Source organism: Bellilinea sp. (genome assembly GCF_034432615.1).
In the GTDB taxonomy this organism is placed as follows: Bacteria; Chloroflexota; Anaerolineae; order Anaerolineales; family Anaerolineaceae; genus Bellilinea.
In genome coordinates this window covers 1-56665 of sequence record NZ_DAOUBL010000339.1, presented here as the reverse complement: position 1 = coordinate 56665, position 56665 = coordinate 1, and the positions used below count along the sequence as shown (strand labels likewise).

Genomic DNA, 56665 nt, shown 5'->3' with positions numbered 1-56665 from the left:
CCGTTGCATACCGGGCATAATTCGTAGATATTGCCATCCCGGCAGCGACCACTCCCATTGCCATTACAAAAAGCACAAGTTTCGGGTGCGTAATGAATGAAAGGTTGAATTTTGGTCATAGGGGATCAGGGACTTATTTTTGAGGATTGTTAGACTTCTCTTGGGTTGATTCTACCACGCCTTCCACAAATGCTTCAACAACTTCGGGGGCAAATTGTTTTCCGGCAGATTCTTTAATGTTTTCGAGCGCTTCTTCGGTGTTTACTGCAGTTCGGTAAGGAAGTTCTGCGGTCATCACAGTGAAGGCTTCAGCGACAGCGATGATGGAACTGGCCAGAGGGATATCCTCTTTTTTCAGCTGATCGGGGTAACCAGTGCCGTCCCAATGCTCCTGATGGTGGTAGATCCATGGCACAATTCGGTTGAAGACATTCATTTGTTTGACAATTTGAGCCCCGTAATATGGGTGCATCTGAATCATCTTCCATTCTTGCGAAGTCAGGGGTTTGACTTTGGTCAGAATGGTTTCGGGGATGGAGATTTTTCCAATGTCATGGAGCAAGGCAGCAATTTCAAGAAATTCAAGATCGCCACTTGACCAGGCCAGTTTTTTACCGGTTTCTACCGCAAGGCGGGCAACTTTTTCAGAATGGCCAATCATGTAGCGGTCGCGCTGATCAATGGCAGCAACCAATACACGTGCAAGTCCAATCAACGGAGATAAACCACCCACCCCCGGAATAATGGAGGGGGCCAAACCCTGTGTAAAACCGGAGCGGCGGCGTTCGCCTATGGCGACCTCAAGTTCAACTGTATTTTCGTAGAAATTCAGGAAATTTTCTACCCGTTCCAGTAGAACTTTAAGATTGTGGTATTGACCGGTTGACCAGAGAGCAGGAATTTGCTCAAACATTATGGTAGAAGACCGCGAAATTTCCGCCTGCGGGATGATTCTCTTTCCATAGGAGGAAAGCAAGTCATGCAAAGCGATCAGGCGGGAAAAGCGCTCCCCCACTCTCTGAATTTGCTTGGATAGGCTGGGGTACTCACGAATGGTCTCTTCCAATGAGCGGATTCGTGCAAGGACGGTTTCCACGCTGGCATTTTTCAAATCCTTCATGGTGAGAATTTCGGTGATGTGCTCATTCCACACCTTTTGGGCATCCTCAAGGGTGAGAACCTCATTTCCATAAACAATGGGTTCATCGTCCTTGCACTGATGCTCCACATAACTCAATGCCTTTTTGAGGGATTCGTAAGCGGCTTCAATGCGCTCTTGATTTTCTTTCTGGCGTAGCTCTTCCTGTCTGCGCTGCTCGCGAATAATCTGCATGCGATTGTAAAAATCCATGCCTTTGGGGGCTTTTTGTAAAAGGGCAATCAAGTGATCTTGCTGCTCCGCAACTTTGAGCCATTCTTGATGCAATTCCCTTAAAGTTTGCAAGTTGCGGAAGAGAAGAGAGCGCTTTCTAGTGCGTTCTTCCAGGAGGGGCATCTGGCTGATGATTTTGTTATAAACCTCCTGGATTTCTTCCTCAATGCGAGGAGCCTTGTAGGTCAGGTTGGCAAAAGTCAACCGATAAACCATAAAGTGATTTTCGATCTCCTTCATCCGTATTTTTGTGCGAGCAGGGAATGCTCGAATCTCCCGGCGAAGGAATTTCCACTCTTCAATCGTATCGGTTACTACCTGAATCCGTCGGCTAAGCCAGTTTTGTTTGGCGGGTGGAAGTTCCGGAGTTGATTCTTCAGCAGGAACGACCTCTTCCGTTGGGGTCTTCTGTTCCACAACTGTGGCTGCCACTATTTCCGGCTTTTCGGTTTCGGTAAAAGATGAGTCAATTGGCTCGATCTCAACATCAGGATGATCGGTTTCTAAAGAAGATGAATCGCTCACGGCTGCCCTCTGTAATTGCTCACGCTCTGATTTGGGATAATCAGATGATTCTTGACTGTGGAGGGTGTTCATATTGAGTCCCCCTTTTTCATTATACACAAATTTCCTCTAAATCAATCCCTTGATTTTTGCTCCTGAAACACATTAATCATTATAATTACTTTAATTGCAAAAATTGTTTATAATTCTCTTAAATCTTGAATCTTTTACGTTGTTTTCTGCTATCATTGTTTGTATAATGATAAGGAACCTGACGGGGGTGCACAATGAACCAATTTTTAGATGACAGTAAAAATAACGGAACCGGCCATCGGGAGGTGGGTATGCACAGTGATCTGAGTGCAATATCGGTCATACTGGTTGAAAATATCCCACAAATGATCAAACACTTGCAAAAAACAATTGGCTTGATTGATGATATTGAATTGGTCAATTCATGCATGTCTGCGCAGGAAGCCATTGAAGTAATTCGCGATTTGAAGCCGGAAGTGGCGCTTATAGAGTACAACCTGCCGGACATGAACGGCATCAACCTGACGGAAATTATTCGTAAAGAATTCCCCCATACCCAGGTGGTGCTGATTTCACAGGATAATTATACCGATATTGTCTTGCAGGCCATCCGCACGGGTGCCTGTGACTTTATCACCCATGAGGTATCCATCAAAGAATTGTCAGATGTATTACACCGTGCAGCTGCGCTGGCTCGTTCTGAACGACAGAAGAGCAGCGCCCCAGCACTTGGGCCAGGCGGAACAGCACCAGCCCCGATGGGTGGCAAAGGCGCAAATGGTCAGGTGATAACGGTGTACAGTCCCAAAGGAGGGGTGGGAACGACAACGATTGCAGCCAATCTTGCCCTGGCATTGATGGATATTGACCATGAAGCCCGAGTTGTGCTGGTGGACGGAAGTATGCAATTTGGTGATGTCCATTTGTTCTTCAATGAACTGGGGCAATTGTCGGTGCTGGACCTGGTACCCCGCCTTTACGATCTGGATTTGCAACTGGTTGAAAGTGTCATGCTCCTGAATCGGGCCACCGGGCTGTATATATTACCGGCTCCGCCCCGTCCTGAATTTGCTGAAAAAATCAGCGGTGAGAATTTCACCCGAATACTTGAATTCTTGCGCCGTTACTATGATTACATTGTAGTGAATACCGACTCATTCATTTCGGACCCGGTATTAGCCGCGCTGGATGCGGCGGAAGTGGTGGTGCTGGTAACTTCTCAGCAGATTAATGCCATCCGAAATACCCGTTTGTTCCTGGATTTATGGGATGCCTTTGGAATGTCGCGTGATAGAGTTGCCATGGTTGTCAATCGCTTCAATTCTGACAACCCGATTACCGTAGAAAAAATAAGCGAGCGGCTAAAACATGCCGTAACCGTAACTTTGCCGGATGATCCGGAATTAACTCAAAAATCGGATGCGCTGGGGCAACCTGTTTTACGGGTCAATAAGAGCGCAGAACTGTCGCAGGCGATTATGACACTGGGTGAGAACGTCCGCAAGAGGGGAATTGCCATTGAGCGATCCGATGAAGTGCGGATGCGACTGTTTTCGATTGCCTGAAAAGCAAACCGAACCGGCTTTGAACAGGGCGCACCATGAGGGTGCGCTCTGTTACTTTGGGGGTAATTAGGGTATACTAACCTCGATTATGGAAAAAGACCGCATTCGCAATTTTTGCATTATTGCTCATATTGATCACGGAAAATCCACTCTGGCGGATCGGATGCTGCAATTGACCGGCACGATCTCTGACCGTGAAATGATGGAACAAGTGCTGGATTCGATGGATCTTGAGCGTGAGAAGGGGGTGACCATCAAAGCCTCGGCGGTGAGGATGATCTATCAGGCTCAAAATGGAGATTCTTACGAACTCAACCTCATTGATACACCCGGGCATGTGGATTTCAGTTATGAGGTCAGCCGTGCTTTGATGGCTTGTGAAGGCGCTTTGCTGGTTGTGGATGCGACCCAGGGCATCGAAGCCCAGACACTGGCTAATTTGTACCTTGCACTGGATGCTGACCTGGTGATTGTGCCGGTAATCAACAAAATTGATTTGCCATCTGCGCGGGTTGATGAGGTTGCAGAAGATATCCATAACCTGCTTGGCATTGAACCCGAAAAAATTTTGAGAATATCCGCAAAAGAAGGTATCAATGTAGATCAGGTGCTCGAAACGGTGGTAAAGGAAGTTCCACCACCAAAAGGAGAGGTGGATGCGCCGTTGCAGGCCCTCATCTTCGATTCGCACTATGACTCTTACAAAGGGGTGGTGGCCTACGTGCGGGTGATGCACGGGAAGATCAACTCAACGGATATGTTGCGAATGATGTCCACGAATGTGGATATTCGGCCGGTTGAGATTGGGGTATTTGCTCCGGATATGAGACCGGTCAAGGACTTGCAGGCCGGAGATGTCGGCTATATTGCCACCGGATTGAAGACGGTATCGGAGTGCCGGGTAGGGGATACCATTACCAGTACAGTGCGCCCGGCAGACAAACCATTACCCGGATTCCGACATCCCAAACCCATGGTCTTTGCCGGTATTTACCCGGTGGAAGGGGAAGATTACGAAGATTTAAAAGAGGCATTGGAAAAACTACAATTAAATGATGCCTCGCTGGTTTTCGAACCCGAAAAATCTCAGGCTCTGAATTTTGGTTTTCGGTGTGGTTTTTTGGGCCTATTTCACATGGAAATCATCCAGGAGCGGCTGGAACGCGAATATGATTTGGACATCGTGGTTACAGCGCCCTCGGTTGAGTATGAAATCGTACTGAATAGCGGGGAAGTGATTCGCATCGACTCCCCAGCGCAATTACCGGATGAATCTCAAATTGCTGAAATCCGTGAACCATGGATGGTATTACAAATTATCACCCCGGTGGATTACTACGGCACAGTGATGGAGCTGGTAAAGAAAAGGCGCGGGATCTTTAAGGAGCAGGAATATCCTGCTCCAACGCGAGTGCAATTGAGTTTCGAGATTCCCTTATCCGAATTGATTGTAGATTTCTTTGACGAGCTCAAGTCGCGGACACGCGGTTATGCTTCGATGGATTATCACTTTGCCGATTACCGACCCGGCAACCTGACCAAACTGGAAGTGCTGGTGGGTGGTGAACCGGTTGATGCTTTGGCTACCATTGTACATCGTGACAATGCCTACCACAAAGGGCAGGCGCTGGTCAGCAAGTTGAAAGAACTGATCCCCCGCCAACTGTTTGATGTTGCCATTCAAGCCTCTGCAAATGGACGGATTATCTCCCGTGCAAATGTCAAAGCCTTGCGGAAGGATGTATTGGCAAAATGTTACGGCGGTGATATTACCCGGAAGAAGAAATTGCTTGAAAAACAAAAACGCGGTAAAAGACGAATGAAAATGGTGGGGAATGTGGAAATTCCTCAAGAAGCGTTCATGGCAATTCTTCGCTTGGAGGAAGATTGAGTAACCAATCCAGCAAAAGATCCGGTAACATCGGTCGCTGGTTGCCCGGTGTTATCATCAGTTTGATTGCATTGTTTGTGGTTTTCAGGCTGGCTCAGTGGGAGGAATTAGGGCCGGCAATTGCCAGAATACCTTTGGGGTTTATTCTGGCAGCAGTATTGCTAACCATTCTGTTTTTGGTTGTTCGGGCAGTGGCATGGCGGGTGATTTTGGGAAATCATGCCTCGGTCAGCCAGACTTTTTGGGCGATCAATCAGGGTTATTTGTTGAATAATTTGTTCCCCTTCCGGGCGGGTGAGTTTGGCAGGGCTTTGCTGCTGGGGCAGGCTGCCAAATTATCTCCGGCGCGGGTGCTTTCCAGCATCATCATCGAACGAGCCTTTGATCTTGCCATTGCGGCTGGTTTGTTGTTGGCAACCCTGCCGCTGGCATTGGGCATGGCATGGGCGCGTTCGGTTGCTCTCCTAACGCTGGTGCTGGTCATCGCCGGGCTTATTTTGTTATTTGTCATGTCCCGTAATCAGCGATGGGTCATTAGCCTTGTAGAGAAGATCGGTTCAAAGTGGGGTTTCGTTCGCAGGGTGGTGGTTCCGCAATTGAGCGCTCTAATGCAGGGATTGTCAACCCTTTCTGATCCACGCCAGTTTATTCTCAGCCTGATATGGATTGGGGCTTCGTGGGGGGTTGCGGTTTCCACTTATTATGTTTTTCTTTTGCCAATCAATCCTCAGGCTCCATTTTGGTGGGGAATGTTCACCGATGCGGTTCTTGCAATGGGAATTGCCATACCCTCTGCGCCGGCAGCGCTGGGCACCTTTGAGGCTTCGATTGTTGGGGCCTTGACCATTTTGGGAGTGGATCAAACTGCGGCGCTGGCATACGCTATCACGCTGCATTTTATACAATTTGTTGTTACCGGTATTTTGGGCATTACTGCACTGGTCAGACAAGGAAAATCGGTGGGTACATTCTTGAGGGATATTCAAGCCAAAGTCATCAATCCAACATCATCCTGAAGATAAGGAGGAACTTCTATGCCGAGAAACTATTTAATTACCGGCGGGGCGGGCTTTATTGGCTCAAATTATGTTGCCAGACTTCTTCAACGCGGCGAAGGAGTGATCATTTATGATAATCTATCCCGGGCCGGCGCTGTACGTAATTTGGACTGGCTGAAAAGTACATACGGCGAAAACTCATTTCGGCTCATTCAGGCAGATGTCCGCGATGCGCATTCCATTCAAGAGGCAGCCAGCGAGGCGGATGTGATTGTGCATCTGGCCGGGCAGGTTGCGGTGACAACATCGGTGGTTGATCCGCGCAATGATTTTGAGATTAATGCTATGGGAACTTTCAATGTTTTAGAAGCCGCGCGGCTATCCGGGCGTGATCCAATTGTGATTTACGCTTCTACAAACAAGGTGTATGGCGGCATGGAGGAGGTCAAAGTTACAGAGCTGGCAAGCCGCTATGCTTATGTGGATTTTCCGTATGGTATTCCGGAAACTTTTGGCCTGGATTTTCATTCTCCTTACGGTTGCTCAAAAGGCTGTGGTGACCAGTACACCCGCGATTACTCGCGGATTTACGGTTTGCGGACGGTGGTCATGCGCCAGTCCTGTATTTATGGAACCCGGCAGTTTGGGATTGAAGATCAGGGATGGGTGGCATGGTTTGTCATTGCGGCTGTCAAGCGGCTGCCCATCACAATTTATGGGGATGGCAAGCAGGTGCGGGATGTTCTTTTTGTAGAAGACCTTTGTGATGTGTATGATTTGGCCGTCGAGCGGATTGATCTTGCGGCTGGTCAGGTGTTTAACATTGGAGGGGGCGCTGAATTTACCATTTCTGTCTGGCAGGAATTTGGCCCCTTGCTCGAAAAGCTGCTCGGGGAAAGTATCCCGGTTAAAAGAGGGGATTGGCGGCCGGGTGATCAACGGGTATATGTTTCTGATACCCGCAAAGCCCAAGAGATACTGGGTTGGAAACCCAAAGTGGGGGTCGAAGAGGGTATTCAGCGCTTGTTTGAGTGGGTAAAAACCAACCGGGATTTGTTCTGAGGCTTATGCGCATTCTGATCATCCTGACCTATTACCGTCCCCATACCTCCGGGTTGACGATTTATGCAGAGCGGCTGGCGCGTGCTTTTGCCCGCCGCGGTCATGCGGTAACAGTGATGACTTCTCAATATGACAAATCCCTGCCACTGGATGAAACCGTGGAAGGAGTGCGGGTCGTGCGGGTTCCGGTTTTGTTCCGGGTCAGCAAAGGGGTGATTATGCCGTCCTTTGGTTTGACCGCCAACCGGCTCGTAGGTGAACATGATGTCATTCAATTACACCTGCCACAATTTGATGCCGCCGGGGTTGCCTTGCGCGGTCGCTTGTTGAAGAAACCCACCGTAATTACCTACCACTGTGACTTGCGAATGCCGCCGGGTTTATTAAGTTGGGCAGCCAATCAGGCTGTCCTTTTCATGAATGAGCTGGCAGCCAGATTTACCCATCGAATTGTAACCTATACCCAAGATTATGCCGAGCATTCACCGTACTTAAGACGTTATTTGCACAAGTTGAAGGTGATCCCCCCTCCGGTCGAACTGCCTGAAGTGCCTCCACAGGCAATTCAACAGTTTCGGCTGCGCACCAATCCTCAAGATCGCAGACCGGTGATTGGGATGGCAGCGCGTTTGGCGACAGAAAAAGGTGTTGAGGTGCTGGTAGAAGCGTTACCCAAAGTGTTGCAGGTTTATCCGCAGACGCAGGTGCAGTTTGCCGGCACTTATCAAAACATTGTGGGAGAAGAAGCTTACTACGCGAGGATAATGCCGCGGATTACCCGTTTTCAGGAAAGTGGGGCATGGCAGTTTCTGGGTAATCTTTCTCCTGAACAGATGGCATGCTTTTATCCCAATCTGGATGTTTTGGTTTTGCCATCTTTGAATTCCACGGAAGCGTTTGGTCTGGTTCAGATAGAAGCCATGATCAGTGGAACACCTTCCATTGCTTCAAATTTACCGGGTGTGCGTCAACCGGTTAAGATTCATGAAATGGGCAAAGTGGTTGAGATTGGAGATTCAGAAGGGCTGGCAGAAGCACTGCTGGAAATTTTGGGCAACCGAACCGCTTATATCCGCGATCCTCAGCCCATCCGCCAGCGTTATTTACCGGATAGGGTTGCCGAAGAATACGAAAAATTGTTTGCTGAAATCCAAAGAGAAATTTGCAAATCCTGAAAGGTGAGGTTGGAAGGCTTTGGGCTATTCTTCATCCATTGAAAAAGATTTTTTGTGGTTGAATATCCGCGAGCTGCCTTATTTTCGGGGAGTGTTGCGCGCGGTTGAAGCCCGCTTTTACCAGACCATTGAGCTGGCTGAGCCGGTATTGGATTTGGGTTGTGGTGATGGTCATTTCGCCTCGATTGCATTTGAGAATCCGTTAACAGTAGGTTTAGACCCATGGTGGCAGCCGGTTAAAGAAGCCGCAAACCGGCACGCATACCGCCTGACCCTGCGGGGAAGTGGCGTGCAGATGCCTTTTGATGATGAAACTTTTGCGAGTGTTGTCAGTAATTCTGTATTAGAGCATATTCCCGACTTGCAGCCTGTTCTGGAAGAAACTGCTCGGGTTCTCAAACCGGGTGGAGTGTTTGTGTTCTGTGTTCCCAATCATCGCTTTCTGGAGACCCTTTCAATCGCCCGTTTTTTTGACCGGCTAGGTCTGCACGGTCTGGCAAAGCAATACCGTGCTTTCTTCAACCGCATATCGCGCCATTATCATTGTGATGACTTTTTTACATGGAAGAATCGTCTTGAAACAGCAGGTTTTGAGGTAATCCGCCAGTGGGATTACTTTTCACCGCGGGCTCTAAGCGTTCTGGAATGGGGTCATTATTTTGGTTTACCTTCTCTGGTCAGCCGCTGGTTGTTCAAACGCTGGATTCTGGTTTCACAACCCTGGAATCTGGCGATTACTCAAAGGGTATGCCAATCCGTCTATCAGGAGCCGCCTGAGCAGGAAACCGGCGTGTATTCTTTTTATATTGCCCAAAAGAGACTCTAGTCAATCATCCCTTGTGTCAGAAGCGCTTGTCAGTAATTGGAGCATGATGTAAGATATACCATCGTAAGAATCTGTTGATTCCTTTTCTCAACCATGCACGAACCAAAAGAACCTACTGTTCTGGATTATGTCAAAGCCTTACTGATGCCGTGGAAAGGAAAGCCACCGGCTCTTTTGGCTCATCAACCACCCAGTGATCAGCCGCTTCCTGAAACAAAAGAAAATGTCAGCCTGTCGGTAGAGACCGATGTTTTTGAATCAACGGCTGAAGAAAAGATTGAACCGCTGATTTTCCCTTCCCCAGCCGAAAAACAGGTTCGATTACCGCTGGGATGGCGGACACTGTTGGCCTTTATTCTGGCTGTGATTGGGCAGTCTTATCTGGAACCACCCCGCCAGCAGGTAACGGTTGCATTGATTTTCTATGGGTTGGCTGGAGCCGCGCTGGTTTTGGCAGTGGTTTCACGCGAATGGCTGTTGCCTCAATTTTCCGAAGCGACCAACTCTCCCATGCCGGTAACGGTCAATCGTAACCCGTTGCTGCTTTCCATCCCTCTGTTGCTTCTGGCCTTTATTTTCTTCAGCGGTAACCGCTTTACCTCCCTGAACCTGACACTCTGGCTGACAGGCACTGCTGCACTGGTGGCAGCATTTTATATTCCTTCGAACACATGGGCAAGCCTGAAAAGGAAAATTTCCTTATTTTTGCGCTCACCTCACGTTATTCTGCGAATTACACCGTGGAGTGTGTTGATCCTTTTTGCCATTGTGCTGGTGGTGTTTTTCCGTTTTTACCGTTTGAGTGAAGTTCCTGGCGAAATGTTCAGCGACCACGCCGAAAAATTAATGGATGTGGCTGATGTTTTGCAAGGACAGACAGCCATTTTCTTCCCGCGCAATACCGGCCGGGAGGCGGTCCAAATGTACCTGACGGCGATGATTGCCATCCTTGCCGGAACGAAACTATCCTTTATGAGTCTGAAAATTGGAACAGCGCTGGCCGGTCTGTTCACCTTGCCGTTTATTTACCTTTTGGGGAAAGAAATTGGAGGTAAACGAGTTGCGCTCTTTGCGTTTGTGCTGGCTGGGGTTGCTTACTGGGCAAATGTTATCTCCAGGATTGGGTTAAGATTCCCGCTTTATCCATTATTTGCTGCACCAACGCTTTACTTTCTGATAAGAGGTTTACATTATCGCCGGCGTAATGATTTTATTTGGGCAGGGATTTTTCTGGGTCTGGGATTGCACGGTTACAGCCCTTCGCGGCTGGTGCCTTTGGTGGTGGTTGCGGCGGTTTTGATTTATCTTCTCCATCGTCAGTCGGTAGGCAATCGCAAGCAGGCATTCATCGGACTGGTTCTACTGGCTGTAACTTCACTGGTTATCTTCCTCCCTCTGCTGCGTTACGCGCTGAGCGAACCTGAAATGTTTGCTTATCGTGCTTTAACCCGCCTTGGAGAGACTGAGACAACTTATCCGGCACCGGTATGGATCATCTTCCTCAATAACTTGTGGAAGTCCATGGTGATGTTCTTTTATAAAAATGGGAATATCTGGGTGCATTCGATCCCTAACCGGCCAGCCCTGGATGTCATAAGTGCTGCGTTGTTTTTCCTCGGCAGCGGTCTGGTTGTCATTCGTTATATACGTCAGCGTCACTGGATTGATTTGTTCCTGCTGGTGTCAATTCCTCTGCTGATGATGCCCTCCATCCTTTCGCTGGCGTTTCCTGAGGAAAATCCCTCGCTCAATCGCAGTGGCGGGGCGATTATTCCAGTATTCATACTCGCCGCTGTGGGGCTGGATGCGATTGTGCGGGCTGTCGAGCGCCGTTATGCTAGCGGTACTCAGCGATTAATTCCCATTGCTTTAACCCTTGTACTCTTGTTTTTCATCAGTTCTGCCAATTATGATCTGGTTTTCCGTCAATTCGACCGGCAGTTCATGGCAGGGGCATGGAATACCTCGCAAATTGGAGCGGTGATTCGGGGTTTCAGTGAATCACAAGGTAACCCGGATACAGCGTATGTAGTGCCTTATCCCCACTGGGTAGATACCCGCCTGGTCGGAATTAATGCCGGCTATCCAATGAAGGATTATGCGTTGTGGCCAGATCAATTTGAAACTACATTGAATGAACCTCGCGCAAAATTGTTTGTCATTAATCCTCGTGATGAAGATGCCGTTCACAAACTGCAGGAGTTATACCCTACGGGTTGGTTGTATTTGTACGATGTTGAATTGGAAGGTAAGGATTTCTTGCTTTATTTCGTGCCACCCGTCAATCCAGAAGGTGAAACCGGACAGCCATGACTGAAGGGATATCCGCAAAGAAGGGTACGAAAAGTCGGGCTTTGCCGGCAACGGCGCGGTTGAGCTGGATTTTGGACGCTGCGCTGTTGGGTATATTACTGGCAGGGTTGTTTTTGCGTTTCAACGGTCTGGATTGGGGACAGGGACAGTATCTCCATCCCGATGAGCGCTTTCTGGTCTGGGTTACTGCTGATCTCAAACCTGTAAATCATTTCGGGGAGTATTTTGACACGGCACATTCCAGCCTGAACCCGCATAATGTTGGTCATCGGTTCTTTGTTTACGGCACATTTCCAGTTTTACTGACCCGTTACCTGGCGGAATGGATCTTTTCCGGCAGCGGCTGGGATGAGATCATTGTGGTGGGTAGAAGCCTGAGCGCTTTATTTGATCTCTTGACGGTTTTTCTGGTTTTTTTGATCGGAGAGCGTGTGTGGGGTAAAACCACGGGTGTGCTGGGAGCAGCCTTTTCGGCACTGGCTGTGCTCCAAATTCAGCAAGCACATTTTTATACCACCGATTCATTTGCAACTTTTTTTTGCACACTGGCGGTCTTCTTTGCCGTGCGGATTGCGACCTTAAACGAAAGACCGATTCATCCGCGGCTCCCCCACAATTTTTGGGTAAAAATTGATGCAAGGGTTCTTTGGAATTGTATGGCTTTCGGCGAGGCTGCCGGGCTGGCTGCTGCATCCAAGATTCATGTGGGCGTAGTAGCGCTGGTGCTGCCGATTGTGTTGTTTTGGAAGTACTTTCAAGCAAAGCGTTTGGATAAAGATTTTACCCTGTGGTTGGTATTATTTGGTTTACTGGCCGGTGGGTTGAGTGCGTTTTTGGTTTTTCGTGTGTTCCAACCCTATGCTTTTCAGGGACCGCAGTTCTGGAACATTCTCCCCAATCCGCTGTGGGTGGAAAATCTAAAAAGTCTATTAGCCCAAACGGGCGGGGATGTGGATTTTCCACCGGCTTTGCAATGGGCACGTCGTCCGGTAACCTTTTCGTTCCAGAATATGGTACTTTGGGGCATGGGGCTGCCAATGGGCGTGTTGGCATGGGGTGGGATGCTGTGGATGGGATGGCAATTGGTTAAGAACCGCTTTTCTCACCCCTTTACAGCAGTTTGGGGATGGACAATCCTCTTCTTTATCTGGCAGTCTTTACAGGGCAATCCGACGATGCGCTATCAACTGCCAGTTTACCCCATTTTTGCCCTCGCCGCCGGTTGGGCGATCACTGCTTTGTGGCAAAAAACAAATTCCATAAACCTGAGAAGCTCCCTTAGGGCCAAAATCAGCCGCTGGGCTGTCATTGGCGTGAGTATATTGGTATTGGGTTTAACGGCCGGTTGGGCTCTTGCATTTGATGGGATTTATACCCGCCCGGTGACGCGGGTGGAAGCGTCCCGCTGGATTTATCAAAATGTGCCGGGAGCGGTGAATTTGTGGATTAAGACGGCGGATGAAGAGTATCATCAGCCGCTGGCAGTTAATTCTCTGGTGATTTTACAGCGGAACGAAACCTTGCGTACCAGTTTCCGCGCCATTCAGAGCGGCACAATCAGCGAAGTTTACCTTGACGAAGTTCGCGATTTGTCACTGAACAGCAATCCGAAAACGCTGATCATCACCATTCAAGAAGCCGGAAACCTGCAGGCAGCCAGAGGGCTGGGAACACTCACCCAAACCTTTGAAGAGAATCAACCCCGACCGCATCGGCTTGTGCTGGATTTTCCCCTGGTGGTTGAGACCGGCCGGCTTTATACCCTCTCGGTGAGTATTGACGGCGCAGAAAGCGCGCTTTCTCTGCGAGGTGGGGCAACAGTCCTCATTCAAAACGAGGCAAACACTTTACGCCAATTGCTGCCGGACTGGAGTGAAGCCGTCCGTCCAAACCGTCCATTGGAAATTTCTTTCCAGCCTTTGCGATCCGGAATTTTAAGCGACATTGTATTTTACCGGTTGGTGGATCGGGCTGCAGAGCAAGGGATGAAAACTTTAGAGGTTGAGGTGATTGATCGCAGTACTGCTACTCAATCTATCAGCAGTGCAACGCTTACGGATGATTTTGTTGCAAAAGGGATGGATGCACGCGGTGAAATGGTGCGCCTCAGCCTGAATCCACCCGTAACCGTAAAGGCAGGCAACACCTACTCGATTCAGATGGAGTTGTTGGCGGGAGATGCTGAAATTGTTTTTTCCCCTGCGAGTGGTGTAAATGAAACCGTCTGGGATGATGGCCTTCCTCTGCGGCTGGATGGTTATGATCCTTATGCGGGGATTTACCCGCGCGACCTGACCCTGGATTTGTATGCAGACGATACGGTTGACAAACGCGAGCAAATGATTGACCTGCTCAACCGCGCAGATTACATTTACATATCTTCTAACCGACAGTGGGGAACGACAACACGTCTGCCGGAGCGTTATCCTCTAACAACAGCCTATTATCGTTATTTGCTGGGGTGTCCCCCCGAAAAAGATATTTTATGGTGTTACCGGGTGGCACAGCCGGGTATGTTCAGCGGACAATTGGGCTTCGATCTGGCTGCAGTTTTTCAGTCCAACCCCAGACTGGGTGCTATTGAAGTGAACACCCAGTTTGCAGAAGAAGCGTTTACGGTTTACGATCACCCCAAGGTGTTGATCTTCAAAAAGAGCGATGGATATGACCCGGCTAAAACAGCCCGGCTTTTGAAGAGTGTAGATTTATCGGGAGTCATCCATGTTCTGCCGGGCAAAGCCCCTTCCTACCCCGCCAATCTGATGTTACCCGATGACCTGCTCGCCCGTCAGCGGAACGGCGGCACCTGGGCTGAATTGTTTAACAGTGAAGGACTGTTGAATCGCTTTCCTTTTCTGGGCTGGGTGATTTGGTATCTGGTCATCAGTGGGTTGGGTTGGCTGGTCTATCCGATTCTGCGTGTAGCCATGAGCGGGCTGCCGGATCGAGGCTATCCGCTGATCAAAATTGCGGGGATGCTATTTTTGTCGTTTGGAGTTTGGCTGGCTGCATCCCTGGGGGCGACTTTTGAGCGTACCACCATCACAATCGTGTTTGTTATCCTTTTGTTCGCTGGTGGATTAGCGGCTTTCTGGCAGAAGGATAATCTTCTTCAAGAGATTCGAGAGCGGAAGGGATACTTTTTACGGGTGGAGGTGATTGGGCTGGCGTTTTTTATCCTTTTCAGCCTGATCAGGATAGGCAATCCAGATTTGTGGCATCCCGCCTTTGGCGGCGAAAAACCGATGGATTTTGCCTACTTCAATGCTGTGCTGAAAAGCACCATCTTCCCCCCCTATAATCCATGGTACAGCGGTGGATATATAAATTATTATTACTATGGTTTTGTTCTGGTCGGGGTACCCACCAAGTGGCTGGGCATCGTTCCATCAATTGCCTACAACCTGATCCTGCCAACAATGTTTGCAGTTTTTGCGTTGGGCGCATTCAGCGCAGGGTGGAATATCACTTCCCACTTTCTCAAAGAGAGAGGCCATACAACTGAAGCGGCTGGGGCGAATCGGGTTGTTTTTGGAAAGCCAATGGGGGTGGGGCTTGCTGCTGCGGTTGCCGCGCTGGTTTTGGGTAATCTGGGTACGGCACGGATGATCTGGCATGGTTTGATGCGGCTTGCCATGAGCGGGTCTTCCCTGGAAGAAGCAAATATTTTCTTGAAACTATCCTGGACGGTACAGGGACTTTCGAGGTTTCTGGCTGGGGCGCGCTTACCATACAGCACCGGCGACTGGTACTGGATACCCAGCCGCGCATTGCCTGGTGAAGCAATTACCGAATTTCCCTTTTTCACTTTTTTATATGCCGACCCCCATGCTCACCTGTTTGCTCTGCCTTTGACCATGCTGGCGCTCGGCTGGTGCCTTTCGGTCGTTTTTGGCAAGTGGCAATGGAGTTTCAGGGATAATCGTCAGATTTTGCCATTTCTTATATCTTTACTGGTGGGTGGATTAACGATTGGCGTATTAAGACCAACCAATACATGGGATATGCCGACTTATCTTGGGTTGGGAATTTCCGCTTTGCTTTATTCAGGCTTACGTTACGCAAATGTCGGGGATTCTTACCTTCCCAATATGCCCGTTTGGTTAAAACGGATGGCACTGGCAGTTGGATCGGCTTTGCTTTTGACGGGGCTTTCGTTTATATTGTTTGCCCCGTACATGCAATGGTATGCGCAGGGTTATGGCAGCGTACAATTCTGGGAAGGCAGCCGCTCCCCCGTTGCTTCGTATTTGACACACTGGGGTCTGTTTTATTTTGTAATTGCCTCATGGCTGGTTTCCGAAACGATTGACTGGATGGCCAATACGCCTCTATCCGCATTAAATAAATTGCGTCCGTGGCGATTCTGGATATTCAGCGGGTTGGCTGCATACTTGCTGGCGGTTGTGCTGCTGAATGTTTCTCTCCGGGTTGAAATTGCTTTCTACGCGCTTACCCTTGCTGTTTGGTGCCTGGTTTTATTGTTGCGAGCCGATCTACCGGATGCAAAGCGGGTGGTTCTCTTTATGATCGGTACTGGGGCAACCCTGACCCTGATGGTGGAAGTGATTGTGTTGGTTGGTGATATAGGGCGGATGAATACGGTCTTCAAGTTTTATTTACAAGCCTGGAATTTACTGGCAATTGGTTCTGCTGCCGCGATTGGCTGGTTGTTGCCGGTTATGGAAGAAAAATGGAAGTCGGGGTGGAAACAGGTCTGGCAGGTTGGGTTAAGTGCATTACTGGTTGCTGCATTGTTATATCCTTTGATGGCCGGTTCGGCAAAAATCCGCGACCGCATGAGCACCCTGGCGCCGCACGGCCTGGATGGAATGGCGTACATGCGCACTTCCGAATATTCGGATCAGGGGCGTTTGATGGACTTAAGTCAGGATTACCGGGCGATTCGCTGGATGCAGGAAAATGTTAAGGGTTCACCGGTGATTTTGGAAGCCAACACGCCGCTTTATCGCTGGGGCTCGCGATTTTCGATTTACACGGGTTTGCCCACGGTCATTGGTTGGGACTGGCATCAGCGTCAGCAGCGGGCGGCAGTACCAAATGATTTCAGTGTTCAAAACCGCATTTTTGATGTGGCGGAAATTTATAATACGCTTGTTAAGGAACGAACCAGAGAACTTTTAGATCGCTACGCTATAAAATATATCATTGTGGGTCAGCTGGAACAGGCTTATTATGAAGCAGCGGGCCTGGCTAAATTTCCCCAATGGAATGGTGATCTTTGGAATGAAGTTTACCGGGATATGGATACTGTAATTTACGAGGTCATCCCTTGAACACTCAGAATCGTGCAAGTTTCATTTATCACATCGCCAATCATAAAGATTGGAATGAAGCCATTGAAATCGGTTCTTACCGCGTTTCTTCTCTGGCAAGTGAAGGTTTTGTCCACTGTTCAACTGCTGAGCAATTAATGGAGGTCGCCGATCGTTTGTTTTCGGGTCGGAAAGATGAGGTGGTGTTGGAAATCCATCCAGATTCATTGCCCGTTGAGGTAAAGTATGAACTTGCTCCAAATGGAAAGGCCTACCCCCACGTTTTCGGTGAAATACCCCTTCAAGCAGTTCGGCGGGTTCTGGCATTAAATTGGGAAAACCGAACTTTGGAAGACTTAACGGCTTAAGCAGGTCAGGATAAAGCGATGAGTCAAATTCTGATGGTCTTTTCTTGGTATTTGATTGTGACGGTGGGAGGATACATTACGCTGCCACTGGCTTATCGCTTTCTTAAATTTTTGCCGGACCGTGGTTTCACCTTAAGTCGTCCGCTGGGATTGTTGATTTGGGGGTATTCCTTCTGGTTGCTGACCTCCTTTGGTGTGCTGCAAAATAACGCTGGTGGGGTGTTGTTTGCCCTGTTACTTTTAGCATGTCTGAGCGCATGGGTCTTTCGAGGAAAATGGGAGGAATTCAAAATCTGGTTTGCCAGTCAGAAGCGGTTGATTATAACGGCTGAAATCTTATTTTTGATTGCGTACCTTTTGTGGGCGTTTGTGCGGGCCGCTAACCCGGAGATCATCTATACCGAAAAACCGATGGAACTGGCTTTTATTAACGCCGTCTTGCGTTCGCCAACCTTTCCACCCTTTGACCCGTGGTTGGCCGGCTATGCAATCTCCTATTATTATTTTGGATATGTGATTGTAGCCATGATTGTTCACCTGAGCGGCGTGCCCAGCTCAATTGGTTTCAACCTGGGGATTGCAATGTGGTTCGGATTGACAGCGCTGGCTGCTTATGGGGTTCTTTATAACCTGCTCAGCGGGGTTTTCAAAACGGATGACCGGCCCAACTCAAGCAGAAAAGCAGTCGGTTGGGCATTGTTAGCGCCTCTTTTTATCCTGATGGTTAGCAATCTTTCCGGTTTGCTGGATGTGCTTCATGCACGGGGCATCTTCTGGCAGCGGAATCCGCAAGGGGTGCTTGAATCTTCTTTCTGGCAGTGGCTGGGTATTCAAGAGTTTGATCAACCACCCCCAGAACCGCTTTCATGGACGCCGAAACGCACTTACTGGTTATGGTGGCGTGGTTCGCGTGTCTTACAGGATTTCAATCTGGTCAATCAACGGGAAGAAGTGATTGACGAATTCCCGTTCTTCTCATACCTTTTGGCAGACATGCACCCGCATGTTTTGGGTATGCCGTTTGTGCTGCTGGCGGCCGGGCTGGCCTTGAATTATTACCTGACTCTAAAAAGAAAACCGGCCGCCGAACCTTCACTGCAAGGTTGGCTGAAAGATCCGCGTACATGGTTAAGCGCGCTGATTTTTGGCGGTCTCTCTTTTTTGAATACGTGGGATTTTCCAATCTATCTGGCTTTGTTTGCCGGGGTGTATACTCTCAACCGTTATTTTCAGGATGGATGGAGCTGGCGGCGGGTTGGAGATTTTCTGTTCATTGCCTTGACATTGGGAATTCTGGGTATCCTGCTGTATCTCCCCTTCTATCTGGGTTTTTCTTCACAGGCAGGCGGTTTTCTTCCCAGCCTAATTTTCCATACGCGGGGTGTCCATTTCTGGGTGATGTTTGCGCCATTGATGATACCCATTCTGGCATGGCTTTTCAGTCAATGGAGTGTTTTCCGACAATCAGGACTGCGCCTGGGGAGTTTAATCGGTGCAGGCATAGTTGCAATCGGTTGGCTCTTCATGTTGATTGCCAGCAAGCTTATTGAACTGGCTGGACTGCTTGGGCAGGCTTGGATGACTTCTGCAGACGGCAACCTGGCGAGTCTGGGGCAAACCCTGAACTCATTGAGCGGATTGTTTTTTATCAAACAGGGCGGAAGTGGTGCGGAATTATTCGAGGTTGCTTTTTTGAGGCGGATGACCAGCCCGGGTACCTGGCTGACTTTGATGGTCATCCTTATCCTGGTATTTGCCATGATTATTGCTTTGCGCCGAATTTATGGGAATTCTCGGAATGTGGAGCATAACCTCACACCAACCATCCTCGAAGAACAACAGAATCACGGGTTTGTTCTGTTGTTAGTTTTGCTGGGTGCTGGTTTGACACTGGTACCGGAGTTTTTCTATTTACAGGATGATTTCGGTACTCGCATGAACACCATTTTTAAGTTTTATTTTCAGACTTGGATTTTATGGGGAATTGCAGCTGCCTATGCCAGTGCCATCCTCTTGAATCGCCTGAGAGGAATACGGGGTGGGTTGTTTAAAGCTGCCTGGTTGCTAATGCTGGTTTGCTCATTAATCTATCCCTCTGTGATGTTACCTGCCAAAACGGGTTTGCACAAAGGGCAACCTGTTGAGTTGACACTGGATGGTAAAGCCTATTTGCAGCGCAATGAACCCGATGAATGGCAGGCTTTTCAATTTTTATGGGGTATGCCTTTAGGCCCTGTTGTTGAGGCTGTAGGCCCGCAATACAATCCTCAGTATGCCCGGGTTGCGACTCATTCCGGTCAACCAGCGTTGTTGGGATGGGAAGGGCACGAAATTCAATGGCGGGGCAGTGCCAGAGAGATGGGTTCCCGGCGAGTGGACATTGAAACGCTTTATCAGACCGGTGATTGGACAAGAGCGCGGGAAATTATCCAGCAATACGGCATTCGCTATATTTATATTGGACCGGTGGAAAGAAGTACATACCGTGTTTCCGAAAATAAATTTTCATCCAATTTGGGTTTGCTTTTTGCGAATTCCACTGTGCAGATTTATGAAGTGCCCCATTCGCTGGTGGCAAAAACACGCTGAGTGGCTGTAATCATGAAAAAGAATGTGTTTTCGCTGAATCGTGAACAAGTCTTATATGCTTTGATTTTTCTCTCCGCGCTCACTTTACGGTTTGTGCAGTTAGGGAAAATATCCCTAAACGATGGAGAAGCCCGGCTGGCCTTGCAGGCTCTTTCCCTGGCTCGCGGGGAAAACGCTTTATATTCCAACCCCGATGGTGGGTATCTGTTGGTAACCACCGCCTTGTTTTACCTCTTGTCGGCAAGTGATTTTGTGGCGCGGTTGTTACCGGCCTTTTCGGGGGCTTTGATCTGCCTGCTTCCTTACGCTTTTCGAAAAAATCTGGGAAAAAAGACGGCGTTGATTCTGGCAATTGGTCTGGCGTTGGATGGCGGATGGCTGGCGGCAGGACGAGCCGCTGGAAGTTACACGTGGGCGATTTTGTTCTTTTTGTTGACCATTGGAGCAATCAATGCTCGTCGCTGGAAGGCAGCAGGCGTGTTCGGCGCGCTTGCATTGCTGGGTGGTGTGGAAATTTGGAAGGGATTGCTGCCTTTTTTAATCGCGTTCTGGCTTTATCAAAGATGGCTTGTTCGGAAGTTAGAAGGCTGGGATTTGATTAAATCTCACCTGACAGAAATGATGATTTGGGCAGGGGGGACTGCGCTGGTAGTGGGCAGCGTGTTTTTAATCCTGCCAATTGGATTGAGCGCAATGGGGGGTGGATTAATCGCTTATTTGCGCGGCTGGAGTACCCCCGCAAACACACCGATTGGATTACTTTTTGCTGCCATGGCAGTGTATCAGTTGCCGGGGTTGTTATTGGGCGTGGTTGCAGCGATACGGCAAATCAAACAACCGGTAGGATTGGAACGATTTTTGACCCTCTGGTTGATTCTTTCCCTGTTTCACACGTTGATTTACCCTGGGCGGGAAGTGCTGGATGTGGTTTGGCTCTCCATTCCGCTTTTTGGGCTTGCAGCCCGCTTGTTGGCATCCTTTCTCCGGTTTGATTTTGATCAGCGGGTGGGTGCGCTGGTTTATGCGTTTGTGGTGTTTACCTTCTTGGCTTTTATCCTACAAAACCTTCTGGCTCTATTCAGCCCAATGCGGGTTGCGGTAAATACCCAGCCTCAAGTTATTGCCATTCTTGCTGCTGCATTTTTTGTCATTGCTTCAATTATCCTGATTGGATGGGGATGGTCTATGCGGGTTGCCGGTTACGGGGCGGTATGGGGACTGCTGGGAATTTTGACCATTTTCTGGCTTTCAGGCGGTTTTCACGCCGCAGGATTGGGTGAAGACCCGGAAACGAACCCATTTTGGCGCGGCAACTTTATTCCCGAAGCCGATTTGTTAAAAGATACCATTGGTGACTTATCGGAATTGAATGTTCGCTCAAGAACCGGCATTGATGTGGTGGGGATTGGCCTGGATCAACCGGCGATGCGCTGGCTAGCGAGAGAGTATCCCAATTTTGTGTTTGAAAATACCTTTCAGCCCCAGTTGCAAAATTCGATTGTCCTGACCGGCGCAACCCAAGAAATTTTTTTCAATGACAACTATCGTGGCCAGGATTTTCAGTGGGAGGTTCAACCCATTTGGGATTTGATGACTTCTCAGGAATGGCTGCAATGGGCAATTTTTAAAAAGGCGCCACTGGGAGATAGAGTCATTGTTTTGTGGGCAAGGGAAAGTCTGTTTCCCGGCGGCGAAATTACTTCTGAGGTGCAACCTTGACCATTCCCAACAGCATTGCCATAGATGGACCGGCATCCTCCGGTAAATCAACCATTGGGGTAAGGCTTGCCGAACGCCTGGGGTATTTGTTCTTTGATACGGGTATCATGTATCGGGCTGTGACTCTGGCAGTCATTCGTAAAGGGATTGACATTAATGACGAAGACGAGGTAACTCGACTTGCTCAGATTGTTCATATTGACGTACGCAGCCCAAGTATTGCGGATGGAAGGAAGGAAGATGTTCTCCTGGATGGTGAGGATGTCACCTGGGCTATCCGCGACCCCGAAGTAGAAAAATGGGTTTCAAAAATTTCGGCGTATGCCGGCGTTCGAAGAGCAATGACACAACTGCAACGGCGGATTGGAAAACGAGGCAGGGTGGTCATGGTTGGGCGGGATATTGGCACTGTGGTGATGCCGGATGCGGATCTTAAGATTTATCTGGATGCTTCTCTGGAAGAACGTGCCCGACGGCGGTATCAGGAATTGGTGCAACGAGGTGAAAGTGTTACATTGAAAGAAGTGCTTGTCGGCTTGAAAAAACGCGATCAGATTGATTCATCCCGTGAAATTGCTCCTTTGAAACCCGCCAAAGATGCGGTGATTCTCAACACGGATGGTTTGAGCATTGAAGAGGTTTTGAAAAAGGCTCTTGAATTGTGCGGGGTTGTGGGAAATGAGTGAAAACGATCAAATAGAGCGCGAGTTGCGTGATACGCGCCACATTCTGAATCGCCTTCTGGCGGTCAGTCCTGCTGTAATTTATTCAACCACGCCGCGACCACCCTATCAGGTTCGCTATATCAGTGAAAACGTAACAATTGTAACTGGTTACTCCCCGGATCAATTCATCGAGGATTCCTATTTCTGGAAATCAAAGGTTCATCCTGAAGATCGTCCAATGGTAATGGAGCAGTTGGATAAAATGCAATTGCTTGAATTTCTGGAAATGGAATACCGATTTTTATGTGCAGATGAACAATATCATTATCTTCATGAAGAAATTAAAATATTACGTGATGCTCAAGGACAACCCGTAGAAGGTATCGGATATTTTGTAGATATCACCCGACAAAGAAATTACGAAGAAGCAATCCGCCAGAGCGAAAATCTTTATAGAAGCCTGGCCGAAGCTTCTCGTGATTTAATTATCCTGATATCAAACGAAAAAACCATCGAGTATATCAACAGCTTTGCCCGCCAGGCTTTGGGATGGGGAGAATTTCAAACCAGGCTGCCATCCTATGCCCATATTTTGAAACTCATCCCGGAAAATTTAATTCAGCAAGTCTTTCAAACCCAACAAGCGGTTTATACCGAAAATTCGGCGTTCATTGCCAGGAAAAAAATCTGGCTTGGCACGTGGTTGGTGCCAATTTTTTCAACCCAAAATGAGGTTGATTTTGTCATGGCGGTTTCCCGCGACATTACCCGCCAGAGAGAAACCGAAGAAGAACTTCAACGGGCGCTAAAAGCGGAGCAGGAGTTGAATTCATTGCGTTACCGATTCCTGACGATGACCACCCACGAGTTTAAGACCCCCATCAGCACAATTCTCTCATCGGTAGAACTTTTGGAGACTTATGGTGAGCGCTGGAATGCTGAAAAAAGAAATGAACACATCAATCGTATCAAGACAGCAGCTCAACGCTTGAATCAAATGCTGAGTGAGGTGCTGGAGGTCAATCGGGTGGAAGGGGGCGCCGGATTGGAATTGAGTGACGGAATCGACCTGATCCAGTTATGCCACGAAGTAATTACCGAGATCCAACAAGCCGACCAGAATCAACATCCAATTGTTTTTATTCATACCGGTGAAATGAACCGGGTTAAGGCGGATGCGCGGTCTTTACGGAATATTGTTTCAAACTTACTTTCAAATGCGGTCAAGTACTCTTTTGCCGGAAATGAAGTGATTCTTGAATTATCTACCACCCCGGATGACTTTTGGGTTAAAGTACGTGACCGGGGAATTGGCGTACCCGAAAAAGACCGTGATAACCTTTTTGAGCCTTTTTATCGGGGAGAGAATGTCAATTCCATTCCCGGCACGGGGCTCGGCCTGACGATTGTCAAGCGTTCGGTCGAGGCAATGGGTGGAGAAATTTATTACGAAGAGAACGCGGAGGGAGGATCTATTTTTAGTGTCCGCATTCCGGTGAGAAAATAATCAGGGGAGAGCTAACATGCCATGAAAAAAATACTTGTGATTGAGGATGAACCGGATATTCGTGAAAACATTATTGACTTGTTAAGCGAAGAAGGGTATCTGGCAGTAGGGGCACAGGATGGAGAAGAAGGTATCCATAAGATCTGGCAGGAATTCCCCGATCTGGTTTTGTGTGATATTTTGATGCCAAAAGTGGATGGATACGGGGTGTTGACCGTTGTCAGTAAAAGTCCAATCACCTCAACCATTCCGTTCATCTTTCTAACGGCAAAAACCCAGCGGGAAGATTTAAGAAAAGGCATGGCGCTGGGGGCAGACGATTATATTACCAAGCCATTTTCACGATTGGAATTGCTACAGGCCATTGAAACTCGCCTTATGAAGCATGAGCAACTACGCCTTCAGGCTCAGCAAAAATTAATCGAGCTGCGCAGCAACATCAGTCTCTCACTTCCCCACGAACTGCTGACCCCTTTGAGTGTCATTCTTGGGTTTTCTGAATATTTGATTGGCCACCTGCCTGCCGATTCTGCCGACTTGCAGGTTTTGGAAATTGTCAGTGACATCCATAATGCGGCGAAACGACTGCTGCATTCTTTGCAAAAATATTTGTTCTTTGCAGAATTGGAAGTGATCCTCTCGGATGCCGATAAAATTACCAAAGCAAGGCACTCTCGCTTTCAAATCAAGCAGCAAGAAGTCCGTGCGGCTGTTGCGACAATTCCCGAAAGCATTGAACGTCAGGAGGATATTCACGTTGAGGTTTCCCCTGCTTTGATTTGTATTTCGGAAAATTCCCTCTACAGACTCATCGAAGAACTGGTTGAAAATGCATTAAGATTTTCCCCTGCCGGTACGCCTGTTTTCGTCCACGGTGAGCCTTTACGGGAAAAAGGATTGTATAAAATTGAGGTTATGGATGAGGGAAAGGGGATGACTCCTGAACAGGTTGCAGGGCTGGGAGGATATGTCAATAAAGAAAGAAAAGTTTACCCTTCTCAGCGAAGTGGTTTAGGGCTGGAAATTGTCGGCAGGATACTGGATATCTATCAGGGAATGGTGAGTATTCAAAGCGAACCGGGTTCATGGACAAAAGTCGAGGTTTTTTTGAGGTTGGGATAAAGAAAGAGAGGAAATTGAACGATGTGTGATACGATGGTTAAAATAAAAACACCATCTGCGGAGCAATGCTATAATCTTAACGATTGGTTGAAATGAATTTATTCAATTTCGAACTACTCCAAAATCCTTTCTTTTACCTGCCTTTTCACTCTTCCGGGTGGGGAGGGTGGTTGGTTTTGGGGTTGTCCTTGCTTCTTAGCGCCAGGGGTATCTGGGGCTCTTCCAATTTTCGGCGACCTTTACGATGGAAAATTTTCCTGGCGTCCCTGGCACTGGTTCCACTAGCGATTTTACTGATCGAATTTAGACCGACACTCTTGCAGTCTGCCGCCATACCAAATCTCCCGCTTGAAGTGAATCGAACGGGAGTGTTGGTTTTTTTAGCATTCCCCATTTTCATGGCGGCAGGATTGGCGGGGGCGCTCCCCGCATTTTTTACTGGATTAATCACAGGCCTGTTCCTTGGTCTGTTCGTCACCCATGACCTGTTTTCATTTATCGAGTGGGGCTTTTTAGGTTTATTTATCGGCGTTGCGCTTTCGCAAAATTACCGCACGCCTTTTTATAAGGTGGTACGTCATCCTTTAGGTGGAGCAATTACTGTCTGGATCGCTTTCCTGCCTTTATTTTTATTAATTTCATTTTTTTCCATTCCCGGTTCACTTGCCGAACGATTAGATTTTACGCTGGTGCAAAACTGGCAGCATTATCTCATTCGTGGGATTGAATTAGGGCTGGCAGGATTATTTTTTGAGGTCTTTTACCTGTTTCTTCCAGCCGTCTGGCGTAAACCTGTGCAACTGATTGCCTCGCCCAGTGAGGTGAGCCTGCAAGCCCGCTTTTTGTTGTTTACCCTCCCTCTGGCAGTGCTGCTGTTTGTCATCTTGATTTTGGCGGATTGGTGGGTGGCTGGCCGAGCCGCAAGGCAGATGATGGAATCGCGTCTGGAAGGTTTGACGCGGGTTGCTTCCGAGACTTTGCCATATTTTTTAGAAGCCGGTCAGAGTTTAATCATTGACATGGCACAGCCCGAATTAGTCCAAAACCCACCCTCAGAAAGTCAACTTCTTTTGATGGAGAGTATAAGGGCGGTGCCTTATTTTCGACAGTTGGTGGTGGTCAATGTGCAGCGTCAACCCCTGACCAGCTACCCGCCCATCAGCAGCGAGGACTTCAATTTTTCGCCAGACGAAGAGGTGGGGATTGGGCTGGCTTTAAAGGGGGTCGTGGTGCAGGTTTATCCACTCTCACCCTCACCCGGCGAAAAATCGGCGCAGGTATCCTTTATTGCAGCAATAAAGGATGAAGCAGGAGATGTTTTGGGTGCAGTTCTCGGCAGGACGGATTTTGAGTCCAACCCATTCACCCAACCCGCCCTCAGTGCTTTGGAAGGTGTATTGGAGAATGGCGGTGAAGGTTTTATTCTCGATGAACAGGGATACATCCTTTACCAAACATCTATTGCCACACCTCTCACAGCACCCGAGCAGTTTGTTGGCCGGTTAGAGGCTGGAAGAGGGTTATATGAAGAGACTTCGCCGACCGGCACTCGTTTATTGGTGCTGGTGCAGCAGGTCACTGGCCGGCCATGGCAGATTGTGGCACGGGTGCCCGCCAGTGTTGCCCAACAAATCGCTTTAAACATTGCTGTGCCCACCTTGGTGGTTTTACTGATCTTGTTTGGTGCCGGGTCGGTGTTGGTGTTTGGCATTGTACGGCTGGTAACCCACAACTTGCTCAAATTGACTGATCAGGCCGTGCGGATTTCTCACGGGGAACTGGATCACACAATTGAGAGCAAAGGTAGCGACGAAATTGGTCGGCTGGCTAAAGCGTTTGAAACCATGCGATTAAGCCTCAAAAAGAGGCTGGAAGAGCTTAACCAATTATTGGTGGTAAGTCAGGGGGTGGCAGCAAATCTGGAAATTTCCGAAGCGATTCAGCCGATCCTCAAAGCAGCATTGGACGATGAATGTGTTTCTGCGCGGGTTGTTCTTATTCAAGAAGTGCAAATTGGAATGGAGGGGGATCAACTGGTGGGCTGGGGAGCAGGAAAACAACCGGATCTTTATCAGCATCTGGACGGTCAGATATTCGAGCAGATGCGATCTCACCATTTGCTATCCATTCCGAATACCAACCGGGTTCGCCGCATCAGTGCTGTAAATGGCAAGCCGCATCCGGCCGCTTTGATTGCCTTTGGTTTATTTTTTGAAACAACCTATTATGGAGCGTTTTGGCTGGCGTATGACAAACCCATGAATTTTACCGAAGACGAAGTGCGTTTCCTCAATACGCTTGCCAGCGAGGCTGCCCTGGCAGCCGCAAACTCCCGCCTGTACGCCTCTGCGGAAATCGGCAGACGCCGATTAGAAGCTGTGCTTGCCTCCGTGCCGGAGCCGGTCCTGGTGTTTGATGAAAAAGATCGTTTATTATTGCTCAATCCGGCTGCCATGCACATTCCGGGTTTGATTTCGGCCGCCTTGCCGGGGCGTCCTTTACAAGAGGTGGTTACCTCCGAAAATCTGATCAAATTAATCAGTGGTTCTCTGGAGGATCGGATTGCCTCACGTGAGATTCAGTTATCCAATGGGAAAGTGTTTTATGCCAGTGTTGCGCCGGTAATGGGTGAAGATTCTCAGGTAGGCAAGGTGTGCGTGCTGCGGGATATCACTCATTACAAGGAACTGGATACCCTTAAATCCGAAATCGTTGCAACGGTCAGCCATGATTTGCGCACACCTTTGACCTTACTGCGCGGGTATAGTAGCATGCTTTCCATGATTGGTGAGTTGAACGAACAGCAGCAAGTCTATGTGAATAAGATTGTTTCAACAGTGGAAGACATGACTCATCTGGTTAATAATTTACTGGATCTGAGCCGGATTGAGTCGGGCATACCGCTTAAGTTAGAAGAATTGGATCCGATGATCGTGGTGGAGAAAATTATCCGTCAGTATCAGGCGCATGCCTCACAGAAAAATATCCAGCTCACCTTTGAAGGACCTGCCGATGGAAAACGACTGTTGATTAAGGCGGATCTGGCATTATTACAGCAGGCCTTGATTAATCTGGTAGATAATGCTATAAAATACACACGCAAAGATGGGCAGGTAGTTGTGCGTGTGCGTGCAGGGAATGAAAGATTGACATTTGAGGTTCATGACAACGGCATCGGAATTGCTCCGCTGGATTTGCCTCGTTTATTTGAGAAGTTCTACCGAAGCGGGCGGCGCGAAGCCTATGAAAAGCGGGGATCGGGATTGGGGCTGGCAATTGTCAAATCCATTGCTGAGCGGCACCACGGACGGGTCTGGGTGGACAGCCAGCTGGGCAAAGGAAGCACTTTTTACATGGAATTACCGACGGATCAACCGCAGGTGATGCCGGAGGAAGATATTCGGGAAGGGGGCGTTGCAAATCTTAAAAAATGAAAATTAATATGCTTTTACCACTTGAATATTGACAGATTGTGCTATAATTATTGTTTGCATGCATGTATACGATTGGTTAATTTCATAAGTTCAACGCAAGGGAAGGACTCTCGTGCGTTTCTATTTGTTTAAATTGTCTGGTTTGAAGTAACAGAGGAGGCACGTTCGTGGAAACGAAAAGCTTAGTTGCATTGCGCATTAGCCTTGCATCCCCCGATACTATTCGCAGCTGGTCTTATGGGGAAGTATTAAAACCTGAAACCATCAACTACCGCCGTTTGCGGCCTGAAAAGGATGGACTTTTCTGCGAAGCCATTTTTGGTCCCACCCGCGATTATCAATGTTATTGTGGAAAGTATAAAAATCCACGCTACAAGGGCATTGTTTGTGATAAATGTGGTGTGGAAGTAACGCGTGCCTCTGTTCGGCGCGAGCGGATGGGACATATTGAGCTGGCCACCCCGGTAGCCCATATCTGGTACACCCGCCGTGTACCTTCTTACCTCGGGTTGTTGCTGGATATTTCGCGCCGTAACCTGGACCGTGTTCTGTATTTTGCTCAATACATTGTCACCTATGTGGATGAGGATGCCCGTAACAAGGCTCTCAAACGTCTGGAAGATGAAATCAGCGTTTCCGAGCGGGAGCAGGCGGCCGAAATCAATGCGCGGATTCTGGAAGTCAAGCAGGCGCGTGACCGAAAAATTGGCGAATTGAATCAGCGTCGGCAGGACATGGAAGCTCGCCGTGATGAATTGATTGCCCAGCGTTTGGAACCGGTCATTCAAGAGGGACAGTCGCTTGAACGTCAGTTGCAAGATAAGGTTGGTAATGTTACCCGTACGATGATTGTTTTTTCGGCAACCAATACCGAAATCGTAGCAGCCGGCGAGACGATTTCTGCTCAACATATTGGACGGGTGCAGCGTGTTGTCAAAGAACGGCTGGACGAGCTGGAAAATGAATTCCGCGATCAGTTCCAGCGCGACCTGGAACAGATCAAAATGCAAATTGAAGAAGTACGCGCGCAAGCCGAAATGGAAATGGAGGCGCTGCGCAATCAGCTGGAAGATCAATCCAACGTCTCTCAAAATGCCAATTCCCGTTTGCGCGATGAATTACAGGAATTGCGTCCCTTTACGTTCCTGACGGAAAACCGCTACCGAGAACTCAAATCACGCTGGGGCCAGGTTTTCCGGGCGGATATGGGTGCAGAAGCCTTCTACGACGTACTTCGACGCCTCGATTTGGATAAACTCTCCGAAGAATTGTGGCACGAAGTACGCACTTCCAAGAGTAAGCAAAAACGCAAGAAGGCAACTACCCGGCTGAAAGTGGTGGAAGCGTTCCGCCGTTCTCAAAATCGTCCGGAATGGATGATTCTCACGGTTTTACCAGTGATTCCTCCTGACCTGCGTCCGATGGTGCAGCTGGATGGCGGACGGTTTGCTACCTCAGACTTGAACGATCTTTACCGGCGTGTGATCAATCGCAACAACCGTTTGAAACGGCTGCTTGAACTGGGCGCACCGGACGTGATTGTGCGCAACGAGAAACGGATGCTTCAGGAAGCCGTCGACTCGCTGATTGATAACTCGCAACGCGGTAAAGCGCTTTCGCGGAGAGGCCGGCGCGAACTGAAATCTCTGAGTGATATGCTCAAGGGTAAGAAAGGTCGTTTTCGCCGTAACTTACTTGGTAAACGGGTGGACTACTCCGGCCGCTCGGTGATTGTGGTTGGTCCCACGCTCAAACTGTATCAATGCGGCCTGCCCAAGACCATGGCTTTGGAATTGTTCCGTCCATTTGTGATTGCCCGGCTGGTGGCGCATGGATATGCCGCCAATGTGAAAGGCGCCCGGCGTTTCATTGAACGTAATCGGCCTGAGGTGTGGGAAGTCCTCGAAGAGGTCATCAAAGACCGTCCGGTTTTGTTGAACCGTGCTCCGACCCTTCACCGTCTGGGTATTCAGGCTTTTGAACCGATTTTGATTGAAGGGAGTGCCATTCAATTACATCCACTGGTTACCACTGCTTTCAATGCGGACTTTGACGGCGATCAAATGGCAGTGCATGTACCGCTTTCAGAAAAAGCCGTGCGTGAAGCCCGCGAGCTGATGCTCTCTTCGCGCAACCTGCTTAAACCGGCAGATGGTGAACCGATCATCAGCCCGTCCAAAGATATGGTGCTGGGTGTGTATTATCTGACCATGACCGATGAAAAAGAACACCCCGGTAACGGGAGATACTTTACCGATCTGGATGAGGTTGAACTGGCTTACCAGCTGGAGCAGGTGCATGTGCATACCCGCATTAAGGTGGTGGTAGATACCTGGTATGATGACCACAATAATCGCCTGTCAGAACCGCGCCGGACGATGGTCGAAACAACCGTTGGACGTGCCCTGTTCAATCGCATCCTGCCTGAAAAAGTTCAATTTGTCAACGAAACACTCGATAAGGGTGGTGTTAAAGACCTGATTGCCGATGTTTATGAGTTTTGTGGCGAGGAAGTAACCACAGATGTTGCTGACCGCATTAAGGATATTGGGTTTGAATACGCCATGCGGTCAGGGGCGACAATCTCGGTTGATGACATCACCATGCCAGAAGATAAAAAAGAAATTTTGGAACGCGCCCAACAGAAAATCGAAAATGTTCAGCGTTCTTACCGGCGTGGTTTACTGACCGAACAGGAGCGCAACGAACGGGAAATTGAGATCTGGCAGCAGACCACCAAAGAAGTTGCCGATGCTGTGCGGCGCGCAATGAATCCGACCGGCAATCTGGCAACGATGGCCAACTCGGGTGCGACGAAGGGCGGTTTTGGGCCGATTTCACAGCTGGCAGGAATGCGCGGCTTGATGGCAGATCCGGCTGGCCGCATCATCCGCCTGCCGATTCAATCCAACTTCCGTGAGGGACTGACCGCGCTGGAATACTTCATTTCCACCCACGGCGCGCGCAAAGGTCTGGCGGATACGGCTTTGCGTACAGCAGATGCCGGTTACCTGACCCGTCGCCTTGTCGATGTGGCCCAGGACATGATCGTCAATGAGGTGGACTGCGGCACCCAGGAAGGCATCTGGATGCGCAAGTCGGATGACGTGGCCGGACAACCCTTGAGCGCACGCCTGTACGGCCGTACCGTTGCCCAACGCGTGATTGACCCCATGACGGGTGAAGTGCTGGCCGAACGGGATGACTTGTTGGACCATGACCGAATCCGACGGTTGCTGCAGGCTGGCATTGATGAGGTCAAGGTGCGCTCGCCGCTGACTTGTGAATTGATTCACGGTGTATGTGCCAAGTGTTATGGTATGGATCTTGGTCGCGGGAAGATGGTTGAGTTAGGAGCAGCGGTGGGTATCGTTGCCGCCCAATCCATTGGCGAGCCCGGCACACAGTTAACCCTGCGTACTTTCCACACCGGTGGTGTGGCTGCCGGTGGTGATATTACTACCGGTCTGCCGCGCGTGGAGGAGTTGTTCGAAGCCAGACGGATGCCCAAAGGTGAAGCCGTTATCACCCGCATTTCCGGCGTGGCCAAAATCATCCAATCTGACCGATACAGCGATCAGCGAATGGTGCGAGTTGAGCACAGTGAACTGGTCAGTGATGAGTATGAAATTCCAGAGGGCTGGGACATTGTCGTCAAGGATGAGGGAACGGTCTCGTTAAGTGATCCAATTGCAGTGCAAGGCGAGGCTTCCATCACCGCACAACACACCGGCCGGGTGCGCATTGAAGGGCGCAAAGTCATCGTGACTTATGAACAGCGTGAATCAGAGGAATATGAAATTCCTTCAACCTCGCGCATTTTGATCAAAGATGGTGAACACGTTGAAGCGGGTCAGCCTTTGACCGAGGGCTCCCTGAATCCGCACACCATTTTGAAGATCAAGGGTCGCGAAGCCTGTCAGTTGTACCTGTTGAGCGAAATTCAGAAGGTTTATCGCGCGCAGGGTCAAAACATCAACGACAAGCACTTTGAGGTGATCATCCGCAAGATGATGGGACGGGTACAGGTGATTCGGCCGGGCGATACGCATTACCTGCCGATGGATATCGTGGATCGGCTTGAACTGCGCCGCGTAAATGAACAGATGATTCGTGAAGGCAAACAGCCGGCGCGCTTTGCGGAGATTTTGCTGGGTGTGACCAAAGCCTCGTTGAGTACCGATTCTTTCCTCTCTGCCTCTTCCTTCCAGCACACCATCAAAGTCCTGGCAGGGGCAGCCATTGCCGGAGCTGAGGATCCGTTGTATGGTTTGAAGGAAAATGTGATCATCGGTAAACTGATTCCGGCTGGAACAGGCTTCGAGTACGGGCGTTTTAAAGCCCTACAGGAAAACCAAAACAACGATAAGGAAGTTCACCGCATTTCCGTGGCGAACATTACCAGTTCAGATTAATTTCTCAAACAGTTTGGACGACAGCGAGGGCAAACATGCCCTCGCTGTTTTTAAGTCTGAAACCTGCCTTTCCGTGATAAACTGAAATGAAAATTATTTTATATATATTCCGATCCAGCGAGGAGTGGTTTTGATGGAGATTGGACTCGTTCGTAAAGTGGATATTGACCATGAAATGCAGCAATCCTATCTGGATTATGCCATGAGCGTGATTGTTGCCCGGGCTTTGCCGGATGCGCGGGATGGTTTGAAACCGGTGCAGCGGCGGATCCTGTATGGCATGTACGATATGGGGCTGAGAGCCGATTCCGCCTATAAAAAATCTGCCAGAATAGTTGGTGAGGTTTTGGGGAAGTATCACCCTCATGGGGATCAGGCAGTATACGAAGCTATGGCGCGCATGGCCCAGGATTTTACGATGCGTTACCCGCTGGTGGATGGACAAGGTAATTTTGGCTCGATTGACGGCGATCCACCGGCTGCCATGCGCTACACTGAAGCGCGCCTGACGCCGATTGCTTTGGATTTACTGCTCCAGTTGGACCGTGATACGGTTGATTTTGATCGGAATTTTGATGATTCTTTGAATGAACCACTTGTGCTGCCAGCTGCTTTGCCAAATTTGCTGATCAACGGTGCTTCCGGCATTGCTGTGGGCATGGCTACCAGTATACCTCCCCACAATTTGGGTGAGGTGATTGATGCGCTCATCTATATGTTGGAACGATGGGAACGATTGGAGGATATTGGTGTTGATGACCTCATAAAATTTGTGCGTGGGCCTGATTTTCCTACTGGCGGCATCATTCTTCAGGAAGACGGCGGAGAAGATTTGCTCACAGCGTATGCGACCGGTAGAGGTAAGGTTACGCTGCGCGGAAAAGTACAGCTGGAGGAAATGGGCAGAGGTAAGAGCCGCATTATCATCACCGAATTACCCTATCAGATTAATAAATCATCGCTGATTGAACGGATTGCCGAACTTGCCCGTGAAAACGAGCTGGAGGGAATCAGCGACCTGCGGGACGAATCGGATCGGCAGGGGATGCGAATTGTGATCGAATTGAATAAAGTAGCCGAAGAACAAAACGTTCTGCGTGAACTTTATCGGCGCACTCCTCTACAATCCACTTTTCGTATTTCGTTGTTGGCACTCGTGGACGGTGAACCGCGTCTGCTTTCCTTGAAACAGGCTTTGCGGGTGTATCTGGATCACCGGATTACGGTGGTTCGGCGGCGCAGCGAACATGATCTTGAAAAGGCTCGCCAGCGGGCTCACATCCTTGAAGGACTGCGGATTGCACTGGCTAATCTGGATGAAATGATCAACCTGATCCGCAAGGCGCAAGACGTGGAGGATGCCCGGATTAAGTTAATGAAACGGTATAAACTCAGCGAAATTCAGGCTAATGCGATTCTCGAAATGCAATTGAGGCGTTTGGCTGCATTAGAGCGAAAAAAGATCGAGCTGGAATATCAGGAAACGCTCAAGATTATCAAAACCCTGACGGAATTACTACGTTCAGCAAAAAAGTTGCGCGAAGCTGTAGCCGAAGAACTAATCAGCGTTAAGCAAAAATATGCAGACCGACGGCGGACCCAGATTGTCTCACTCAAACAGGGTGAAGCGGCAAAAGATGTACTGACAACCAGTGAATTAATGCCCGAGGAAAAGGTCTGGGTGGGGGTTACCCGAGAGGGATTGATTGGCAGAATCTCCGCTGAAAAGCAACCCCGCTTAACCGGAAAAGACGCTCCCGAAACAATCCTTCTTTGCAGTTCAAACCATACCCTCTATCTGGCTGCTCGGGATGGGAGGTGTGCGGCGATTGCGATCCAATCCCTGCCGGATGTGGAAAATTTCAGCGAGGGAATACTCATTTCCAAAGCCTGTCCACTCAGCAGTGAAAGCCTGCCGGTGGTTTTATTCTCGGCTCCTTTGAAGATTCCCCAGGAGAAAGATTTTTTTATTGTAACTATCAGCCGTAATGGTATGGTGAAAAAAACCGAGCTACGGGAATTGCCCGGCCCTTCGGCGCAGACCTTTACACTGGTAAAAATTAATCCCGGTGATGAACTGGTGAGTGTATTAATCACTGAGGGAAACGAGGAGATCATTCTGGTGAGCAAGAGCGGAATGATGATTCGATTTGCCGAAAGTGAAGTCCGCCCGATGGGGTTGGTTGCTGCCGGTGTCAATGGAATAAAGTTGAGCAGCGGCGATGAAGTAATCGGTTGCATGGTGTTCAACCCGGATGAAGATTTACTTTTGATGACTGAAGATGGAAAAGGATGGCGTATTCCCGCTTCTCAAACCGTGTTACAGGGAAGATACGGGCAGGGAATCATCGCAGCGCGTTTGGTCAAAGGCAACGGGTTGGTAGGTGCGGTAAGCGGAGCGGGGGATCGAAATATCCTGGTTTATTTTGACCATCTGGCGGCGAAAAGCATCCGCATGGATAGTATCCCGTTGATGAAACGCGCAACCAATGGCAAGCCGATTTTCGACCTGAAAGGCGGCGAGAAGGTGAGAGGGCTCAAGGCGGTGATTCATCATTTGGGAAAATGGGAGACATCCAGACCCGAAAAGTCGGTGAGGCGAAGCCGGCAAGTTCCCGAGAAAGCGGTTGCTGAGCCATCCCGCTCATCCCAAAAACCCGCCAGAGAGGTCAAGGGCGAAAGAAAAGGGGTGCAAACCAAACAGGCGGAATTGCCTCTGGAAAGCATCGGAGAGGTTTCAAAACCCAAAGGGCAAACGAAAAGAAAACCCCAAACCGCGTCACCGGCAACGAAAAAAAATTCTACTCCCAAGGCAACAGCGAGGAAAAAGCCAGCAATTCCCCCTGCATCCCAGGCGGAAGTGATCCAACAAACACCGAAGAAGCGGGGGCGAAGGCGCAGTAAAGAGTAGTATTATGCGGAAATAGTGAAGTTGGTGTAATGGTAGGCTATTTTGCCATCCATGATTCCAACAGTATCGCTGCCGTTTTTAACCATGATGTTGCCGGATTGGGCTGTCCAGTTGAAGTGGCGGCTGTTGCCGCTTTGAGAAGCGTGGGTTAGCGTAAAAGTTGCAGCCGGTAAAAGATCATTAAACAGGGTGGTGTACCATGCCCGAATTGCCTGACTTCCCTGAATAACCCGCGCTGGGGTGATGTGGACGGCATCGGGATGGTAGAGATGAAGGATCAAGGAAGGATCGTGCAGGTTGAGTGCCTGGAAATACAGTTCAATAATATCGGGAGGGGGTGGCTGGGGTGACAACGAAAAATGAGCGATGACATCCCAGAGGGCCGGAGTTTGTTTACGACATTCATCCCATGAAAAAAAGTTAACCGCACTCAGTCCTAAAGCCTGCACGGTGCGTAAAAATTCGAGAATGTCCTGTTCGGTGGGTGCCCATCCGCCAGTTTTATAGGTTGGGCCGGTAGGAATGACCGGCCGAAATGGGGTCATACCCTGAAACTCTCGAACACTGCGCCGCAGTTGTGCTTCAGGATTGTGGGCTTTTTCCCAATATACCTGAGGCATGTTGAAGTCCACGTATTCAAGAAAAACTTTCCAGGGCAGTTGGGGGTGATAGGATGGAAAGCGATAAGAGGAAAGCGCCATGGGCAGGTTGGGCAAAGCTTCGCGCAGCTTACCCATAAAGCGGCGGGCGGCGCGCTCTTTACCGGCTTGCTTGTACTCGATTTCCGCATCAATGACGTAACCGTCCAGTTGAAATTGTTGAATGCGCCGGATGGCAATGTTGGCCTCTGCCAGCGGATCGTTCCCATAAACATAATGCCAGCCCCAAACCTGAATGCCTTTATCGCGAATAGCCTGAACTACCGGCGGAAGCGGGTCGGTATTGTTTTTGCGATCAATATTGACCGGCCAGCCGCCATCGGCGATTTTAACGAGAACATGGGAGAAACCGGCCTGTTGAGCGGCGCTGGCAATTGCCAGAGGGTTGCCCCCCTCACAATCTTGAATTTTCCAGATAAAAAAACCTTTCCCCACTAATCCAGTCATGTCATCCTCCCTGATGCAGGTGTGATTATTTATTGAGGCTTGAGATTGCCTTCAAGCCCCAATTGAGGGGCGATACTTCGCATAGCCAGAATAACATTGTCCACATGTTGCCATAATTCCACGCCGAATTCTTCCGCCCCGCGGGCGATTTCCTCCCGGTTTGCGCCGGCGGCAAAAGCACGGTCTTTCCATTTCTTCTTTACTGAGGAAGAGGTGAGGTCATATAGAGAGCGACTTGGACGCACCAGTGCAACGGCGGTGATTAAACCGGTAACTTCATCGCAGGCGTACAGGGCTTTTTCCATTAAAGTCTGGCGTGGAACCCCCGTGTGATCAGCATGGCTGAGAATGGCGCGAATGATTTCTTCGGGAACGCCGCGCTCCCGCAAAATTGGCACACCGGCTTGCGGATGTTCTTCCAGTGTTGGGTGGATTTCCCAATCAAAATCATGCAGGAGACCGGTCACTCGCCAGAGTTCTACATCCTGGTTTAATTGGAGGGCATAGAATTGCATGGCTGCCTCGACGGCCAGCATGTGATTAACCAAATTCTGATTTTTTACAAATTCTCTGACGATTTGGAATGCCTCATCTCGGTTCATGGGTGAGCCTGCTCCTGTAAAGAAGATTCGTCGTTCACACCGAAAATCGGTTCGGGTTCCCCCAGTACGGGTAATGGGCGGGTTATAAACACATCCACAAAAGCCATGGCGGTTGCGGGTATTTCACGGATGCGCCAAAAACGGTGAGCGTATTGACTGTAAGTCCGTTGATCGGCAATGACGCCAACCGAATCAACCCCGAGGCCATTACAGGTAAAAATGGCGCGCGGCAGGTGAAACCGTTGGGTGACCAGAATTGCCTCACGAACACCAAAAATATGACGGGCGCGGTAGCAGGTATCATAAGTACGGCGGCCGGCATAATCCAAAACGATGTCTGCTTCTGGCACTCCCAGCGAAAGAGCATAGCGTTTCATCGCACCGGGTTCATTGTAATCCACAAATCGGTTATCTCCGCTCATGAGAATTTTTTGAACTTTCCCATCAAAATACAACTGAACTGCTGTAGCCACGCGATCCCGCAGGACGGGGGAGGGTTGGCCATCGCGGGTCAGACCCGCGCCAAACACAATGGCTACCGGCGCAGAAGGGGCTTGCTCAACCTGAAATTGCCGTGCACGGGCATACCACTCCGCAATCATATTGGGAATACCCAAGCCCAAAATGATGGCAATGCTGCTGAAAAGCAATAAACGGATTAAGAACATCAGGATTTTCTTGACCATGCGGCGATTTTACCATGTCATCAGTGGAAAACCGCTCTTCAGGATAGTACAAGGTTCATGCCAGAAGTGATGCCCGGAAAAATGAGGGAATCAACGTCCAATCCAATCGGACAAATCAACCCCAGACCAGCGTACAGCCGAGCGTAAAGGGTCATAAACCGAATCATCCACAACCTGAAGGTCCTGTACATCATAATCATTCAACGCTTGAGTGAGGCGTCGTTTTCCATCACTGGTCTTCACCAATTCCAGAAAGGCGGCATTGATTTGCTTCACCATCGAATCGCTCACCGCATTAGCGTAGGACAGATTCAGGTTGGGGATATCGGGATTGGATTGCCAGATGATGATCACCCGCTGTGGAGCGTCGGTTAAGTCGTTAATTACCTGACTGGAGGTGCGCGGGTCGCCAGAGATTGAAAAGGTGACTCCGAAATCACAAATGCCTTTGATGTAAAGTGAGCGTACCACGGCTGGATGGGTTTGAGCAAATACGCCGTTTTGGGTCTGGATGCCGAGCTGTTCCAGAATCCCGAAGGGGAGAATGTAACCGGAAATTGAGCCGGGTTCGACCCAGCAGGGCCGGCTTCCATTCAATTGAGCAAGCGCGGTTTGTGCATCTGCTGTGCTGAGGTTGGCAAGCGGGTCAAAATAGGAAACATAGCCGCTTTCGACATTGGCCAAAAACTGAGTACCGTAATAAAACGTGCCAAAATGGTTGGTCAGTAACCCGATTTTCACCCAACCTCGATTGTGGGCGTGGATGTAAGAGAGGGGTTGCAGCCAGCCGAGATGAATTTTCTGATCTTTGAAGGCATTGACCAGATTGGCGGCGTTGTCAAAAACCACGATTTCAAACTCGTAACCGGTTAGTTCTTTAAGATTGTCGCGAATCTCGCTGCGAGAAATTTCAATGCGGCGATTGCTTTCGGTTTCCTGCAAAAAAGCAATTCGCAGCGGATTCTGGCTGCTGCCAAGTGGTGCGGGGGTTGGGGTGGAGGTTGAAGATGGCGTAGGAGTTGTTGAAGGGGTTGGGGTTGGTGTATTGGCCGGTTGAGTGTTACATGCCGCCAGGGCCATGATCAACATTATGGTTACGGTTACAATTTTCAATAATAAGGGTTTGTATTTAAGAAACCTGAGCGGCTGATTCACAGAGTTATTTCTCCAGAATAAATGTATATTGATTATAATCCGAGTTAAGTTCTGTCCATGAATAGAGGAGTCATTCAGGTGATGAGATGAATGTTCATTCGATTTTCAAAGGGCTGTTGCTGATTATTCTGTCTTTTGCGCTGGTCTTTGCACTGGCGATTATTGTTTTAGTGTCCGTGGTGCGAAACACAACTCAAGAGGCCTTACAGCCGATGGAGCAGGTGCGGGATGCCATTGCAACCCAATCGGCCCTGTTGTTCAACCCAACTCCAACCATCATCCCCGATCCGGTGACCATTATCTACGAAATCCGCTCGCTCGCGCGATTGGAAACTGCGCAGTATTCCATGGAAAAAATTATTACTGCCGAGGCAGGTCAGGGCGAATTGAGTTTTTTATTTGGTGATAAGTTGCTCTTCGTAGCCCATGGTAAGGTGATCGCAGGGGTGGACCTGGAAAAATTAAAACCGGAAGATTTATGGGTTCAAAACGGCGTTTTATATGTTCGATTGCCAGCAGCTGAGATTTTTGTGGCTACTTTGGATAATGATCTTTCCTATGTCTATGACCGCGAAACGGGGATTTTACGGCGTGGAGAGATCAATTTAGAAACTCTAGCACGTCAGGCTGCTGTTCGGGAAATTGAAAAAGCTGCGATTGCCGATGGGATATTAGATTGGGCGCGATTGAACGCTGAATCCTACCTCGGCAGGTTGTTTCGCAGTCTGGGTTACGCCGACGTGATCTTCGTCAAGTAGGGAGGGTAGAGTTTAAATGCGTTCTGTCCAGGAGGGGTGTGCGTATTTTTGAATCAATAATTCTTCAGCGCAACTTAATTCCTCTACGTCTGGCTCTGTTTCCAAAAATTCAATATTTAATACCTGCTCAAAGGCAGTTTTGAAGGCGTGTGCAGCCGTATCCCAGTCCAACACTTTTCCGAGTATCATTTCGACGGTTGTGGCGTGATCCAGTAAACGCTGAGCAGCCTGCCGGCGTTCCGTTTCATTCTCAAAGCGCAACGCCTGAGTAATGCGGGTAAGGTCACCATACAATGGCAAAGACCCGTGCTGAAGAACCCCCTTGTAGCGGCGGGCCTGTGCGCTGCCAATCAGTTTTTTACCCTGGACGGTGATTTCGTAGTTGGAGGGCACTTCGAAACAGACCGCAGCATTGGGTTGGCTACCCTCGGGGATAGGATATTCCTTATCGGCTGTTGCCGGCAGATCGAGGAGGTGCAAAGCCTCGACCAGTGCTGTTGAAAGGCGGCGGTAACTTTCCAAAATAGAACCGGCTACACGTGGTTCATTCTGTGGAGCAATAACAGCGTAGGTGAGTTCGTCGGTGTGCAAAATTGCCCTTCCGCCGGTGGGACGTCGCACCAGTTCCCAGCCATTTTCGACAAGATTTTGAAAATCTACATCTTTTATGGGCTGAGCGTAACCCAAAGAAAGACAGGCCGGCTCCCAGGCGTATAAACGCAATACAGGGAGCGACTTACCCGCTGCAACAAACTGGAGAATGGATTCATCCAGCGCCATGTTCCAAGCGCCGGGCGCAGGTGGTGTTTTGATTAATCGCCAGACTGATTTTGGAAACATAGCCAAAATTATACCCGAAAGGATTGAGTTGGGTTAGAATCTTGTATATACATTTTTTTGTATTTTCAAAGTATTTGTTAAGTTACTTGACATTCTTTCCAATTTGGTTATAATAGTTTCAAGAATCAGGGAGAAATGCGCCGTTTGGATACCACAATCTGGCAAGTTCCCAAAGCGAATGTTAAAAATCTTAACAAGCATGCCACGCTGGATTTAATCCGTTTCAGTCCGAGCGGAATTTCTCGAATTGAACTTTCGCGTGAGTTGGGACTGACCCGTGCGGCGGTAACGGCTATTGTTGGGGATTTGATCAAAGCCGGGTTGGTTCGCGAAACCAACGGACAATTTTCACGGGGTCGGCGTGCCATTGCGCTGGAAATCAACCCGCAAGGCGGGCTGGTGGTGGGGGTGGATATTGGCGCAACTCATGTCACCCTGGTGCTGGCGGATTATCTCGCTCATGTAATGGATGAGGTTGAAGCTTCGCTGGATATTTTCCAGGGGCCGCAGGTCTGTCTGCCATTTGTTGACCAGTTTTTACGCTCGTGGCTGGACGAATTGGGTGTAAATCTGGCTCAGATTACAGCAATTGGGGTGGGTGTACCGGGCCCCATTGTGACCGATGCGGGTATGGTGAGCGGTCCGCCGATTATGCCGGGTTGGGATCTATTCCCCATTCGGGAGTGGTTGGAAAAAGCCTGGGGCTGCCCGGTGACGCTCGGAAATGACGCGGAGTTTGGCGCCTTAGGAGAGTGGGCGTTTGGGGCCGGGCGTGGAGTTGACAACCTGGTCTATATCAAGGTAGGAACCGGCATCGGGGCAGGTTTGCTGATTGATGGTCAAATTTATCGCGGCACAACCGGCTGTGCCGGTGAAATTGGGCATGTTACAATAGAAGAGAATGGCCCGTTATGCACCTGCGGAAACCGGGGTTGTTTGGAGGCATTGGCTGGTGGACGGGCAATTGCCCAGAAGGCAATTTTTGCCATCAAAGCCGGGGCGCGCACAACTTTGAGCGAGCTCCCGTCTGTAGAGGCGATCAGTGCTATGGACGTGATAGCCGCAGCCCGAAAAGGTGATCATCTTTCCCAAAAGCTGGTTCAGGAAGCAGGATATTACCTTGGAACCGCTTTGGCGAATTTGATCAACCTGTTTAATCCGACCAAGATTGTGATTGGCGGAGGGGTTGCACAAGTAGGTGATTTACTGCTTGATCCGGTGCGCAAGGTGGCCAAACAACGCAGTCTAAAAGTCGCATCACAAGCGGTAACCATTACTTCTGCCGTGCTTGGCAAGCGCTCTTCGGCAATGGGCGCTGTTGCTCAGGCAATTTCATTGAGTTTACATCAGCTGGCTGAAGCAAGTTAATTATTTGAAAGGAGGTGATGTGCAGGATTTTCAAGCGCAATTTGAAGACTTATTTGCCCCAGAAGAGAATACCCTTTTACCAGGGTTGCCCTCCATCGGAGGGACTCGTAAAATCCAAATTCTTTAAGGAGGAAAGAGATGTTTAAGAAAGTAATGCCCTTGATCGGCCTTTTGCTGATCGCTTCGTTTGTTCTGGCAGCCTGCCAGCCTGCGGCTACCCCGACGGCTGCGCCGGAACAGCCAACCACTGCCCCCGCAGAACCCACTACGGCTCCTGCAGAACCCACTACAGCTCCTGCAGAACCCACCACTCCTCCCACTGCCGAGCAGGTGACCATTACAATCTGGCATCAGTGGGATGGAAAGTACCTCGAAGCCATCACCCAGGCATTCAAGGATTACGAAGCCTCCCACCCGAATGTCAAAATTGACCTCTCCAAACCGGAAGATGTAGCCAATGCTTTGAATGTGGCCATCCCCGCTGGTGAGGGTCCCGACATCATCGGTTGGGCAAACGACAAAATTGGTGAACAGGCGTTGCAGGGTAACATCGTTGCGCTGAATGACTTCGGTATTGACAAAGCCTTCCTTGAGAGCGTTTATACCGAATCGGGTATCAACGGTGTGACCTGGATGGATACAATCTGGGCACTCCCGGAAACCATGGAAGGTATTGCGCTGGTTGCCAACAAAGCACTTGTCACCGAAGAATACCTGCCTACAGACCCATTTGCCTGGGATGATCTTCTGGCAAAGGCTGAAAAATTCTACGCAGATAAGGGAATTCCGCTAATCTGCAATCAGGGCTTTGGGGCTGAAGATGCCTACCACATGTCACCGATTTATTTCGGTTTCGGTGTGCCGGCGTATGTGGATGAAGACGGCAACGCCTACATGGATACTCCTGAAGCGCTGAAAGCGGCTGAATGGCTGGTCAAACTCAAAGCTGTTTCCCTGGCTGAAAACAGCTACGATATCTGCAATGCTGCCCTGCAGGAAGGCAAAGTTGGCATGTGGTGGACCGGCCCGTGGGCAATTGCCGGTATTGAAGATGCGGGTATTGATTACACCATCGTTTCCATGGGTAAACCCTTCGTGGGGATCAAGACCCTCATGCTGAGCAAGAACGCAGTTGACCGCGGTAAAGCCGAAGTGGCACTGGATGTGATGAAGTACTTCACCAGCGCCGAAGTCCAGAAGAAACTGGCTCTGGTCAACAAAACCATCCCTGCTCAAAAAGCAGCCATCGAAGATCCCGAAGTGGCTCAACTGCCGGCCGTGGCTGGTTACGGTAAGGCGCTGGCAATCGGCGTTCCGATGTCACCTTCACCGTTCTCCTCTGCCCAGTGGGGTCCGGTTGGCCGCGCTTCAGCTGCCATCTGGACGGGTGCGCAAGATCCGCAGACTGCTCTGAAAGAAGCTCAGGCAGCCATTATGGAAGCCGTGGCAGGAATGAAGTAAACTTGTGATGTAAACAGGGAGAGCCAGCAAGTGTGGCTCTCCCTCTTCTTAATTCTCCCCCTTTTTAGGAACAGGATAGAGGAGTCCGATATGAATACCTGGAAGGGAACTCGCAAGGGCCTAACGATTTTTTTCTTTCTCTTTCCAACCATGTTGGGGATCCTGGTGTTCAATGTATATCCCATTGTGCTGAACACCTATATTTCATTTACCAATCGGAATAAATTCCGCCCAAAACCGGACTGTGAAGTGTTCCTTACCGGTCTCCTCGATCCTCTGTGCTGGCCGCAATTTCGACAAAATGCTCAAGGGGGACTGGGGCAGCCATATCGTTTAGCGGAACCGTTGTTCGCCAACTATCAGGCACTGTTGGGTAAACTCTTTTCGGCTGAAGCTTTGATTGCGCTGGGTAAAATTTTACTGGCTTTCACCCCGCTGATTGGAGCGGTATATGTTAACCGCAGACTAGATCGAGAGATCGAGAGGCCGATCTCATCAGGAGGGGTGTGGCTGATTGCCATTGCGCTGGTCATTGGACTGGGCGTGTTGTTATCTATTCGGGCTGCATTCAATCAGCTGATGACGACCGGTCCATTTATTATCGTTGTCTTACGCACGATTCTATTTGTTGCCATTCGGGTGCCGTTGACGTTCGTTTTTGGATTGACGCTGGCGTTGATTTTGAATGATCCCAGACTGAAAGGTAAGACATTTTTCAGGGTGGCTTTGTTTGTACCCTGGGGAGCTTCCTCGGTCGCCATCCTGATGGCGTTGGTTTGGCAATTTTTCTTCCGCCAGCAGGGTACGATTAATCAATTGCTCTCTCAAATTGGAATCCAGGGCCCAATCTGGCTGCAAAATCCGGTCAGCGCTTTTGGTGTGGTGGTTCTGGCGGACCTGTGGTTTTCCTACCCCTTCTTTATGGTGGCGATTCTTGGCGCGCTCCAATCCATTCCGGTTGAATTGTATGAAGCTGCCGAGGTGGATGGGGCGAACTGGTGGGTGCAATTGCAGCGCATCACCTTGCCGTTAATTCGTCCGGCGGTTCTGCCTGCCACCGTGTTGACTTCGATCACGGCTTTTCAAATGTTTGGTACCGCCTATGCAATCACCGCTGGCGGTCCTCTTGCAGGTGCGGATACACCGGGGGCAACCGAGTTTGTGATGGTATATGCCTACCGTCAGATTTATCAGCTACAAAATTATGGGCGGGCTACCGCATTTGCCGTGCTGATCTTCATTATGCTTTTCCTGGCTACCCTGTACAGCCTGCGAATTACCCGCATCACGAAAGGAGCGTATGAATCATGATTAAGAGAACCCCCGTTGGCGTTCGTGTTTTACAATATACCTTTTTAGTGATTGCGGTGATATTTGCGCTCTACCCGGTTTGGTTTGCCCTTTTGGCTTCGGGTCGCTCGGGAGGTCGGTTGTATACACTCAGCCTGCCGGGAATGTTCTTCCCGGTGGATTGGAGTTTTGAAAACTACCGCTTTATGCTTTTCGAAAGACCCTACCTGACCTGGATCACCAACAGTTTCAAGGTGGCCAGCATCACCACAATTTTCAGTCTGGTGGTGTGCACATCGGCGGCATTTGCTTTATCGCGTTTTCGCTTCAAGGGGCGCGAATTTTTCCTCATCTTTTTACTGGCGATCTCCACGTTCCCGGGCATCCTTTCACTGGTTGCCATTGCGCAGGTGTTGACGGCAGTTGGTCTGTTTGGCAAACATCTGGGCCTGATTCTGGCTTTCACATCGGCAACCCTGGTTTTTTGTACGTGGAATCTCAAGGGTTACTTTGACACCATACCGATTGATCTGGAGGAGGCTGCCCAAATTGATGGCACGACTCCCGTGCAGGCCTTCTTCCTGATTGCCCTGCCGTTAGCTCGCCCTGCTTTGGCGGTAACTGCCATTCTGGCCTTCATGACCGGCTGGGGTGACTTTATCTTTTCCTCAGTGCTGGTACCGGCACCGGATACGGTTAAACTGGCTGTACCGGCGTTATATTCACTGGCAAACAGTGTTTCGGTGCCGTGGGGTCAATTTGCTGCCGGCGCGGTCATCGTGGTTATCCCGACGGTGCTGGTTTATCTGGCTTTGAACCGTTACTTTGAAGCCGGATTAACAGTTGGCGGAGTAAAAGGATAAACCAATTTCAAAAAAGGTAAGCGGGTGGACGATTTTATTTTTGGCACTTTAGCAACCGAACAGTTAAAGAGAGAGCGGGTATATGGAATTCGGGCGGGAATCAGCCATAATTTTCGGCGATTACCGCTGGATCCGTTACCCGCTCAACCGGTAAGACTTATTTTATCCGTTGGGCCGGAATACCCTGTGCGGCGTGGTTGGGTATACTGGACAACCGATGGAAGTGACCCGCAGGGCTCTCAGGGCAGAGCCTTGAACGGATTTGCCGCTCCTCTGTTTTTTACTCATACGGAATGGGATACCATCCTGTGGGGCTACCTCAGTTATTATGAAGCGGTCTTGCCGGGTTTTCCAACCGGCAGTCTGGTGCGTTATCATTTTGGTTTTGAGATGGCGGATGGGGGTGAGAAACTTTCGGATCAGGGTCAGATTTTTGGGTTTTATGTGGATGACGATCCGCTCCCGGTCTGGACGAAAGACGCGGTGGTGTATGAGATATTCGTGGATCGCTTTTCGCCGGGAAAGAATCAACCATGGCCCAATCCATCTTCTTTGAGTGATTTTTATGGGGGTTCGCTGCGAGGGATTACCGAACAACTGGATTATCTGGTTGATTTGGGCGTCAATGTGCTCTGGCTGACGCCTGTTTTTCCCAGCCCAAGCCACCACGGCTATGATGCCACCGATTTTTTTGAGATTGAACCTCGCCTGGGCGGTAAAAGGGACTTCAAAGAATTGCTCGTCGAAGCCCACCGGAGGGGCATTCGGGTGTTGATGGATTTTGTTCCCAATCATATCTCTAACATGCACCCCTATTTTCAGCAGGCTGTTTCTGACCCTGCCAGTCCTTATCGCCAGTGGTTCAACTTTCGTCGTTATCCCGATGACTACGAGACCTTTTTTGGGGTGACAAGCCTGCCAAAATTGAATTTGCGCCACCCGGCAGCGCGTCAATATGTGCTGGATGCCGCCAGATACTGGCTGGAATTTGGTGTGGACGGCTTTCGGGTAGATTACGCCATTGGACCGGCTGCGGATTTTTGGGCAGAGTTCCGCAAGGTTACCCGGCAAGCCAAAGCCGATTGCTGGACATTTGGAGAAATTGTGGATCCTTCTGATGTCCAACTGACTTTTGCCGGTCAACTGGACGGAGCGTTGGATTTTATTCTGCTGGAGGGTTTGCGTCAGTCGCTGGCGTTTGGACGCTGGGATGGGGTAAAACTGGCTTCTTTTCTGGAACGACACCATGCGTATTTCCCGCAAGATTTTTCGCGCCCTTCGTTTCTGGATAATCATGACATGAATCGCTTCCTTTGGGCAGCAGGAAACGACCAGCGTCGTCTCAAGCTGGCGGCACTCCTGCAGTTCAGTCTTGTGGGTCCACCGGTAATCTACTACGGTACAGAGGCTGGGTTATCGCAGCAGCGGGATGTACGTCAGAACGGACGCGGCATACCGGAGGAATCCCGGTCGCCCATGTTGTGGGGAGAGGAGCAGGACAAAGACTTGCTGAAGTTTTATGGTCAGTTGATTCGGGTTAGGAAACAATTTGCTGCTCTCCGCAGAGGAACCTGCAAGGTGCAGGATTGCAACGAGGCCATCCTTGTTTTGGAGAGAGAATTCGAGGAAGAACGGCTTACAACCGTGATCAATCTTTCTGCTACCCGGCAGACACAATGGCTAATAGGTCACTGGATCATGCAGGTAGAAACGGGGAGCGGCTGTGAGGTGATCCTTGAAGGGCAAACCAGCAAGGTTACAATTCCGGCGTTGAGTGGCGCTATTCTTTCAAGATTGCAATGATTTCAATTCAACTCAAACGGATTTTTGTATTTTTGATTGTCCTCTTTCTCATCAGTTCCTGTGCTGGCTTATCAGACAGGGCAGCCGAGAGTGCAATCACCCCGCTTCCCTTGCAATCGAACCAAACACCTACCGATAAGGTGCTGGAAGAGGTGGATTGGTGGAAAACGGCGGTTTTCTATCAGATTTTTGTTCGTAGTTTTTACGACTCGGATGGGGATGGGATTGGCGATTTTCGAGGATTGGTTCAGAAACTGGACTATTTGAATGATGGCAATCCGAAAACAGAGAATGATTTAGGAATTAACGCGTTGTGGTTGATGCCTATTCATCCATCGCCGTCTTATCATGGCTATGATGTTACAGATTATTATCAGGTTAACCCTGACTATGGCACTTTGGATGATTTCAAGGATTTGATAGATGCGGCTCACCAGCGCGGAATGCGTGTGATTATTGATCTGGTGATCAATCATACCTCAACCCGGCACCCGTGGTTCCAACAGGCTCTGGACCCGCAATCACCCTATCACGACTATTACATCTGGCAGGATGAAAATCCAGGTTACACTGGCCCAGAAGGACAAAAGGTTTGGCACCGCGCTGCCAATGGCAAATATTACTATGCCCTTTTCTGGGATCAAATGCCGGACTTGAATCTGGAAAACCCGGCTGTAACGCAGGAAATTTATCAAATTGCCCGCTTCTGGCTGGAAGAGGCGGGCGTGGACGGTTTCCGCATTGATGCTGCCAAGCACCTCATTGAAGAGGGTAACGATCAGGAGAATACCGACTCGACCCATCAATGGTTTGCGGATTTCTACAGGTATTACAAGTCTATCAATCCGCAGGCAATAACGGTGGGAGAGGTATGGTCAAACAGTTTTGAGGCGGTGCGCTATCTTCGCAATCAAGAGATGGATGTGGTGTTCAATTTTGATCTGGCGCGTTCAATTTTGAGTAATGTCAACAATCGGAATGCCACTTCGCTTAACAATACGCTGACTTTTGAAACGCGGTTATTCCCACCGGGCAGTATGGGTATTTTTTTGAGCAATCATGATCAAGACCGGGTCATGACTGTTCTCATGCAGGATGAAAGCAAAGCCCGCATTGCTGCTGCAGTATACCTGACCAGCCCGGGTGTGCCATTTGTTTACTACGGTGAAGAAATTGGTCTGACGGGACAGGGAGATCATCGGAATATTCGAACTCCCATGCACTGGTCGGCAGAATCAAAGGCGGGATTTACCAGCGGCACGCCGTGGCTGTTCCCAAAGCCCGATTATGCCGAGAAAAATGTTCAGAATCAATTGCAAGATTCAAGTTCGCTGCTGCGCTTTTATATGAACCTGCTGCGCATCCGTTCGCAGTCCGAAGGGCTACAAAGCGGGCAGTTTTATCCAGTCGCCTGTTCTTCAGCTGCCGTTTTATCCTACGCGCGCGTTACCCAGAATGAACAGGTACTGGTGATTTTGAATTTGAGCAATCAACCTCAAGAGAAGGTAACCTTTCGCACATTGGAAGGACTGCTCCCCGGCAGGTACCGCTTGCAGCCGTTGACAGGTAAAATCGTGGAGGTGGTCGTGTCGGTACAGCAAGATGGGAGTTTGCAAGAGTTTGAATTTCCGGATACCGTTCCGGTGGGTGATGTATTGATTTATCAATTTGAGAAACTACCGGAAAATTAAACTACCTCTTCAAAATAGGGGTAGCAAACAGTCATGTTAGCAAAATTACTCAACTTTCCCTTACGTGCCTTGCCCAAGTGGTGGAAGCGCTGGCATACGATTGCGCTGATTGTGGCGCTTTCTGGATTGATTCATGCCTGGGCAGTCTGGCAATTACCCCTGGATGCAGATGAGCCGGTCTATATGCGGGCGGGCAGGGATTATGCTCAACTGATTCGGCAGGGGGATTGGACAGAAATCATCAACTATGATCAAAACAAAGAGCATCCCCCGCTGGTCAAGTTGATGTACAGCCTGCCATTTTTGATCAAGGGAGAAAATGTCAATCCGGATTTTGAGTTTTACTTCAATCGCTCCACCAGTGCGTTTTTTGGGGTGTTACAGGTCTTCATCCTTGCCCTTTTTGACCCTCTGGCTGCATTTCTGTTGACCTTCCATTCTTATACCATCAAGTACACCAGTCAAGTTTATCTGGAAGCCTTTCCCCTTTTTGCTTCCCTGTTAGCCGTTTTACTGCTTCGGAAATCCCTGGAAGACGAAGCCCAAAAAGCCTCCTATGGATTTTTTTGGATTGCGGCAGCGGCAATGGGAGCAGCAATTGCGGGAAAATATCCATATGGATTGATGCTCATTCCCGTTATTTTCCTGCTTTGGCAATTTCGAAAGAAGGTCAATATTCAGCAAATGATGGTTTGGATGGGGGTTGTTTTGGTAACCTTCTTCATTCTAAATCCATACTTCTGGAATGAGCCATTCCGCAGGATATTGGAGGTTGTTTCCTTTCATCAGGCTTATACCGAAGGGGGGGATGTCACACGCGCCGGTTACCCATGGTGGCAGCCGGTCATCTGGGTGGCGACTGCCTTGCCGTGGCATCCACGCGTTTTCTTTTTCCTCACATTGGATGAATTTATCTTTTGGGCCGGGGCGGTTGGGCTTTACTTTTACGGCCGTAAAGAACCGTGGTTGCCGGGGTGGTTCCTTGTACAGTTTATCATCTTGTTGATCTACCCGACCAAGTGGCCGCAATATTCCTTGATCGTTATTCCGGCGCTTTGTTTAAGTGCATCTGGATTTTTGAGGTGGGGATATACCTGGATTCTCGAGAAAGAAAGTTATTGGGATTATCTGGAGGAAATGTTCCCAAAACCGCCAAGAGTGTTCTGGTGGTTGATTATCGGCTTTACGGGATTGATTGTCATTGGGAAAGTTACTTACGAATATGATCAGGCTTTGCTGCGGCGGGGTTGGCAGCATTTGATGGCGCAAACTGCGCCATTGCCTTCCAATACGATTTATGATTTATATCTGCGATCGAATGGGGATATGATGATTGCCACTGCTCAAGGCGCTGCGCTATGGCATGTTACGCAAGGGTCGCCCTGGGGGGAGGATAGCCGGGTTTACAACCGCCAAAATTCAGGCATTCTTGATGAAAGTGTGCGGGTAGTTTACGAAGATCAGAGGGGAAATCTGTGGTTTGGCAGCGATAGGGGTGTAAGTTGCCTGTGCGAGGATCGGTGGGTACAAATTTCAGAAGATGCGTTTGGGGTAGAAGAAGTTCGCGTGCGCGCGCTGGTTGAAGATGGAGAGGGAAATTTGTGGGTGGGGAGTCTGAGCGGCTTATATCGCTGGGATGGACAGCAATTATCTTCGTATAGCCAATTAGTTGGTGGCCTTGCTGACCTGCGGATATTTGCACTTGCATTTCAATCCGACCATGGCCAGGAATTTTTGTGGCTTGGCACACAAAAGGGCGTTTCACGCCTGGAGGTTTCAACACAAGCACTTGAAAGTTGGGATTTTTCTGCCCGCGATTTGAGTTGGGGCGGAGTATCCGACCTGATCGTAGATGCCCAAAATCGGGTTTGGATTTCTACGATTGGGGGTGGCGTGGCACGTTGGGAAGGCGAAGAATGGCTCTTTTACCGTTTAGGCAGCTCTGGATTGCCTACCAGCGTGGTGAATAGCATTATCGAGCAGCCGGGCAACGGGTTTTGGATTGGACACGGCTTCCCGACCGAACCGGGCGGATTGATCAGCCGCTTTGACGGTAACGATCATTGGATCGTTTATCGAGACAATAATTCTGGTTTTAATGGAGGCGAACCCTTGACATTCGCCTTTGATCCAATGGGAAGACTCTGGATTGGAACTGCATTGAGCGGTTTGCAAATTTATGATCCCGCTCTGGCAAAACGATAAATTGAATTGGAAGGAGTATAAGAAGATGAAAACAGCTCACCGTTTGATTTTGATTGCTCTGGTACTGGTTTTGGCAGTTTCAGCATGCCAGATCCAAACCGTGACCCCGGTTGTGCCAACCGAACCGGTGATTGTCAATACAACTGAACCGATGAAACCAACCCCAACGCCGGTATTGGAGCCGGCTGTTGAGGATGTGCTTTACCTCAATTTGATGTGGCATCAGCACCAGCCTCTCTATTACAAGAATGAAAACGGGGTTTATACCCGCCCCTGGGTACGGGTTCATGCCACAAAAGATTACTATGATATGGCGTATCTGGTTTCCCAATATCCCAATGTACATGTCACCTTCAATCTCACACCGGTATTGTTGCGTCAGCTGGAGGATTTCGTCAACAATGGTGCCAAGGATTTGTACTGGGTGATGACGGAGAAACCGGCAAGCCAGTTAACCGATGAGGATAAACTTTTTATTCTGCAGCGTTTCTTTGATGCCAATTGGGATAAATTGATCGGGCGTTACCCGCGCTACAAAGAATTATTAGAAAAACGCGGCGGTACGGATGCCGAAGCCATTCAAAATGCCTTAAATACTTTCACAGAACAGGATTTCCGCGATCTGCAGATCTGGTGGAATCTGGTGTGGTTTGACCCGATGTTCCTAAATCAACCCCCGCTGAAAGAATTGGTTGAAAAAGGTCAAAACTTCAGTGAAGAGGATAAAGACATTCTCTTTCAGGAAGTGCGGCGGGTGATGGCGGAAATCGTCCCGCTGCATCGGCAGTTGCAGGAGGCCGGGCAGATTGAGGTTACCACCACCCCTTACGCTCACCCTATTTTACCCTTGCTCATTGATACCAATATACAGGCCAAAGGTAACCCTGGCTCGGATTTACCGCAAAAGTTCTCCTACCCGCAGGATGCGCTTACCCACCTGCAACGCAGCGTTACTTTGTACCAATCGAATTTCGGTCAACCCCCGCGCGGATTGTGGCCGGGTGAGGGGGCAGTGGCGCAGATTATGGTGCCATTTGTTTTGCGGGCCGGTTATTCATGGATGGCAACCGGTGAACCCGTGCTGGCTAAGTCGCTGGGATTGGAAGCTTTTACCCGCGATAGTAAGGAAACGGTCAATCAGCCGGATGATCTTTATCGCCCATACTATGTGACCAATCAATCTGGTGATAAATTGGCCGTGTTCTTCCGTGATGGGGTTCTTTCGGACAAAATTGGATTTACTTATTCGGGTGTTTCTGGTACGGCTGCTGCAAAGGACTTGATTCAACGCCTTGAAAATATCCGTGCCAAATTGAAAGAACAAAATGCTGAAGGTCCTCACGTTGTTTCAATCATTTTGGATGGAGAGAACGCCTGGGAATACTATGAAAATGACGGCATTGAATTCCTGAGCACTTTTTACCAGCTGCTTTCTGAAAGTGAAACCATCCGCACGATTACACCGAGCGAGTACATCCAGAAGTTCCCCGACCAGCAGCTGATACAAGACCTGTTCCCGGGGGCATGGTTCAGCCCGAATTACGATACCTGGATTGGCGAGGCAGAGGAAAATACAGCCTGGGAATATCTGCGGCAGACCAGGGAAGTGCTGGCGAAGTACGATATTTCGAAAGTACGCCGGGCGCCGGCAGAGAAGATTGAAACCGCACTAGATTACATGCTGTTGGCGGAGGGTTCGGACTGGTTTTGGTGGTACGGAGCCGATCAGGATTCAGGTCAGGATGAGTACTTTGATCGAGGTTTCCGCGAACTGCTGCGTAAAGTGTTTGAAACCTTAGGTGAACCGGTACCGACCTTTGTGGATGTCCCCATCATTCAAGCCCGCCCGGTCAGCGCCGAAACACCATTACAAGGGATTTCTTCACCGCTCGTTGACGGCAGCATTGGCGCTGAGGAGTGGGACAAGGCGGCTTATTACCCGGCTGCTGAAAGCAGTCAACTGGCAGGTTTTGCCTATGCTTTGGATGCAAATAATCTTTACCTGCGAGTTGATGCTGCCAGCGGCGGCGCAATGGCGCGGGTGTTGGAAACGCCGGTGGTGATCTACCTTCAGGACCGACGCATGAAAACCAGTTATCCGTACACTCTGGCGGAGCAGCCTGGTCTATTAGGAATGGCTGCCAGTTATGCTCTGGTCTGGAATGGTGGTCGTGACCTGACCCTTTTCAAGGCCGGTAAGGAAGGTTGGGAAGAAGGTGAAGCGATTGGAGCGGCGGCCTCAAACGCTGGTGTATTGGAACTTTCCGTACCCCTTGCTCTGCTGGGTGAATTTGAAACCGGAGATGAATACCGCTTCTTTATTGGTATTGGGACGGATCAGGCCTTGTTTCCGCAGAAAGGACCAGCCCAGTTCGTGATTCCGGATTTGGGGCTTTCAACCGTTTTATTTGAAGTTGAAGACCCTGAAGGAGATGATTACGGACCCGGTACCTACACATATCCAACGGATGCGGTCTTTCAGAACAAAGCCTTTGATCTTAAATCCTTCCGGGTTTCTTATGATGATAATAATCTGATTTTCCGAATCGGTTTTTACGGCCCCATCCCGAATCCGTGGGGTTCTCCAAATGGTTTAGCAATTCAAACCATTGATATCTACATTGATCAAGACCCGGGAAGTGGAACGGGAGCGCGTTTGTTGTTGCCCGGACGGAACGCAGCTCTGTCCAGCGGTAACGGCTGGGATTATGCGCTGTGGTTGGAAGGATGGACTCCCCAGGTCTTGGTTCCAAAGAGCGATACACTTGAGCCAGTTCAAGCCAGCGAAATCAACATGAAAATTCTGGTTGATCCGGCTGCCCGCACCGTTACGGTGCGCGTGCCGCGTACCTCATTTGGAAACGGTGACCCCTCAACATGGGGCTTTGCAGTTGCCGTGCTGGGACAGGAAGGTTATCCATCAGCCGGAGTCTGGAGAGTGCGGGATGTAGAGCAGAAATCAGCTCAGTGGCGGTTTGGTGGTGCACCGGCTGACGGTCGGCGCAATCACACCCGCATCATTGACCTGATCTGGCCGGCGGAAAGCCAGACCAGTCAGGAAGTGATGTTGGGCAGTACTTATTTACCCAGTCAGGCAGACCCCGGCACTCTATCTGCAAATGACTTCGCACAGATTGAGCTGCTCAAACCGTAAAGGTTCTGCGTAAAAACCTGATTTTCCTGCAAGGGCTTTGAGCGACCAAAGCCCTTGCAGATTTGTCGGTTACTTTGAAGAGAACAACACGTCAATCTCCATACGGCTAGATACCAGGATGGTATATACTGGTTTTTATCCTTGAAACATCTTTCACGGAGTAATCTGAAGCAAAGATGAGCGATCCTGCAAAATCTCCAATCCATTTTATAAAACCACGCGACGAGGTTGAAGTTCACCTGCCGGATGGCAGGGTGTTGCAGGGGAAACGCAATACCCCTGTGGGTGAATTTCTGAAGGCATTACCAGAATGGGATAATCCTCTGATTGTCGGAGCAATTGTCAATCATGAATTGCGGGAATTGACCTACCCGATTACTATCGAATCGAAAGTTATCCCGCTCACGATGGCCAGTGCAGACGGTGCGCGCATCTATCGGCGTTCACTCACCTTTCTGCTGGAAGCAGCCTTTGAGGAACTTTTCCCGGACGCAGTTTTAACGGTGGATCATTCGGTCACTTCTGGTGGTTATTACTGTCAGGTAGGAGGAAGAGATCCGCTCAGCGAGGGGGAATTAAAGCGTTTGGAATCCCGAATGCGGGAATTGGTGGAACAAGATTTGCCATTTGAGCGTTTGACCGTGCCGCTCAAAGAGGCCGTTCAATATTTTGAAACCAAAGGGCATCAGGATAAAGTCCGTTTATTAAGATACCGGCATCGCGAGACCCTGGTTCTGTATCAACTGGGTTCCCACCGCGATTATCATCACGGCTACATGGTTCCCTCAACCGGGTACCTGCGCTGGTTTGGTCTTAAAGCAATGGATGAAGGTTTTATCCTACAATATCCCCGCCGTCATGCGCCGAGAGAATTGCTGCCTTTGCCGGATTTTTCAATCCTCCTGAAGACCTTTAAACAATACGGAGCATGGTTGGCTCATCTTGGAATTGACAGCGTGGGCGCTTTGAATGATGCAATTTCTGCTGATCGCATCCGCGAGATTATCCTGGTTTCCGAAGCACTGCATGAACAGAAAATTGCCGAAATTGCCCGGGAAATTGTCCGACGCGCCAATCAAACCCGCATTATTCTGATTGCCGGTCCATCCTCCTCGGGAAAGACAACCTTTGCCAAACGGCTCTCTGTCCAATTGTTGGCGTACGGTTTATCACCGTTCGCCTTAGAAATGGATAATTACTTTGTGGATCGAGAGTTGACACCGCGCGACGCAAATGGGGATTACGATTTTGAAGCCCTGGAAGCACTGGATGTTCGCCGGTTGGAAAAAGACCTGACCAGGTTGATACAAGGAGAAGAAGTTCAATTACCTCGCTTTGATTTTCGCGAGGGTAAAAGTCATCCAGGGGAAATTGTCCGGCTGGAGAAAGACCAGCTGGTTATTTTAGAAGGAATTCACGGTTTGAATCCGCGCCTTTTACCCAATGTCCCAACCGGGCAGACTTTCCGTATTTATGTTTCATGTCTAACCCAATTGAATCTGGATCGTCATAATCGAATTTCTACAACCGATACACGCTTATTGCGAAGGATTGTCCGGGATGCGCGAGAACGGGGTTATTCTGCTCTTGAGACCATCGGACGCTGGGAATCGGTGCGCAGGGGGGAGAAGAATCACATTTTTCCTTTTCAAGAAAATGCGGATGAAATTTTCAACTCTGCACTGGTTTATGAGCTATCGGCGCTCAAGCGGCTGGTTGAACCTCTGCTCAGACAGGTCCCTTATGGCACAGCGGAGTATATTGAAGCAAAACGATTGCTGGCATTTATCGAGTGGTTCCTGCCGCTGGATATGGACTTGATTCCAGACAATTCAATTTTAAGGGAGTTTATTGGGGGTTCTATTTTGCGGGACTTCAAAATCTGGCGAAAGACGGGATGAGGTTTGCTTCAGTTGTGCCTGAATCAAAAACGAGCCT

At 49.4% G+C, this 56665-nt stretch carries 33 protein-coding genes; 27 read left to right on the top strand and 6 right to left on the bottom strand.

Annotated features, from left to right (window positions below):
- Positions 1-133: 133 nt before the first annotated feature.
- Positions 134-1897, bottom strand: a complete 1764-nt coding sequence (locus VAE48_RS15430; protein ID WP_322794228.1) for an HD-GYP domain-containing protein — start codon at positions 1895-1897, stop codon at positions 134-136.
- A gap of 323 nt (positions 1898-2220) precedes the next feature.
- On the opposite strand from VAE48_RS15430, the gene VAE48_RS15425 reads away from it, so the two are divergent.
- The 17 genes from VAE48_RS15425 (at position 2221) to gyrA (ending at position 35745) form a co-directional block, all read left to right on the top strand.
- Positions 2221-3474 carry a response regulator gene (locus VAE48_RS15425; protein ID WP_322794227.1) on the top strand — a complete coding sequence of 418 codons (1254 nt, stop codon included), beginning with the start codon at positions 2221-2223 and terminating at the stop codon, positions 3472-3474.
- A gap of 88 nt (positions 3475-3562) precedes the next feature.
- The gene (lepA, locus tag VAE48_RS15420) at positions 3563-5365 is read left to right on the top strand and encodes a translation elongation factor 4 (protein ID WP_322794226.1); all 1803 of its coding nucleotides are present in this window, start codon (positions 3563-3565) and stop codon (positions 5363-5365) included.
- Entirely contained in the window at positions 5362-6381 is a 1020-nt protein-coding gene (locus tag VAE48_RS15415; protein ID WP_322794225.1) for a lysylphosphatidylglycerol synthase transmembrane domain-containing protein, read from the top strand. The genes lepA and VAE48_RS15415 overlap by 4 nt, the downstream gene beginning before the upstream one ends.
- Before the next feature lie 18 nt (positions 6382-6399).
- The gene (locus VAE48_RS15410) at positions 6400-7425 is read left to right on the top strand and encodes an SDR family NAD(P)-dependent oxidoreductase (protein ID WP_322794224.1); all 1026 of its coding nucleotides are present in this window, start codon (positions 6400-6402) and stop codon (positions 7423-7425) included.
- A 5-nt stretch (positions 7426-7430) separates the two neighbouring features.
- Positions 7431-8600: a glycosyltransferase family 4 protein gene (locus tag VAE48_RS15405; RefSeq protein WP_322794223.1), complete on the top strand. Its 1170-nt coding sequence runs from the start codon at positions 7431-7433 to the stop codon at positions 8598-8600.
- Positions 8601-8619: 19 nt separating this feature from the next.
- Positions 8620-9426: a class I SAM-dependent methyltransferase gene (locus VAE48_RS15400; protein ID WP_322794222.1), complete on the top strand. Its 807-nt coding sequence runs from the start codon at positions 8620-8622 to the stop codon at positions 9424-9426.
- A gap of 93 nt (positions 9427-9519) precedes the next feature.
- The gene (locus VAE48_RS15395) at positions 9520-11739 is read left to right on the top strand and encodes a glycosyltransferase family 39 protein (protein ID WP_322794221.1); all 2220 of its coding nucleotides are present in this window, start codon (positions 9520-9522) and stop codon (positions 11737-11739) included.
- On the top strand, positions 11736-17036 hold the full coding sequence (locus tag VAE48_RS15390) for a DUF2298 domain-containing protein (RefSeq protein WP_322794220.1): 5301 nt from the start codon (positions 11736-11738) through the stop codon (positions 17034-17036). The genes VAE48_RS15395 and VAE48_RS15390 overlap by 4 nt, the downstream gene beginning before the upstream one ends.
- The gene (locus VAE48_RS15385; protein ID WP_322794219.1) at positions 17033-17383 is read left to right on the top strand and encodes a DUF952 domain-containing protein; all 351 of its coding nucleotides are present in this window, start codon (positions 17033-17035) and stop codon (positions 17381-17383) included. The genes VAE48_RS15390 and VAE48_RS15385 overlap by 4 nt, the downstream gene beginning before the upstream one ends.
- A gap of 18 nt (positions 17384-17401) precedes the next feature.
- Positions 17402-19972, top strand: a complete 2571-nt coding sequence (locus VAE48_RS15380) for a DUF2298 domain-containing protein (protein WP_322794218.1) — start codon at positions 17402-17404, stop codon at positions 19970-19972.
- Positions 19973-19984: 12 nt separating this feature from the next.
- Entirely contained in the window at positions 19985-21691 is a 1707-nt protein-coding gene (locus VAE48_RS15375) for a hypothetical protein (RefSeq protein WP_322794217.1), read from the top strand.
- Positions 21688-22377, top strand: coding sequence for a (d)CMP kinase (gene cmk / locus VAE48_RS15370; protein ID WP_322794216.1), 690 nt, complete (start codon positions 21688-21690; stop codon positions 22375-22377). Before VAE48_RS15375 ends, cmk begins: the two co-directional genes overlap by 4 nt.
- On the top strand, positions 22370-23863 hold the full coding sequence (locus VAE48_RS15365; RefSeq protein WP_322794215.1) for an ATP-binding protein: 1494 nt from the start codon (positions 22370-22372) through the stop codon (positions 23861-23863). The genes cmk and VAE48_RS15365 overlap by 8 nt, the downstream gene beginning before the upstream one ends.
- Positions 23864-23884: 21 nt before the next feature.
- Entirely contained in the window at positions 23885-24985 is a 1101-nt protein-coding gene (locus VAE48_RS15360) for a response regulator (protein ID WP_322794214.1), read from the top strand.
- Between the two features lie 398 nt (positions 24986-25383).
- A complete protein-coding gene (locus VAE48_RS15355; RefSeq protein WP_322794213.1) occupies positions 25384-28419 on the top strand; it encodes an ATP-binding protein in 3036 nt (1011 codons plus the stop codon).
- 167 nt (positions 28420-28586) lie between these two features.
- Positions 28587-32834 carry a DNA-directed RNA polymerase subunit beta' gene (gene rpoC / locus VAE48_RS15350; protein ID WP_322794212.1) on the top strand — a complete coding sequence of 1416 codons (4248 nt, stop codon included), beginning with the start codon at positions 28587-28589 and terminating at the stop codon, positions 32832-32834.
- Between the two features lie 133 nt (positions 32835-32967).
- On the top strand, positions 32968-35745 hold the full coding sequence (gene gyrA / locus VAE48_RS15345) for a DNA gyrase subunit A (protein ID WP_322794211.1): 2778 nt from the start codon (positions 32968-32970) through the stop codon (positions 35743-35745).
- 2 nt (positions 35746-35747) lie between these two features.
- Here the strand turns inward: gyrA and VAE48_RS15340 are convergent, their stop codons facing one another.
- The 4 genes from VAE48_RS15340 to VAE48_RS15325 all read right to left on the bottom strand — a co-directional run bounded on the left by VAE48_RS15340 (position 35748) and on the right by VAE48_RS15325 (position 39294).
- Entirely contained in the window at positions 35748-36851 is a 1104-nt protein-coding gene (locus VAE48_RS15340; protein WP_322794210.1) for a nuclear transport factor 2 family protein, read from the bottom strand.
- A 29-nt stretch (positions 36852-36880) separates the two neighbouring features.
- A complete protein-coding gene (locus VAE48_RS15335) occupies positions 36881-37453 on the bottom strand; it encodes an HDIG domain-containing metalloprotein (RefSeq protein ID WP_322794209.1) in 573 nt (190 codons plus the stop codon).
- Positions 37450-38139, bottom strand: coding sequence for a SanA/YdcF family protein (locus VAE48_RS15330; RefSeq protein WP_322794208.1), 690 nt, complete (start codon positions 38137-38139; stop codon positions 37450-37452). The genes VAE48_RS15335 and VAE48_RS15330 overlap by 4 nt, the downstream gene beginning before the upstream one ends.
- Before the next feature lie 90 nt (positions 38140-38229).
- Positions 38230-39294 (bottom strand): phosphate/phosphite/phosphonate ABC transporter substrate-binding protein, encoded by a 1065-nt coding sequence (locus VAE48_RS15325; protein WP_322794207.1) that lies wholly within the window; start codon positions 39292-39294, stop codon positions 38230-38232.
- 86 nt (positions 39295-39380) lie between these two features.
- Between VAE48_RS15325 and VAE48_RS15320 the strand changes: the two genes are divergently transcribed.
- Positions 39381-40052 carry a DUF4230 domain-containing protein gene (locus VAE48_RS15320; protein WP_322794206.1) on the top strand — a complete coding sequence of 224 codons (672 nt, stop codon included), beginning with the start codon at positions 39381-39383 and terminating at the stop codon, positions 40050-40052.
- A gap of 12 nt (positions 40053-40064) precedes the next feature.
- Here the strand turns inward: VAE48_RS15320 and VAE48_RS15315 are convergent, their stop codons facing one another.
- Complete coding sequence (locus VAE48_RS15315; RefSeq protein ID WP_322794205.1) at positions 40065-40892, bottom strand: biotin/lipoate A/B protein ligase family protein; 828 nt, start codon at positions 40890-40892, stop codon at positions 40065-40067.
- A gap of 135 nt (positions 40893-41027) precedes the next feature.
- On the opposite strand from VAE48_RS15315, the gene VAE48_RS15310 reads away from it, so the two are divergent.
- From VAE48_RS15310 to VAE48_RS15270, 9 genes are all read left to right on the top strand, one after another.
- Positions 41028-42260 carry an ROK family transcriptional regulator gene (locus tag VAE48_RS15310; RefSeq protein WP_322794204.1) on the top strand — a complete coding sequence of 411 codons (1233 nt, stop codon included), beginning with the start codon at positions 41028-41030 and terminating at the stop codon, positions 42258-42260.
- Between the two features lie 138 nt (positions 42261-42398).
- On the top strand, positions 42399-43721 hold the full coding sequence (locus tag VAE48_RS15305; RefSeq protein WP_322794203.1) for an extracellular solute-binding protein: 1323 nt from the start codon (positions 42399-42401) through the stop codon (positions 43719-43721).
- Between the two features lie 90 nt (positions 43722-43811).
- Positions 43812-45032 carry a sugar ABC transporter permease gene (locus VAE48_RS15300; RefSeq protein ID WP_322794202.1) on the top strand — a complete coding sequence of 407 codons (1221 nt, stop codon included), beginning with the start codon at positions 43812-43814 and terminating at the stop codon, positions 45030-45032.
- On the top strand, positions 45029-45874 hold the full coding sequence (locus tag VAE48_RS15295; RefSeq protein WP_322794201.1) for a sugar ABC transporter permease: 846 nt from the start codon (positions 45029-45031) through the stop codon (positions 45872-45874). The genes VAE48_RS15300 and VAE48_RS15295 overlap by 4 nt, the downstream gene beginning before the upstream one ends.
- Positions 45875-45898: 24 nt before the next feature.
- Entirely contained in the window at positions 45899-47677 is a 1779-nt protein-coding gene (locus tag VAE48_RS15290) for a glycoside hydrolase family 13 protein (protein WP_322794200.1), read from the top strand.
- The gene (locus VAE48_RS15285; protein WP_322794199.1) at positions 47674-49368 is read left to right on the top strand and encodes an alpha-amylase family glycosyl hydrolase; all 1695 of its coding nucleotides are present in this window, start codon (positions 47674-47676) and stop codon (positions 49366-49368) included. Before VAE48_RS15290 ends, VAE48_RS15285 begins: the two co-directional genes overlap by 4 nt.
- Before the next feature lie 33 nt (positions 49369-49401).
- Positions 49402-51573, top strand: a complete 2172-nt coding sequence (locus tag VAE48_RS15280; RefSeq protein WP_322794198.1) for a two-component regulator propeller domain-containing protein — start codon at positions 49402-49404, stop codon at positions 51571-51573.
- 25 nt (positions 51574-51598) lie between these two features.
- Positions 51599-54727: a glucodextranase DOMON-like domain-containing protein gene (locus VAE48_RS15275; RefSeq protein ID WP_322794197.1), complete on the top strand. Its 3129-nt coding sequence runs from the start codon at positions 51599-51601 to the stop codon at positions 54725-54727.
- A gap of 176 nt (positions 54728-54903) precedes the next feature.
- Positions 54904-56628: a nucleoside kinase gene (locus VAE48_RS15270; RefSeq protein ID WP_322794196.1), complete on the top strand. Its 1725-nt coding sequence runs from the start codon at positions 54904-54906 to the stop codon at positions 56626-56628.
- Positions 56629-56665: the final 37 nt, after the last annotated feature.

Excerpts from the sequence above, each read along its gene's own strand:
- VAE48_RS15425 (WP_322794227.1), top strand. The coding sequence starts at position 2,221 with ATGCACAGTGATCTGAGTGCAATATCGGTCATACTGGTTGAAAATATC.
- lepA (WP_322794226.1), top strand. The coding sequence starts at position 3,563 with ATGGAAAAAGACCGCATTCGCAATTTTTGCATTATTGCTCATATTGAT.
- VAE48_RS15410 (WP_322794224.1), top strand. The coding sequence starts at position 6,400 with ATGCCGAGAAACTATTTAATTACCGGCGGGGCGGGCTTTATTGGCTCA.
- VAE48_RS15405 (WP_322794223.1), top strand. The coding sequence starts at position 7,431 with ATGCGCATTCTGATCATCCTGACCTATTACCGTCCCCATACCTCCGGG.
- VAE48_RS15395 (WP_322794221.1), top strand. The coding sequence starts at position 9,520 with ATGCACGAACCAAAAGAACCTACTGTTCTGGATTATGTCAAAGCCTTA.
- VAE48_RS15390 (WP_322794220.1), top strand. The coding sequence starts at position 11,736 with ATGACTGAAGGGATATCCGCAAAGAAGGGTACGAAAAGTCGGGCTTTG.
- VAE48_RS15380 (WP_322794218.1), top strand. The coding sequence starts at position 17,402 with ATGAGTCAAATTCTGATGGTCTTTTCTTGGTATTTGATTGTGACGGTG.
- VAE48_RS15375 (WP_322794217.1), top strand. The coding sequence starts at position 19,985 with ATGAAAAAGAATGTGTTTTCGCTGAATCGTGAACAAGTCTTATATGCT.
- VAE48_RS15365 (WP_322794215.1), top strand. The coding sequence starts at position 22,370 with ATGAGTGAAAACGATCAAATAGAGCGCGAGTTGCGTGATACGCGCCAC.
- VAE48_RS15360 (WP_322794214.1), top strand. The coding sequence starts at position 23,885 with ATGAAAAAAATACTTGTGATTGAGGATGAACCGGATATTCGTGAAAAC.
- VAE48_RS15355 (WP_322794213.1), top strand. The coding sequence starts at position 25,384 with ATGGCGGCAGGATTGGCGGGGGCGCTCCCCGCATTTTTTACTGGATTA.
- gyrA (WP_322794211.1), top strand. The coding sequence starts at position 32,968 with ATGGAGATTGGACTCGTTCGTAAAGTGGATATTGACCATGAAATGCAG.
- VAE48_RS15340 (WP_322794210.1), bottom strand. The coding sequence starts at position 36,851 with ATGACTGGATTAGTGGGGAAAGGTTTTTTTATCTGGAAAATTCAAGAT.
- VAE48_RS15335 (WP_322794209.1), bottom strand. The coding sequence starts at position 37,453 with ATGAACCGAGATGAGGCATTCCAAATCGTCAGAGAATTTGTAAAAAAT.
- VAE48_RS15330 (WP_322794208.1), bottom strand. The coding sequence starts at position 38,139 with ATGGTCAAGAAAATCCTGATGTTCTTAATCCGTTTATTGCTTTTCAGC.
- VAE48_RS15320 (WP_322794206.1), top strand. The coding sequence starts at position 39,381 with ATGAATGTTCATTCGATTTTCAAAGGGCTGTTGCTGATTATTCTGTCT.
- VAE48_RS15315 (WP_322794205.1), bottom strand. The coding sequence starts at position 40,892 with ATGTTTCCAAAATCAGTCTGGCGATTAATCAAAACACCACCTGCGCCC.
- VAE48_RS15310 (WP_322794204.1), top strand. The coding sequence starts at position 41,028 with ATGCGCCGTTTGGATACCACAATCTGGCAAGTTCCCAAAGCGAATGTT.
- VAE48_RS15305 (WP_322794203.1), top strand. The coding sequence starts at position 42,399 with ATGTTTAAGAAAGTAATGCCCTTGATCGGCCTTTTGCTGATCGCTTCG.
- VAE48_RS15300 (WP_322794202.1), top strand. The coding sequence starts at position 43,812 with ATGAATACCTGGAAGGGAACTCGCAAGGGCCTAACGATTTTTTTCTTT.
- VAE48_RS15295 (WP_322794201.1), top strand. The coding sequence starts at position 45,029 with ATGATTAAGAGAACCCCCGTTGGCGTTCGTGTTTTACAATATACCTTT.
- VAE48_RS15285 (WP_322794199.1), top strand. The coding sequence starts at position 47,674 with ATGATTTCAATTCAACTCAAACGGATTTTTGTATTTTTGATTGTCCTC.
- VAE48_RS15280 (WP_322794198.1), top strand. The coding sequence starts at position 49,402 with ATGTTAGCAAAATTACTCAACTTTCCCTTACGTGCCTTGCCCAAGTGG.
- VAE48_RS15275 (WP_322794197.1), top strand. The coding sequence starts at position 51,599 with ATGAAAACAGCTCACCGTTTGATTTTGATTGCTCTGGTACTGGTTTTG.
- VAE48_RS15270 (WP_322794196.1), top strand. The coding sequence starts at position 54,904 with ATGAGCGATCCTGCAAAATCTCCAATCCATTTTATAAAACCACGCGAC.